This is a genomic window from Vibrio sp. 2033 (genome assembly GCF_033339735.1).
In genome coordinates, this window is sequence record NZ_JAWOVC010000020.1 from 1 (window position 1) to 57,223 (window position 57,223).

A 57,223-nucleotide genomic window follows, 5' to 3' on the forward strand; every position below is an offset into this window, starting at 1 on the left:
GTAGTTTTACAGGCAAAGCCGAAACGGATGATAACCACCTACTGAAGTAGGTGGTTTAGGGCTGAAAATAAAAAGGGTTAGCATCAATGCTAACCCTTTTTAATGTTTAAGACTTAACGTTTTACTTTAGTTTTTCAAGATCCGCTTCGATCTCTGCGATCTTGCTCGAAACGACTTTTTCTAAATGACGAAGGTCTGAAAGAATTTTCTCTTTTACATCAACCTCAGGTTGTTTCGTTGGCTTAGTGATTTTATTCAGTTCATCAATGACTAATGTGAGGTTACGGTTGATTTCCGTTACTTCTTTATATTTGTGACTGCCACTGTCCACAAGAACATTTTTGATTTGGCGCGGGTATTTGAATTTAACGCTTTTAGCGAACAGTTCGCCTTTTTGCTTGTGGAAATAGATCTTGAGTACGTCTTTGTGTGCTTCTTGGCGTAGGGAATAACGTTCAATCTGCTTAGGGTCGTGAATACCCAAACCAGTGAGGTGGGGATACATAGGCTACCTCTATTACATCGAATTGATATTGATATAACTGTAGCAGCCTATGTATGAGCTAGATAGCTGATATTTAGCCAAAATGCTTAACTTGTGGGCAAGATCGCTCTCGCCCTGAACCGAAAAGATTGGCAGGTTTGATCTAAGCTGCGACCTCATCAGATAACTTTTCGATCAATCTCTCTCTTAGCTCATCCTGTTGTTCTTCACTTAATCTTCCCCCTGCATCACTGGTTAAAATAAACAAGTCTTCTGCTCGCTCACCAATGGTGGTGATTTTTGCACCATGAAGGTTGATATTTAAATCAGCAAACGTACGGCCTACTTTGGCCAACAGCCCTGGTGTGTCTAGCGCGACAAACTCCATTAAAGTGTGTTTTTTACCTTTGGTTGGTAAGAAGTCGACTTTGGTTTTCACGTTAAAGTGCTGAAGTTTGTTCGGAGTACGGCGCGTTTTAATCTTGGTTGGTCGGCCTGCCTCCAGTACATGAGTGAGGTGTTTAATCACCGCGGCGTGACGAGACTCATCGATCGCTTCGCCATGTTGATCGAGTACCATAAAGGTATCAATCACGTGCCCATCTTTGCTGGTCATGATTTGCGCGTCGTGTACATTAAAATTACGCCTATCTAACTCCGCCACGACTGTCGCAAATAAAGCAGGCTGGTCTTTCGTATATACAAACACCTCAGTGCCGCCACGAGTGGCTTTTTTACTGATCAACACCAAAGGCTTAGTCGGATCTTCCATGCGAAGTAAGTGTTCGCAGTGCCACGCGATTTGCGTATGGGTATGACGAAGGAAGTAGTCAGCTTTGAAGCGTTGCCACAATACTTCAATTTCGCGCGCGGCAAACCCCTCTTTGCGCAGCATTGCGGAGGCCATTTGTTGATTGTGGCGAATTCGCTCACGCACATCGACAGGGTTCTCTAGGCCTCTACGTAAAGCACGTTGTGTGGAGTAATACAGCTCCGCAAGTAAAGTTCGTTTCCAAGCATTCCAAAGTTCTGGGTTCGTTGCACAAATATCTGCAACTGTCAGGCATACAAGATAATCGAGAGATTCTTCGTCTCTGACTTTTTTGGCAAACTCGGTAATGACATCAGGATCATAAATATCTCGGCGCTGTGCGGTGACAGACATTAATAGATGATGTCTTACCAACCAAGCGACAAGTTTCGCTTCGGGCTTCGATAAACCATGCTCAATGCAGAAGTCGTACGCTTCTCCTTCACCGATAATTGAGTGATCGCCGCCACGACCTTTCCCGATATCGTGGAAAATAGCGGCAATAATCAGCAGCTCTTTCTTTTGCATCCGAGGGTAGACGTCACAGCAAATTGGGTGCTTCGCATGATTTTCTGGGTCACTAAAAGTGTTGATGTGTTTAAGTAAGCGAATACTGTGTTCATCAACTGTGTAGGCATGGAATAAGTCAAACTGCATTTGACCAACAATCTGACTCCATTGCGGTAAATAGGCCGCCATAACCCCTAATCGGTGCATGAGACTGAATGCTTTGTGCAGAGCATTAGGGTGACGACATAACGCCATGAACTTTTCACGCGCAGCAGGAATGGTGTGCAAAAACTTGTTGAGCCGACGCCGAGCGGTGCGCAGTTGACGCAGCGTTGGTGGGCTCACCCCTTCAATAGTTGAGTCGTTAGCAATATGTAAGAACATATCCAGAATAGTTTCTGGGCGAGCTTGGAACAATGCGGGTTTCCGCGCTTCAATTAAAGAACCGCGACGTTGAAAGTCCGTATCGAGAATCTCGGCACTTTCTGTCGCCCCACCATTAATGATCGCTTGGTCAAAGAGTTTGAGTAGCATTTTATTGAGCTCTGCCACACGACGAAGCGTGCGGTAGAACTCTTTCATCATCATTTCTACGCCTCGATTGCCTTCTCCGACGTAGCCTAGATTTTCCGCAACTTGTGCTTGATGAGCAAAGGTCAAGCGGTTGTCATAGCGGCGAAGCTCCATGTGCAGAGCGAAACGTACTCGCCAAAGGAAGTCCTGACATTCAACCAATTCTCGGTATTCTGCGTCAGTTAAAAATCCGTATCGGCTCATTTCCAACAATGAAGTCGCACCAAAGTGACGTCGAGCGACCCAGCTTAATGTATGAATATCGCGTAGCCCGCCGGGGGTTGATTTAATGTCCGGTTCTAAGTTGTAGGTCGTGTCGTGGTAACGTGCATGGCGTTCGCGCTGCTCTTGAATTTTAGCGCGGTAAAACGTCTCACTTGGCCAGAAGGAGTCTGATAACACGACTTTCTTCAGTGCCTGAAAGGTGTCCTCGCTTCCACACAGCAGTCGCGCTTCTTGCAGGTTTGTCGCGACCGTTAGATCGGCTTTACCAATTTCAGCACATTCAGTAACGGTGCGAACAGCGTGTCCGACCTCGAGTTTTAAATCCCACAACAGCGTAATGAATTCGCTGATTTTTGCTTCTAACGCGGTTGGCAGTTTATTGTTCGACAGAATCAAAATATCGATATCGGAGAGTGGATGCAGCTCACCGCGTCCGTAGCCACCAACGGCAACCAGGGAAATGTTGTAAATATCCTTGAAACCAAAATGTTGCCACAAACGATTGAGAAGCAGATCCATATATTCAGCTCTGGCTAAAACCAAGCTTGTTACCGGATGATGATTGAGAAACTCTTGGTTTTGATTAGAGCTAAACTTCTCTAATTCTCGTTTGAGTTCACCGATATTGATTTGTTCATCGGAAAAGGTAAGAGGGGACTGAAGTGTCATATTTGCCATCCGTGCAAGCTAATCTAATAACAATCTAACAAATTTGCGGCAGATAAAAAATATCCCCGCCGAAGCAGGGATATAGTAAACAACGAGTGGTCGTCAGCTTTACGCGTTTTTCATTAGGCGAGGAATCGTATCGTCGCTACGAAGCGTTAGTACTTCACAACCTTCTTTTGTTACTACAATGGTATGTTCCCATTGCGCAGAGTTCTTGCCGTCGCCCGTGTAAACAGTCCAGTCATCTTGTGCATCAACAGAGCAACCAAATTTACCAGCGTTAATCATCGGCTCAATAGTAAAGCACATGCCTTCTTTTAATACGCGGCGGTCTTTGTTCTTGTAATGAACCACTTGTGGTTCTTCATGGAACTCATCGCCGATACCGTGACCACAGAAGTCTTTCACAATAGAAAACTTGTTGCGAGGATTGTTCTTGTTGTTCTCTTTGATGTACTTCTCGATAGCTGTACCGATGTCACCAACCGTTGAACCTGGCTTAACGGTACGCATACCAACATACAGTGCTTCTTGAGCTACCATGCACAGACGTTTGTTTGCAGGCGAAACATCACCGACTAGGAACATCTTAGAAGTGTCACCATGGTACCCCTGAGGACGCACGCTCAGATCGGCATTCTCATCATTTGGAACGATTACGGTAATATCAACGTTTAAGATGTCACCATCTTTTAGTACCGCCGGCTTCATTTGGCCGTTGCTACCGATTTCGTCTTTTTCCGCTGGAATACCGTGGCATACGATATGGTTGATTGAAGTACAGATCGACTTAGGGAAACCATGGTAATCAAGCGGAGCAGAGTATGCGCCTTTTTCTAGAGCGTACTCATGACAGATTTTGTTTAACTCTTCTGTCGTCACACCAACTTTGATGTGTGGTTCGATCATTTCTAGAATCTCTGCGGCTAGCTTGCCCGCAATGCGCATGCGTTCTATTTCTTCAGCAGTTTTAATCTTGATTGACATTGGCTTTCTCTACTTATTCCTAAGCACGTAAACGTGCGAATGGCCGCATTCTATCAGACATCGGGGCGTTAACCCAAGTTAGATAGGAATATGCATCATTCTTAATTCGATCATATGTTTAAAGTTTTGCTTATAAATAGGAGAAAGTGGCTCGGTGAAGAAATAATTTTTACTAGCCACAGTGAGCTAAAATATGGTATAAAGCGCGCCGGAATAGAGGACTGTTCTCTTCGTTTAGCAAAGTTAAGCGGCGAAGCAAGCTTCATCCGAATAACCTTTTATCTTTAAATCACACACATTCCGTCACATATTCCGGGGTGCTGAGCAGAAGCTTGGTCGGAGTTATGGGGAATGTGGAGGCCTAACCCCATAGAGGATTTTAAAATGGCAACTGTATCAATGCGCGATATGCTAAAAGCTGGTGTTCACTTCGGTCACCAGACTCGTTACTGGAACCCAAAAATGAAGCCATTCATCTTTGGCGCTCGTAACAAAGTTCATATCATCAACCTAGAAAAAACTGTACCAATGTTCAACGACGCTCTAGCTGAACTAGCTAAAGTTGGCGAGAAGAAAGGTAAGGTTCTATTCGTAGGTACTAAGCGCGCTGCATCTGAAGCTGTTAAAGAAGCTGCAATCGCAAGCAACCAGTTTTACGTAAACAACCGCTGGTTAGGCGGTATGCTTACAAACTACAAAACAGTTCGTCAGTCTATCAAGCGTCTAAAAGAACTAGAGACTCAATCTCAAGACGGTACTTTTGACAAACTAACTAAGAAAGAAGCTCTAATGCGTACTCGCGAAATGGAGAAGCTAGAGAAATCTCTTGGTGGTATCAAAGACATGGGCGGCCTACCAGACGCTCTATTCGTAATCGACGCTGATCACGAACACATTGCAATTAAAGAAGCTAACAACCTAGGTATTCCAGTATACGCTGTGGTAGATACTAACTCTAACCCAGACGGCGTTGACTACGTAATCCCAGGTAACGACGACGCGATCCGCGCTGTACAGCTATACCTGAACGCTGCTGCTTCAGCAGTATCTGAAGGTCGTAACAAAGACGTAGCTGCAGTTGCTGAAAAAGACGGTTTCGTAGAAGCTGAATAATAGCGGCTCTGTGTCACACTTGGTCTATGTGAAACCTTTGTGTAGCATAAACTAAGTTATAGTTAGCAATGGGGGCCGACAATGTTAGGCCCCTGTTTTTTACCTTATTTCGAATCAAACGAGGAAGACAGAATGGCAACTGTAACTGCTGCTCTAGTTAAAGAACTTCGCGAGCGTACTGGCGCTGGCATGATGGAATGTAAGAAAGCGCTTGTAGAAGCAAACGCTGACATCGAACTAGCAATTGAAAACATGCGTAAATCTGGCGCAGCGAAAGCAGCTAAGAAAGCTGGTAACGTTGCAGCTGAAGGCGCAATCATCATCAAAGAAGAAAACGGCGTTGCTGTTCTTCTTGAAGTTAACTGCCAAACTGACTTCGTTGCTAAAGACGGTAACTTCACTGCATTCGCAGAAGAAGTTGCAGCTGCAGCTCTAGCTTCAAAAGCTTCTGTTGAAGAACTACAAGCACAATTCGAAGACGCACGTGTAGCTCTAGTAGCTAAAATCGGTGAAAACATCACTATCCGTCGCGTAGAATACGTTCAAGGCACTGCAATCGCTTCTTACCGTCACGGTGAGAAAATCGGTGTTGTTGTTGCTGGTGAAGGCGACGCAGAAACTCTTAAGCACGTTGCAATGCACGTTGCTGCTTCTAAGCCAGAGTTCGTTAACCCAGAAGACGTACCAGCTGACGTAGTAGAAAAAGAGAAAGCGGTTCAAGTTGAAATCGCAATGAACGAAGGCAAGCCTGCTGAAATCGCTGAGAAGATGGTTGTTGGCCGAATGAAGAAATTCACTGGCGAGATCTCTCTAACAGGTCAAGCTTTCATCATGGAGCCTAAGAAAACTGTAGGCGAAATGCTGAAAGAAAAAGGCGCTTCAGTTTCTACGTTCGTTCGCCTAGAAGTAGGTGAAGGTATCGAGAAGAAAGAAGAAATGAGCTTCGCTGAAGAAGTTGCAGCAGCTCAAAAAGGTTAATCCTTAGAGACTGTATAAAGATTAGACCGTAGCCAAGGCTGCGGTCTTTTTATGAGCAGTGAACGATTAGCCGTGATGAATAGCCATAACTGAAGTTGTGTCTATTCATGACTGTTAATCAACAACTCTCTTTGGAAGGTAAACTCCATGACTACGAACCCTAAACCAGCGTATCAACGTATTCTATTAAAACTGAGTGGTGAAGCTCTTCAAGGTGAAGACGGTTTTGGTATTGATCCTGCGGTCCTTGATCGTATGGCACAAGAAGTTAAAGAACTGGTTGAACTGGGTGTTCAGGTTGGTGTAGTTATCGGTGGCGGTAACTTGTTCCGTGGTGCAGGCCTAGCTGAAGCTGGTATGAACCGCGTAGTTGGTGACCACATGGGTATGCTTGCTACAGTAATGAATGGCCTAGCGATGCGTGATGCTCTTCACCGTGCATACGTAAATGCGCGCGTTATGTCTGCAATCCCTCTAAAAGGCGTATGTGACGACTATAATTGGGCTGATGCGATCCGTGAGCTTCGCCAAGGCCGAGTTGTCATCTTCTCTGCTGGTACTGGTAACCCGTTCTTTACAACGGATTCTGCTGCTTGTTTACGTGGTATCGAAATTGAAGCGGATGTCGTACTAAAAGCGACGAAAGTTGATGGTGTATTTACTGCTGACCCTGTAGCAAACCCAGACGCAGAGCTGTATGATAAGCTATCTTATGCAGAAGTTCTGGATAAAGAGCTGAAAGTTATGGACTTGGCGGCGTTTACGCTAGCTCGTGACCACAAAATGCCAATCCGCGTATTTAATATGAACAAGCCAGGCGCACTACGTCGCGTGGTTATGGGCGAAGCAGAAGGCACGCTCATCAACGAATAAGCTTGGCTTAAGGTGCCACTCCAAAGCGTTAGGGTGGTGCTTGCTTTGCTCAACCGTTTTAGGCTTTCTTCAGGAAAGATGACATTTTTAAGGTGAAACTGTGATTAACGAAATCAAAAAAGACGCGCAAGAGCGCATGGATAAAAGCGTTGAAGCGCTTAAGAACAACCTTTCTAAAATTCGTACAGGTCGTGCACACCCAAGCCTACTATCTGGTATTTCTGTAGAATACTACGGTGCAGCAACACCTCTAAACCAAGTAGCAAACGTTATTGCTGAAGATGCACGTACACTTGCAATCACGGTTTTTGATAAAGAGCTGACGCCGAAAGTAGAAAAAGCGATCATGACGTCTGACCTGGGTCTAAACCCTATGTCAGCTGGCACTATCATCCGCGTTCCACTTCCACCGCTAACGGAAGAGCGTCGTAAAGACCTAGTTAAGATCGTTCGTGGTGAAGCTGAAGGTGGTCGTGTTGCTGTTCGTAACATCCGTCGTGACGCAAACAACGATCTTAAAGCGCTTCTAAAAGATAAAGAAATCTCTGAAGATGAAGACCGTAAAGCACAAGACGAAATTCAAAAGCTAACTGACGTTGCAGTTAAGAAGATCGATGAAGTTCTTGCTGCAAAAGAAAAAGAGTTGATGGAAGTTTAATACTCCCACACACATCACTGTTGGAAAACGCTGTGCTCACAGCTCAGCGTTTTTTTATGTTAGTCTATCCAACTGATGGAACTCAATTAACTCCCTATGCAAAATTCTCAAGCCTTCTCTGATTCCCTTCCTAAGCATATTGCCATCATTATGGACGGTAATGGCCGTTGGGCTAAGTCCAAAGGAAAACCTCGCGTATTTGGTCATAAAAAAGGCGTTAGTGCCGTTCGTAAGACCGTGGCTGCTGCTTCAAAACTAGGCATTAGAGCCATGACGCTGTTTGCTTTTAGTAGTGAAAACTGGCGTCGTCCGGAGGAAGAAGTGGGTCTTTTGATGGAACTGTTTATCACGGTCCTGTCTAGTGAAGTAAAAAAACTACACAAAAATAACTTACGGTTGCGCGTGATCGGTGATACCAGTCGATTTAGTGAGCGTCTACAAAAGAAAATTGTAGAAGCAGAAAACCTAACGGCAGATAACACGGGTATGGTGATCAACATTGCAGCCAACTATGGCGGTAAATGGGACATCACAGAAGCTGCTAAAACGTTAGCGCTAAAAGCACGTAACGGTGAAATTCGTGTAGAGGATATCAATGAGCAGCTAATCACTGAGCATTTGACCATGGCAGACCTACCGGAAGTGGATCTTTTAATTCGCACCAGTGGAGAGTGCCGCATCAGCAACTTTATGTTGTGGCAAATGGCTTATGCAGAAATGTACTTTACACCAGAGTACTGGCCAGAATTCGATGAAGACAGTTTGGTAGAAGCTGTGACTTGGTTTATCAACCGAGAACGTCGTTTTGGCTGTACAGGTGAACAAATAAAGGCATTGATGGCAGCTCAATAAGGACTAGTTAGTTTGAAACAGAGAATAATAACAGCACTAATTTTAGCTCCCCTGGTTATTTTAGGCATTTTTAAATTACCGCTAATGGGCTTTATTGCCGCTTTAACTGCAATAACGCTATTAGGTTTTTGGGAGTGGACTCAGTTTACAGGAAGCAACTCTCGCATTGCTGCCCTTGTGCCGGCAATCATTATTACCGGACTTAGTTTTCTATACATCTCGCCTGATGCATATAGCCTCAATCACTTAACGACACCTCATTATGTCGTCTTGGGTATTGGTTTTGTTTGGTGGATTATTGCTAGCTTAATGGCGATTACTTACCCCAAAACGACGAAATCTTGGCAAAGTAATTTTGTTTTACGTCATGTATTTGGTTTTCTGACATTAATCCCATTCCTTTGGAGTGTGATTATTCTCAGAGCGTATGACATCACTGTAGATCCATACCACGGCGCAAAGCTTGTGTTGTACGTTTGTTTCTTGGTATGGGCTGCAGATAGCGGCGCCTACTTTGCAGGCAAAAGCTTAGGCAAACGTAAGATGGCTCCTCATGTAAGCCCCAATAAAACTATTGAAGGGCTAATTGGTGGCATTATCACGGCATTAATCGTAGCGTGGGCATTTGCTGATTGGTTCGACATCCAGTTCACTAGCCCTGTCCATATGGTGCTGATTACGCTGGTTACTGTCGTTATTTCAGTGCTTGGTGATCTGGTTGAAAGTATGTTCAAACGTGTCTCAGGCATTAAAGACAGCAGTAACATTATCCCAGGGCACGGTGGTGTGCTAGATCGTATCGACAGCCTAACCGCAGCATTCCCAGTTTTTGCTCTTCTTTACTACGTATTCTAATTTATCAGGAGCGGCGTCGTCGCTCCTGAGCTTTCTAACGGTCTTACAACATGCAAAAGTTAACGATTCTTGGTGCTACTGGATCAATTGGTGCAAGCACGCTTAAAGTGGTCGAACAAAACCCAGATCTGTTTTCTGTCGTTGCCTTAGCGGCAAGCACTAACGTTGAAAAGATGATCGGTCTATGTCGTCAGTGGCAACCTAAATATGCGGTCATGGCAGATAAAGCTGCGGCGTCTCAACTTCAAGCTGAGCTACACTCGGTTTCGCCAGGTACCGAAGTGCTAGGTGGTACTGATGCGCTATGTCATATAGCTTCGCTGGACGAGGTCGACAGTGTAATGGCTGCTATTGTAGGAGCCGCTGGCTTATTGCCTACCATGGCTGCCGTGAAAGCAGGTAAGCGAGTCTTGTTGGCAAATAAAGAAGCACTTGTAATGTCAGGCCAGCTATTTATTGATGCTGTAGAAGAATTTGGCGCAGAGCTACTTCCCGTCGACAGTGAACACAACGCCATTTTCCAATGTTTACCACAGCAAGTACAAACCAATCTAGGTCGTTGCAATTTACAAGAACATGGCATTTCTCATATTTTGTTGACTGGATCTGGTGGTCCTTTCCGTTACACTGACATCGCAGAACTGGAGCAGGTGACACCCGCTCAGGCGATCGCTCATCCAAACTGGTCGATGGGGCCAAAAATTTCTGTTGATTCTGCCACGATGATGAACAAAGGCCTTGAGTATATCGAAGCTAAGTGGCTATTTAATGCTGCTCGCGAACAACTGAAGGTGGTTATTCATCCTCAATCTGTGATTCATTCTATGGTTCAGTATCGTGATGGTTCGGTCTTGGCACAAATGGGAGAAGCGGATATGGCGACGCCAATTGCGCTCACCATGTCATACCCGTCAAGAGTAGAAGCTGGGGTTAAGCCGCTAGACTTCACGAAAGTTGGTGAGCTGACGTTTTTGCAGCCTGACTTTGCTCGTTACCCATGTTTAAAACTCGCAATTGATGCTTGTTATGAAGGTCAACACGCAACAACGGCATTGAATGCAGCTAATGAAGTCGCTGTTGATGCATTTTTAAATAACAGACTAGGTTTTACCGATATTGCTCGCATCAATGAGTCTGTGTTGAATAAAATCAACGCAAGCTGCAAAGCTGAGAATGCGAATAGCTTGGAAAGCTTGCTCGAGCTAGATAGAATGGCACGAACTATTGCCCTAGAAACCATACGCGAGCGTAGCTGATGACTGGTATATTGTGGAATCTCATTTCTTTTATCGTCGCACTGGGCATTCTTGTTGCCGTGCACGAATTTGGGCATTTTTGGGTTGCTCGCCGTTGCGGCGTTAAAGTTGAAAAGTTTTCAATTGGTTTCGGCAAGTCTATTTGGAGTAAAGTAGGCAAAGACGGAACGGAGTACAGCATCTCAATGATCCCTCTCGGCGGCTATGTGAAAATGGTTGATAGCCGTGTCGATGAGGTGCCAGAACATGAGAAGCACCTAGCGTTTGATAAGAAGCCGTTATGGAAGCGAACCTCTATTGTTGCGGCTGGCCCCATCTTTAATTTTCTTTTCGCAATTTTTGCCTATTGGCTGGTATTTCTAATTGGCATCCCTGCTGTTAAGCCTGTAATTGGTGAAGTTACGCCCAATTCGATTGTTGCGGAAGCTGGAATTGAATCTGGAATGGAACTTAAATCGATATCTGGTATCAAAACTCCGGATTGGGAATCAGTAAATATGGGATTGATTTCTCATATTGGCGATGATTTGATGACGGTAACACTAACGTCAGCGAATGAAGTTGGTTCAGAAGTAACGAAAACGCTCGATTTACGTGAGTGGAAGTTCGACCCAGAAACTCAGTCAGCGATGCAGTCGTTAGGTTTTGCTCCGTATACACCGGAGGTGTATCGAGTTATCGAGCAGGTCTCGCAAGGTGGAGCGGCGGAAAAAGCCGGTGTGCTTCCAGGTGATGAGGTTGTCGCAATTGGTCAACAACGCGTAACCGAATGGAAGCAAGTGGTTGAAGCGGTTCGTTCTAATCCTGATACACCGCTTGAATTGACGGTGTTGCGTCAGGGTTATGAGCAAACATTGACGCTGACGCCCGGTAGCCGTGAGCTAGCTAACAAAGAAGTCGTTGGTTTTGCAGGTATTGCACCTAAAGTCGCAGAATGGCCAGAAAGTTATCGCTTCGATCTTCAGTTTGGTGTATTCGAGTCAATAGGTAAAGCAGTAGACAAAACTGGCCAAGTCATTGGTTTGACAATCAGCATGCTTAAGAAGCTGATTGTTGGAGACGTTGGTCTGAATAATCTGAGTGGACCAATATCAATAGCCAAAGGCGCAGGCGCGACAGCAGATTATGGTTTGGTCTACTTTTTAGGTTTTCTCGCTCTAATTAGTGTTAACCTAGGTATTATTAATCTCGTTCCTTTACCAATGTTGGATGGCGGTCATTTGTTGTTTTTTGCAATTGAAGCAGTCATTCGACGTCCTGTTCCTGAGAAAGTGCAGGAAATGGGCTTTAGAATTGGTGGTGCGATCATCTTCTCGCTCATGGCGTTAGCGCTATTTAATGATTTTACTCGTCTGTGATAGTTCAGAGACAAAAGCAGTAGCAAGGAATAATTAGAACAAGTATGGCGATTAAGCGAATTCTATTTGCAAGTTTACTGGCGACCAGTGTATCTGCAAATGGAGCAGAGAACTTCGTAGTTCAAGATATTGAAATCGATGGATTGCAGCGTGTAGCACTGGGTGCTGCATTGTTGAAAATGCCTGTACGTGTCGGTGATACCATTGGCCAAGGCGATGTTGCAGAAATTATCCGCGCCCTGTATGCATCTGGTAACTTTGAAGATGTGAAAGTGTTGCGTGACGGTGGTGTTCTGATGGTTCAAGTCAAAGAACGTCCTACCATTGCAAGCATCTCTTTTTCAGGTAACAAAGCAATCAAGGACGAGCAGCTACAAGAAAACCTGAACGCGTCTGGCGTTCGTGAAGGTGAAGCGCTTGACCGCACCACGCTAAGCAACATTGAAAAAGGCTTAGAAGACTTTTACTACAGCGTAGGTAAATACAACGCAACAGTAAAAGCGGTGGTTACTCCACTACCACGTAATCGTTCTGATCTTAAGTTTGTCTTTACTGAAGGTGTGTCGGCGAAAATTCAGCAAATCAACTTTATCGGTAATGAAGTGTTCAGTGATGAAGAGCTGCTTTCGCGCTTTAACTTAAATGTTGATGTGCCGTGGTGGAATTTCCTTTCTGATGAAAAGTATCAAAAGCAAGTTCTTGCAGGTGATATTGAAGCACTCAAATCATTCTACCTGGATCGTGGTTACTTAAAATTTAACGTTGATTCGACACAAGTTGCAATCTCTCCTGACAAGAAAGGGGTATACATTACTCTTGGTCTAGAAGAGGGCGAGGTTTACACCGTTAAGGACGTGAAGTTCCGTGGTGATTTGATTGGCGAGGAAGCGACGTTCGAAAGACTTGTGCCATTTGAAGACAATGAGACATACAACGGCTCGTTGGTGACTTCAATGGAAGAAGGGATTAAGCGTGTGCTTGGTGAGTCCGGTTATGCTTATCCTCAAGTGAATACCATTCCAGAGTTTGACGACGAGAATCAAGAAGTTTCTTTGGTCGTTAACGTAGACCCGGGTAACCGAATTTATGTTCGTGATATTCGCTTCACGGGTAATAACTCAACCAAAGATGAAGTCCTTCGTCGTGAAATGCGTCAGATGGAAGGCAGTTGGTTGAACTCGAAATCGATTGAAACGGGTAAAACTCGTCTAAATCGTTTGGGCTACTTTGAAAATGTTGAAGTACAGACGGTTCGAGTTCCTGGTAGTGATGATCAAGTTGACCTAGTTTACTCTGTCAAAGAAGCGAACTCTGGTAGCGTTAACTTCGGTGTTGGCTACGGCACAGAATCGGGTGTGAGCTTCCAGGTTGGCCTGCAACAAGATAACTTTATTGGTAGCGGTAACCGTGTTGGTATCAACGCGATGATGAATGACTACCAGAAAAACATCAGTCTAGATTACCGTGATCCGTACTGGAACTTAGACGGTGTAAGCTTAGGTGGTAAGGTTTTCTATAACGAATTTGAAGCTAAAGAAGCCAATATCGTTGACTATACCAACGAAAGCTATGGCGCGAGCTTAACGTGGGGGTTCCCATTCGATGAGTTGAACCGTTTTGAATTCGGTGTCGGTTATACGCACAACAAGATCGGTAACTTATCGCCTTACTTGCAGGTAGAGCAGTTCTTACGAGCACAAGCAGACAACATTGATTCTAGTGGAGCGTTGAACACAAACGACTTCGACTTCAATATCTCTTGGACACGTAATAACTTAAACCGTGGCTATTTCCCTACGGCAGGTAACCATCAGCGTGCATTCTATAAAATGACCGTACCTGGCTCTGACGTTCAATACTTCAAAATGCAGTACGATGTTCGCCAGTATGTGCCATTGACTAAAAAGCACGAGTTTACCCTCTTGTTCCGTGGCCGCTTAGGTTACGGTAATGGTTACGGTCAGACGGATGGTAACGATAACTTGTTCCCATTCTACGAAAACTACTACGCAGGTGGCTTTACATCGCTTCGTGGCTTTGGCTCAAACTCTGTTGGTCCTAAAGCGGTTTACCGTGATACATCTGGCTCAAATAATGGCGCAGATACAGCAACAGATGACTCTGTTGGTGGTAACGCCGTAGCGCTAGCAAGTGTTGAGTTGATTGTCCCAACACCATTTGCATCAGAAGAAGTACAAAACCAAATTCGTACCAGTATCTTCTTTGATATGGCAAGTGTTTGGGATACGGAGTTCGACTACCGCGATTCAGGTGCGGAATATGGTGACCGTTACTACTACGATTACTCAGATCCAACCAACTACCGCTCTTCTTACGGTGCGGCGTTGCAGTGGATGTCTCCAATGGGGCCACTAGTATTCTCACTAGCGAAACCAATTAAGAAATTTGATGGCGATGATGAAGAGTTCTTCACATTCACTATCGGTAGAACTTTCTAAAGAGGAAAATATTTTGAATAAAATGATCAAAGCGGCTGGGATTGGCCTTCTTGTACTGAGCTCTTCAATGTTTGCAAATGCGGCAGAAGCTGCACAGAAAATTGCTTACGTAAATACAGCTCAAGTTTTTCAAGCACTTCCTCAACGTGAAGTTGTACTACAAAAAATGCAGAAAGACTTCAAAAGCAAAGCTGATGAACTGAAGTCAATCCAAGCACAAGCTAAAACAAAGATTGAGAAGCTACAACGTGACGGCGAGCTTTTGGGTCAAGACGAAGTTGAAAAGCTACGTATCGATATCGCGAAGCTAGACAGCGAGTACAAAGTGAAAGCACAAGCACTTGAAAAAGCAAGTGCGCGTCGTGAAGCTGAAGAAAAAGCGAAGCTTTTCAAAACGATTCAAGATGCAGTTAAGAAAGTCGCAGACAAAAATGGTTACGATCTTGTGATTGATATCTCTGCTTTGCAGTACGGCAAGCCAGAATACAATATCTCTGAAGACGTAATTAAAGCTCTAAAATAAGAAGTTATGAAGACATTGACATTAGCCGAATTGGCGACAATTACCGGGGGTGAGCTGTTTGGTGACGAGTCTCTCGTTGTAAGCCGTGTTGCCCCAATGGATAAAGCACAAGAAGGTGACGTAACCTTCTTGTCTAACCCAAAATACGCAAAACACCTTTCTGAGTGCCAAGCTACCGTTGTTATGGTAAAGGCTGAGCATAAAGATCAATGCGTTGGAAATGCGCTAGTGGTTTCAGACCCTTATGTCGCATTTGCTCTTGTGGTCCAAGCGATGGATACCACACCAAAACCGGCAGACGATATTGCACCAAGTGCTGTGATTGCCGCTGACGTTAAGGTGGGTGAGAACGTTACAATCGGCGCTAACGCTGTGATTGAAACGGGCGTGGAACTCGGCGACAACGTAAGTGTTGGTGCTGGTTGTTTTATCGGTAAGAACGCCAAGCTAGGGAATAACACCAAGCTTTGGGCTAATGTCACTATCTACCATGAAGTGTCATTGGGTGATGACTGTCTCGTTCAATCGGGTACCGTCATTGGCTCTGATGGCTTCGGTTACGCGAATGACAAAGGCGAGTGGATTAAAATTCCTCAGCTTGGTTCAGTGCGTATCGGTAACCGCGTTGAGATTGGTGCTTGTACTACGATTGACCGCGGTGCACTCGAAGATACTATCATTGAAGACAATGTCATTCTGGATAACCAACTTCAAATCGCGCACAACGTGCAGATCGGATATGGTACCGTGATGCCTGGTGGTACTATTGTCGCGGGCAGTACAAAAATTGGTAAGTACTGCCAGATTGGCGGCGCGTCTGTTCTGAATGGCCATATCACTATCGCAGATGGTGTGGCGATTACAGGTATGGGCATGGTAATGCGCAGTATCGAAGAAAAAGGCCTTTACTCATCAGGTATTCCACTACAAACGAACAGAGAGTGGCGTAAAACTGCAACTCGAGTTCACCGTATTGATGAGATGAATAAGCGCCTGAAAGCGGTTGAAAAACAGCTGGAACAGAAAGAAGAAATTTAGAACAAGTTATCTTTCGCTCTGTATTTAACGTGAAAGCTAACAGGCTCTAGTTCCATATTCTGTACGAAGACTCGCGAAATGCGGGTCTTTTTCTTCTATAATGACGCGCTCTAAGTAGATTTAACTCCAAGATGGTGCGTATTTTGCTAGTATATTGCAAAGCGATTCGGCTTTACGACCTGTTGCCACGTTTGCCATCTTGGCGGCAAAAAATTGATATAGGAAGACGACTTTGACTACTGAAAAGAAAACGATGAACATCTCTGAAATTCAAGAGCTACTACCTCATCGCTACCCATTCTTATTGATCGACCGAGTGATAGACTTCCAAGAAGAGAAGTACCTTCACGCGATTAAAAACGTGTCGGTTAACGAACCTCAGTTCACAGGTCACTTTCCTCAACTACCAGTATTCCCAGGTGTTTTGATTTTAGAAGCAATGGCTCAGGCAACAGGCTTACTTGCATTTAAATCATTTGGTGCACCAACAGAAAATGAACTGTACTACTTTGCAAGCGTAGACGGCGCGAAATTCCGTAAACCAGTGGTTCCGGGCGACCAATTAGTTATTGAGGTAGAATTTCTGAAAGAACGTCGCGGCATTGCTGCATTTAGCGGTGTAGCAAAAGTTGACGGCGAAGTGGTATGTTCTGCAGAACTGAAGTGTGCTCGTCGAGAGTTTTAATATGATTCATGAAACCGCTAAAATCCACCCGGCAGCGGTGGTAGAAGAGGGCGCCAAAATTGGTGCTAACGTAACAGTAGGTCCTTTTACGTACATCACCTCTACGGTTGAAATTGGTGAAGGCACAGAAGTGATGTCTCACGTTGTGATCAAAGGTCACACAACTATTGGCAAAGATAACCGTATTTTCCCACATGCTGTCATTGGTGAAGAAAACCAAGACAAAAAATACGGTGGTGAAGACACAACTGTGGTTATCGGTGACCGTAACGTCATTCGTGAAGCGGTCCAAGTTCACCGCGGCACAGTGCAAGACAAAGCAACCACGATCATTGGTGATGACAACTTATTGTGTGTGAATGCACACGTTGCGCATGATGTTGTTATTGGTAACCACACTCATATCGGTAATAACTCGATTCTTGGTGGTCACGTTACTGTTGATGATTATGCCGGTGTGATGGCACTGTCTGCGATTCATCCGTTTTGTACAGTGGGCGCTTACGCGTACATTGGCGGCTGTTCAGCAGTGGTGCAAGATGTCCCAGCTTACGTACTCGCGCAAGGTAACCACGCAACACCTTTCGGCTTGAACCTTGTTGGCTTGAAGCGTAATGGCTTTGAGAAACCAGAGATTCGTGCGCTACAAAAAGCGTATAAAGAAATCTACCGTTCAGGTAAGACGCTAGAAGAAGTGAAGCCTATTCTGGCTGAAATGGCTCAAGAGTGGCCAGCAGTGAAGCGTTTCTCAGATATTCTGGAAACGACGGAACGTGGCATTATTCGTTAATTGGCGAATGAACCAATAAATAAAAAGATCGTGACCAAATTTGAGGTTACGATCTTTTTGTGTTTTATGGATAAGGCAAACCGTTATCCATAGCGCACAGGAAAAATAGCGAAGTAGATATGGAAAGACCATTACGTATTGGCATCATTGCCGGAGAATTGTCTGGCGATACGCTAGGTGAAGGCTTTATCAAAGCAGTAAAGCAGCAATATCCAGACGCAGAGTTCGTAGGCATTGGCGGTCCGAAAATGATAGCCCAAGGTTGCGAGTCTCTGTTTGATATGGAAGAGCTTGCGGTGATGGGATTAGTCGAGGTTTTAGGCCGCTTACCGAGACTTCTTAAAGTGAAAGCTGAGCTCGTTCAGTATTTTACTCAGAATCCGCCTGATGTTTTCATAGGGATCGATGCTCCTGACTTCAACTTACGCTTGGAGCTTGACCTCAAGCAAGCGGGCATTAAAACCGTTCATTACGTGAGTCCGTCTGTTTGGGCTTGGCGTCAGAAGCGCATCTTTAAAATAGAAGCGGCAACGAACTTGGTGCTAGCATTTCTTCCGTTTGAGAAAGCGTTTTACGACAAATTTAATGTACCTTGCGAGTTCATTGGTCATACCTTGGCTGATGCCATCCCACTAGAATCAGAACAAGCGCCTGCACGTGAGTTGCTTGGTTTAGAACAAGATAAAAAGTGGCTTGCTGTCCTGCCAGGCAGTCGTGGTAGCGAGTTAAAAATGCTCTCAGAGCCATTTATTGAAACCTGCAAGTTACTCCATAACAAATTTCCAGAACTGGGGTTTGTTGTCGCGCTTGTTAATCAAAAACGCCGTGAGCAGTTTGAACAAGCATGGAAAGAGCTAGCGCCAGAGTTGGACTTCAAGTTAGTTGATGACACCGCACGCAACGTCATCACCGCATCCGATGCTGTGATGTTGGCCTCCGGTACCGTAGCGTTGGAGTGTATGCTTCTCAAGCGTCCAATGGTGGTGGGTTATCGTGTGAATGCATTTACTGCTTTCTTAGCTAAACGTCTATTGAAAACGAAGTATGTGTCATTGCCGAATATCTTGGCGGATGATGAGCTCGTCAAAGAATATCTACAAGATGAGTGCACACCAGACAATTTGTTTACTGAGGTTTCTCGCTTATTGGAAAGCGACAATAAACCGATGTTAGATAAGTTTACGGAAATGCATCATTGGATCCGTAAAGATGCGGATCAACAAGCCGCAAACGCGGTTCTAAAACTGATTGAAAAATAGAGATTTATCATGGCTGTTAAACCAAAAGCGACCAAAACCAAAGTTGAACTCCCTCCGTTTGAATATCCGCAAGGTTACCAGCTTGTGGCCGGAGTCGACGAGGTAGGACGTGGTCCTTTGGTGGGAGACGTCGTCACCGCTGCGGTTATCCTTGATCCTAACAATCCTATTGAAGGGTTGAACGATTCGAAAAAATTGACCGAAAAGAAACGCATGGCGTTGCTTCCTGAAATCAAAGAAAAAGCATTGGCGTGGGCGGTCGGGCGTTGTTCTCCTGAAGAAATCGATCAACTGAATATTTTGCAGGCGACTATGGTTGCGATGCAGCGTGCAGTGGCGGGGTTACAGGTTCAACCTGATTTGGTGTTGATTGATGGTAACCGTTGTCCGGAGCTGCCAATGGATGCTCAAGCTGTAGTAAAAGGCGATCTACGTGTTGCCGAAATCAGTGCGGCTTCAATTATTGCCAAAGTCGTGCGTGACCAAGAGATGGAAGAGTTGGATAAACTTCATCCACAATTTGGCTTCGCGAAGCACAAAGGTTACCCAACTAAAGCGCACTTTGAAGCGATTGAGCAACACGGAGTGATCAGTGAACACCGCAAGAGTTTCAAGCCAGTAAAAAAAGCGTTAGGCATAGAATAATCAAACGATCTAATTGGTGTTATAAACCCAACCTCTTTAGGTTAGAATCCCCAACAAAATAGAGTTACACGGTACCTGTTAATGTCAGATCCCAAATTCATCCACCTGCGTGTTCATAGTGACTTCTCGATGGTGGATGGCCTCAACAAAGTTCCGCCAATCGTAAAGAAAGTTGCTGAGCTCGGTATGCCCGCAATGGCGTTGACCGACTTTACCAACCTATGTGGTTTGGTGAAGTTTTACGGTACGGCGCATGGCAGTGGTGTTAAACCGATCATCGGTGCTGACTTTAAAATGCAGTCGGACGAGTTTGGTGAAGAGCTGACACAAGTGACTTTGCTTGCGGCGGATAATGTAGGTTATAAGAACCTGACGTTATTGATATCAAAAGCGTACTTACGTGGACATGTTCAACACCACCCAGTGATTGATAAAGCCTGGTTGGCTGAAATGTCTGAAGGCCTGATTGTATTATCCGGCGGTAAAAGCGGGGAAATTGGTCGCGGCCTTTTGAAAGGCAACCGTCAAATAGTGCAAGGGTGTGTTGATTTCTATAAACAGCATTTTCCAGATCGCTTTTATCTTGAGCTGCTTCGTACCGGTCGTCCAGATGAAGAAACTTATCTTCACTTTGCGGTTGAATTGGCAGAGCAGCAAGACTTGCCAGTAGTGGCGACCAATGAAGTTGTATTCCTGAGTCCAGACCTATTTGATGCTCATGAAATACGCGTAGCGATTCACGATGGTTACACATTAGAAGATCCGCGCAGGCCAAAAAACTACAGTCCGCAGCAATATCTTCGTACAGAAGAAGAAATGTGCGAGCTGTTTGCTGATATTCCTGAAGCGTTAGAAAACAGTGTCGAGATAGCGAAGCGTTGTAACGTGACTGTGCGCTTAGGGGAGTACTTCCTACCAGCCTTCCCAACCGAAGGGATGAAAGAGACTGAGTTCCTAGTCATGAAATCCCGAGAGGGGTTGGAAGAGCGTTTAGAGTTCCTATTTCCAGATGAGGAGGAGAGAAAACGTCGCCGCCCTGAATATGATGAACGTCTTCAGATAGAGCTAGATGTTATCAACCAAATGGGATTTCCTGGTTACTTCTTGATCGTAATGGAGTTCATCCAGTGGTCAAAAGATAATGGAATTCCTGTCGGTCCTGGACGTGGTTCCGGTGCTGGTTCTTTGGTGGCTTACGCACTAAAAATCACCGATCTGGATCCACTAGAATATGACTTGCTGTTCGAACGTTTCTTGAACCCAGAACGTGTTTCGATGCCCGATTTCGACGTCGATTTCTGTATGGATAAACGTGACCAGGTTATTGACCACGTTGCGGAAATGTACGGTCGCGACGCGGTATCTCAGATCATCACGTTTGGTACCATGGCGGCAAAAGCGGTAATCCGTGACGTTGGCCGCGTATTGGGCCACCCATTTGGTTTTGTTGATCGTATTTCAAAGCTGATTCCGCCTGATCCAGGCATGACGCTAGATAAAGCGTTTAAAGCTGAACCTGCACTACCTGAATTGTATGAGGCCGATGAGGAAGTTAAAGAACTCATCGACATGTGTCATATTTTGGAAGGCTGTACGCGAAACGCCGGTAAACACGCTGGTGGTGTTGTAATTTCACCTACAACAATTACCGATTTTGCGCCAATTTATGCAGACGCTGAAGGTCACTTCCCGGTTACTCAATTTGATAAAAACGATGTTGAGACCGCTGGCCTAGTTAAGTTTGACTTCTTGGGTTTACGTACCTTAACCATTATTGACTGGGCGTTAGGACTGATTAACCCACGCCTAGAGCGAGAAGGGAAAGAACCGGTTCAAATTGAATCCATACCGTTAGAAGACCCTGCCTCTTTCCGTTTGTTGCAAAACTCTGAAACGACAGCAGTATTCCAGCTTGAATCTCGAGGCATGAAAGAGCTGATCAAACGACTTCAGCCAGACTGTTTCGAAGACATTATCGCATTGGTAGCACTCTTCCGTCCGGGTCCTTTGCAATCGGGCATGGTAGATAACTTTATCGACCGTAAACATGGTCGAGAAGCGATCTCTTATCCAGATGAAAAGTGGCAACACGAGTCGCTAAAAGAGACGCTTGATCCAACCTACGGCATCATCCTGTACCAAGAGCAGGTAATGCAGATTGCGCAGATCTTAGCAGGTTACACGCTAGGTGGTGCGGACATGCTTCGTCGTGCAATGGGTAAGAAAAAGCCAGAAGAGATGGCAAAACAACGTGCTATCTTTGAAGAAGGTGCGATAAAGAACGGTATCGATGGCGAGTTGGCGATGAAAATCTTCGACTTGGTAGAAAAGTTCGCCGGTTATGGTTTTAACAAATCGCACTCTGCTGCTTATGCATTGGTTTCTTATCAAACTCTTTGGCTGAAAACACATTATCCTGCCGAATTTATGGCTGCGGTAATGACAGCCGATATGGATAACACGGAAAAAGTCGTTGGCTTGGTCGATGAGTGTTTCCGTATGAAGCTCACCGTGCTGCCACCAGACATCAACTCTGGCCTATATCGCTTTAATGTTGATGAAAATGGCGCAATTGTTTACGGTATTGGTGCGATAAAAGGGGTAGGTGAAGGTCCTATCGATGCGATTCTTGAGGCGAGAAATAAAGGTGGTCACTTTAAAGACCTATTTGATTTCTGTGCTCGAGTTGATCTAAAACGCGTCAATAAACGAGTGATAGAGAAGCTGATTTACGCGGGTGCGTTGGATCGACTAGGCCCACACCGCGCGGCGATGATGGCGTCACTCAATGATGCGGTAAAAGCCGCAAGTCAACATCACCAAGCTGAGGCGTTTGGTCAAACGGATATGTTTGGTGTGCTAACGGATGCGCCTGAAGAAGTAGAGCATAAGTATACGCAGGTTCCGCCTTGGCCAGAAAAAGTGTGGTTAGAGGGCGAGCGTGATACCCTAGGTCTATATTTGACAGGGCACCCAATTAACGCCTACGTAAAGGAACTAAACAAATACACCAGTTGTCGACTAAAAGACGCAACGCCCACTCGCCGCGATCAATCTGTCACGGTAGCCGGCCTGGTTATTGCCGCTCGTGTAATGACGACCAAGCGTGGTACACGAATTGGTATTATGACACTGGATGACCGAAGTGGTCGTATGGAAGTGATGTTGTTCTCCGATGCGCTGGATCGATACGCTGAACTTCTCGAAAAAGACAGAATTTTGGTCGTTTCTGGACAGGTCAGCTTTGATGACTTCAACGGTGGCCTTAAAATGTCGGCGCGTGAAGTTATGGATCTCGGCAGTGCGCGCGAGAAATACGCTCGTGGTTTGTCGGTATCGATAGATGCAAATCAGATCAACGATCAGTTTTTTGAGCAGTTCAGCCGTATTTTAGAACCGCACAAAGCCGGAACCGTACCCGTCAATGTATACTACCAGCGTGCCGACGCCAGAGCGCGGTTAACATTGGGCACCGAGTGGCGAGTTACGCCAAGTGATACATTACTCGACGATTTAAAACAGTTGCTTGGCAAAAGCCAGGTAGAACTCGAATTTAACTAAAAATTCAGCGCAATATGTTAGACGCTGAGTAAACAAGGATTCATAGATGAGCCTAAACTTTCTTGAATTTGAAAAGCCAATTGCAGAACTAGAAGCGAAAATTGAAGCATTACGTGATGTCTCTCGTCACGGTGGTGATTCTGCGATTGACCTGGATAAAGAAATCGAACAGCTTGAGAAGAAAAGCTTAGAGCTGAAGAAAAAAACCTTCAGCGACCTAGGCGCATGGGAAACAGCTCAACTGGCTCGTCACCCACTACGTCCTTACACGCTGGATTACATCCAACACGCTTTTGAGGAGTTTGATGAATTAGCGGGTGACCGCGCGTTTGCAGACGACAAAGCGATTGTGGGTGGCATGGCTCGCCTTGAAGGCCGCCCTGTGATGATCATTGGTCACCAAAAAGGTCGTGAAACCAAAGAGAAAGTGAAACGTAACTTTGGTATGCCAAAACCAGAAGGTTACCGTAAAGCGCTACGTTTGATGGAAATGGCAGAGCGTTTCAACATGCCGATCATCACATTTATCGACACGGCTGGCGCGTATCCAGGTGTGGGCGCAGAAGAGCGTGGTCAATCTGAAGCTATCGCGAAAAACCTAAAAGTGATGTCTGGTCTTAAAGTGCCAGTAATCTGTAACGTTGTTGGTGAAGGCGGTTCTGGTGGTGCACTAGCAATCGGTGTAGGCGACTATGTGAACATGCTTCAGTACTCTACGTACTCAGTAATTTCTCCTGAGGGTTGTGCTTCAATCTTATGGCGTGATTCAGACAAAGCGCCACAAGCGGCAGAGGCAATGGGTCTAACTGCTCCGCGTCTTAAAGAGCTTGAACTGATCGACGAAATCATTGAAGAGCCACTAGGCGGCGCTCATCGCGATCATGTTCAAATGGCAGCGAATATGAAAGCGACACTACTTCGTCAGCTAGAAGATCTAGAACAATTGGATGAAGAGGCGCTACGTGAACGTCGTTACCAGCGCCTAATGAGCTACGGTTACTGTTAATTTTGGTGATTGCTATTAAGCGTTAGCTGATATCTCAATTGATAACAGTTAAAATAGAAAGGGTTGGATGAGAGTCTAGCCCTTTTTTGCACCTATCGGATCGCTTATGGAATCGCTTTACCTGCATTTTGCTCAAGTTCTCGGCCGCTACTATCAATCAGGCACTAAGGTTGTCTTGGCGTTTAGCGGAGGAGTGGATTCACGTCTTTTACTCGAATTACTCAGTCGCTACCAACAAGCGCACTCTGTAGAGTGTCACGCTGTGTATGTGCACCATGGTTTAAGCTCGAATGCCGATAATTGGGCCGATAAATGCTTACTTTGGGCACAACAAGTGGGGATATCGTGCTCGATCGAGCGAGTGAGCTTAGACATCAGCAATGGTGAAAGTATTGAACTTCTTGCTCGTGAAGCTCGCTACCAAGCCTTAACTAAGTACATTCAAGAAGGCGATATACTGTTGACTGGTCAACATGCCGACGATCAAATAGAGACTTTTCTCCTTGCGCTTAAGCGCGGCAGCGGGCCTAAAGGGTTATCTTCGATGGCGGAGAGTATGCCGTTTTCTTGCGGATCTCTAGTTCGACCATTGCTTACTATCAAGCGGAAGACCATCGAAGAAGCCGCTACTAAATTAGGCTTGGAGTGGGTGGAAGACGAAAGCAATCAAGATACCCGTTATGATCGTAACTTTCTTCGTCATTGTGTTGTTCCTGAATTGTCTGGTCGTTGGCCGAGTATCCATCAAGCGGTTCAGCGCAGTGCAAGCTTATGTGCTCAACAAGAAGCGCTATTGGATGAACTATTGAGCGCGGTGTTTGAACGCGCTTTACAAACGGATCTAAGTTTGAGTATTGAAGAACTGGCTAAGCACAGTGAATTAGCACGTGCGCGCTTGATTCGTATGTGGCTAGCTAAGCTTAATACTAGTATGCCGACTCAGGTACAACTCAATCTTATCTGGAATGAAGTGGCATTAGCTCAGCAAGATGCCAACCCCAAACTACAACTTAAACAAGGTGAAGTGCGCCGTTTTCGAAATCGTCTCTATTGGGTAAAGGAAACGGCTGATGTCACTAAGTGGCAAAGTACGATTCAAGTTGATGCGACTTTGTCGCTGCCTGAGGGACTCGGGGAGCTGACCTTAACGACGAGTTCTAGTAACGCAACGATTGCGCTACCGAGTCAGCCAGAATTGCTTCGCGTGACCTTTAATCCGGAAGGCTTATCAGCGCATCCAACCACGCGTAATCACAGTCGAAAACTGAAGAAGTTGTTCCAAGAATACAATGTGCCAAGCTGGCTGCGTCGTCAAATTCCGATTTTGATGTATCAAGACCGAGTCGTTGCTGTGGCAGATCTGTTCGTTGATCAGGCATGTAATGGTCAAGATTGTGAACTTATTTGGCGCAGGTAATGAAAATTCATGCCACAATGTCGATTATAAAATATAAAAATCCTTAAATAATAATTGATTAGGTGAAGCAATGAAGAAAACAATCATGGGTGCAATGGTGGCGTTAACCATGTTCAGTGGGCAAGCTCTAGCTGCGGGAGATGTCGCAGCAGGTCAAGCAAAGTCGGGAGTATGCGCGGCGTGTCATGGCGCTGATGGTATTGCTGTCATTCCGGGTTACCCAAATCTGAAAGGGCAAAATGAGCAATATATTATCAGTTCAATTAAAGCTTATAAAAATAAAGAGCGAACAGGTGGGCTTGCTGCTGTGATGCAAGCTCAAGCTTCATTGTTGTCTGATGAAGACATCGCTAACCTAGCGGCTTACTACGCAAGTTTGAAGTAAACGCGAGTCTGAAGTAAAGCTTGGACGATTGGGCATTGAGCAGTCCTCATTGGGTTTTATCAACTTATGATATTCGCCATGTTAATTTGCTCAGCCTGGATTTTCGCTGGTGGATCAGAGACAAACATTGAATGTTGCGAAACGCTAAACGATAATAAGCGCAATCGATTGAAGCTTAAGGGATGAACATGAAAAAAATTGAAGCGATTATCAAGCCATTTAAATTGGATGATGTTCGAGAAGCGCTAGCTGAAGTTGGCATTACAGGGATGACCGTCTCTGAAGTGAAAGGTTTTGGTCGCCAAAAGGGTCACACAGAGCTTTACCGTGGTGCAGAGTATATGGTGGACTTTCTACCTAAAGTGAAGCTCGAAATCGTTGTAACCGAAGATGTGGCTGATAAATGCGTAGAGACAATCATTGAAACCGCGCAAACTGGTAAGATTGGTGATGGTAAAATATTCGTCACTGATATTGAGCGTGTGGTTCGTATTCGTACTGGTGAAGAAGACGAAGACGCGATCTAAGGTTTCTTGTCACCTGTTTCGTATTTATTATGCTAAAAGGGAGCCAAGTGGCTCCTTTTTTGTTGTTTGCTTATTAGTGAAATCATTTAACCCGAGATTTGTTGTTCTAGATTTCGGGTGCCTACATTCAGGTTTGTCGTATGTTTAAGCGTTTTTTTCTGGCGTTAGCTTTTCTCGTAATAGCGGTATTGGTTGGCTTCCAGGTTATTTTCACCGTACCAGATCAGCCGCAAATTATTACTCAAACAGGTACCGAGCTGACACAAGATATCAGGTGCATCGAATTTAGCGATTCAAAAGCTCTCGATCATGACGGCAAAATCAATGTGCTTGTCTGGAATATCTACAAACAGAACCGGGCTAACTGGCAACGTGCACTCGATGAGTTTTCTGCTGATAAGCAGTTACTGTTATTGCAAGAAGCCAGCATGACACCATCATTTAAACAGTGGTTGGTGGATGGTCGCTGGGTTAGTAATCAAGTGAGTGCTTTTAAGGCGCTGGGTAGCGGTGCCGGTGTAATTAGTATTGCTCAAGGGCAACCAGAAAAAGCCTGCGCTTACACCTCTAAAGAGCCGTGGCTTCGCTTACCTAAGTCTGCATTATATAGCCAGTATCACTTGAGTAATGGCGAGAAACTCGCAGTGGTGAATGTACATGCGATTAACTTCACCGTAGGTACAAAAGAGTATGTATCGCAGTTAACGGCGCTTGAAATGCTTTTAAAGCATCATGTGGGGCCAATTCTATTTGCTGGAGACTTCAATAGCTGGAGTGAATCTCGCGTTAATGCGATGAGGCAGGCCTTAAAGGCTGCGGACTTACAAGAGGTGACGTTCTTGCCGGATCATCGAGTCCAATTTATAACAGGGTTACCACTGGACCATGTGTTTTACCGAGGTCTGACGCTTAAGTACGCAAAAGCGCCGCAGAGCGACGCTTCCGATCATAACCCATTGTTATTGTCATTTACGTTAAATAACTAGCTTAGGTTACCACAATATAAAGTGCCCAAATAACGTAGAAGAATACCCATGGCAGGCTTGCTATCACCAAAGCTTGGCCACGTTCAAACTCCGTCCACGTCAGTACAACGCCGTAGCCGAGCACAATGTACCAAGGCAGAAGCAAAGGTAACGAGCTAGCGAAATGAGACCATTCGTTAGTAAGAGGCAGCTTTAATAGACCATTGAGGCTATTTAAATCGGCAGCGTAAGTCATTACCTGACCATGCTTGAGTAGCAAGCTCGCGTAGCTTGCTACATCGCCCAATACTGCTGGGAATAAGATAGCACACGATGCGGCAAACCATTTCCAGTAACCGTATTGTTGTTTGCTTGCCTTTGTTGCAAGAAAGAACCAAAGCGCGAGCAATAGTAAGGTGGCAAAGCGGTTGAATACATCATTGATGATCGCGCTTGCCATTAGCGTGTTTGGTTCTAATAGCTCAATCTGCTTCGGGTCGATTTGCTGAAATTGCGCAGCAAGTTGGTCACTGAGCCACGTGAAATCGACATTCGAAAAGTAAGCACCCCAGAATAAAAACGGACTAAGCATCAGGAAGATGAACGGTTGCCATCCCCATCCACCGTGTTGATAAAGCGCAAGAAAACAAGATGTTGGAGAACGAAAAATGTCCAACAGCATCACAAGTGGATTGCTTGATGGGTTCATACACTTACCTTCGTTACGTCAACGTACAACTTAAGCTTTTGACCTGGTTGTAAGTATTTTTTCTTGTGTAGCGAGTTCCATTTCACGATGTCGTTCGTTTTTACTTTGAACTTGCTTGCAATGCCGCTAATGGTGTCGCCAGAGCGAACGTTGTAGAAAACGGTACGGATCACAGAACCTTTGTCTGAGTCTTTCCAAATCACTAGCTTTTGACCCACACGCAATGGATCTTTAGGGCCCATACCATTCCATTTAGCTAACGATTTATACGACACTTTATTGTTACGTGCGATTGACCACAAACTTTCTCCAGACTGAACGACATGGGTGAGTTTGAGTTGACCACGAGCACGAGATTGAGTCTTGCTTAATCGGTTTTGTGCCGTTAATGCGTATTTTGCATCGTCTTTTGTTGATGTAGGAATCAACAGGTATTGACCAATACGAATGTTGTTGTTCGATAGGCCGTTGGCACGTCGAATGACTTTCGTGGTTGTGCCGTATTTATTAGCTAGCACGCTTAAAGAGTCACCAGATTTCACCTTGTAGCGAGCGACCTTCATCCCTTTACCGCGATTTTTCTCCACCTTGGTGAGAAAAGTCTCTTTTTTCTCTACGGGAATCAAAAGTTGGTGCGGCCCCTCAGGCGCTGTCGACCACTGGTTGTATGCAGGGTTGTAACTCTGCAACTCTTTTACGCTAATGCCGGCATAATCTGCGGCAATAGCCAGATCTAACTGCTCTTCTGGATCAACAAGCGTTAGAACAGGCTTGTTTGGAATTGCAGGAATATTAAGTCCGTACTTGTCTTGGTTTGCGATAACGTCAGCCAAGGCCAATAGCTTAGGAACGTAACTGCTGGTCTCTTTTGGTAAGTCTAATGAGAAGAAATCGATAGGTTTACCGAGCTTTTTATTCTTACGAATTGCGCTAGAAACACGGCCACCACCGCTGTTATAAGCGGCGATTGCATGTTCCCAGTTACCATCAAAACGCTCGTTTAGTTGTACTAGGTAGTCCAGCGCTGCATCCGTTGCTGCTGCCACATCTCTGCGACCGTCATACCAGTAGTTTTGCTCTAGTCCCATCATTTTTCCGGTGCCAGGGACAAATTGCCACAACCCAGCCGCACTACCGTGTGAGTATGCAAAGGCATCGAATGAACTTTCCACTACAGGAAGTAAAGCAAGCTCCATTGGGAGTCCGCGCTCTTCGATACGTTTTGTGATCATGTATAGAAAAGGGGTAGCACGCTTAGATACCGTGTAAAGGTGATTTGGGTGCTTTAAATACCACGTACGGTAGTAGTCCACTTTCTTGTGGTTTGGGATATCCATGTCCAGCTGCATGGCGATACGTTGCCACACATCTTCTTGTTCTTGGGGGGAGAGAACTTTAGGCGCGTCGTTAGCGGATTTTTTTGCTAGTGACGATTTATTGCCCGGTTGAGCTTTTACTGCATTTTGCTTTGCAGTCTGCTCAGATTTATTGGTTTCTGGTGTAGAAGACGTTGAATCTGACTGAGTCAATTGACAGCCAGATAATAACAACGCCAACGCCCAAGTATACTTCAAACGCATGGATTCAGCCTATTTAGGGCCTGTTTATCTTCACCTGCCTGTCGCGCAACGTAATGTGCGTGGCAGTCGCAAGATAATAGACATCTTTTAAACACTAACTAATTTATAGAGGCAAAGAGCTTCTAATTATGCAATGGGGAGAAATTCAAATAGATTTATATCAACCCCAAACGTAAGAGAAGCGCCAGTGGCGCTTCTCGAAAAATCAGTCCCTGATAATACTGGGGTCTTGCAAACTTACAAGCAGAAAATGGTTAAAATTCGTTCTTCCACTCGCGTAAAGCAGTAAAAACCGAGCATGGATCGCTATTTTTAATGCGACTAGCAACAGATTGAACCACGTCAGGGTTCGAGGTTCGCAAGAACGGATTAATCCACTTTTCTTTGCGTATTGTTGTTGGAAGTGTCGGAATGTTGAGTGCTCGCAGTCGGTTTACATCGTCGCGATATTGGCGAAGTTGCTCATTGTCAGGTTCAACCGCTAGAGCAAACGCCACGTTACTCGCGGTGTATTCATGCGCGCAGAAGACTTGAGTTTCTTCTGGTAGAGACGTTAGTTTGCTCAGTGATTCAAACATTTGCTCAGGCGTACCTTCAAAAACACGACCGCAGCCAGCAGAAAAGAGCACATCACCGCAAAACAGTTTTCCGTCCCCAACGTAACCGATATGGCCCAAAGTATGACCGGGTAACCCAAGTACTAAGAAAATCTCACCAAACAACTCTAGCTTGTCGCCTTCTTCCATTGGTGTCGTTAGGGTTGGAATTGGTTCTGATTTTGGGCCCACAACGGCGACGTTAGGAAATGCACGCACTAAGTCTGGAACGCCACCAATGTGATCGTTGTGGTGGTGCGTAATTAAAATCGCTTCTAAAGTTAATTCGTTAGCCTGCAGAAATTCTAATACTGGCTTCGCATCGCCCGGATCAACGACTGCGCAGCGCTTATCGCTATTTTGTATCAGCCAGATGTAATTATCATTAAATGCGGGTATGCTTTTGATCTCTAACACGATTCGTTCTCCGTCACCCATTTTAGTCAGGTGGTTAATGAAACCAGCACTCAGCAACAAAACTATACCACACCCGTCGACTTGGTCAGCAATGAACAACGGTCCGTGGGTGCTTGAGTCAATCCAGACCCGACTTGATGAATGGTGCCCGAAACTCTTCGGCTACCATATGCTCAAACTGGGCGGGTTGAGCTGTGAGCTAACCAGCTGTAATTGTAACATTCAACACCAAGTCAACGTAGATATCCAGAACCCGTTGCATAATGTGATTGCGGATGGTTACGAATTACCCTTTTTGGAAAAAAGCTTTGATGTTGTGATACTCGCTCATCAGCTCGACTATGCAAGCGATCCACACCGTTTGTTGCGTGAAGTCGATAGAGTGATGATGGATGATGGCTATGTAATTATTACTGGATTCAACCCATTAAGCTTGACTGGATTAGCGAGTTTGCTTCCATGGCGTAAACATAATTTGCCTTGGAGTGGACGAATGTTTACGTCGAACCGCATCAAAGATTGGTTAGGGTTACTTAATTATCAAGTGATTCATTGTGATCGTTATGCGCTGTTTCCGATGAAACGTTACCGTACGATGTGGACATGGTTGGAAAATAGTCTTGGTGATTGGGCATCACCCGCTGGGAGTTTGTATTACATAGTCGCGCGGAAACGGACATACCCTCTCAAGCCTATCAAACCGCATTGGCGCTTGAAGAAAAAGCTCACACCACTTGGGGTGATGAATCGAGAGGGTAACACTATGAGGAAAGAATCTCGCTAAGAGGGTTGGTAACCTGTATCTTCCTCAGTTGGGTTTTCTGCAGCAGTCCGGGCTAGCTCATCACACATTTCGTTCTCACGATGGCCCGCGTGGCCTTTTACCCAATGCCATTCAACTTGATGGCGTGCGGTTTCTTTGTCTAGAGCTTGCCATAAATCGGCATTCTTCACGGGTTTTTTATCCGCTGTTTTCCAACCACGCTTCTTCCAGTTATGGATCCACTGAGTAATACCTTGGCGCACATATTGGCTGTCAGTCGTTAAAGTGACTTTGCAAGGTTGTTTTAGCGTCTGCAGCGCGACGACAGCCGCCAACATTTCCATGCGGTTGTTGGTAGTTAACGTATAGCCTTTGGAAAGTGTCTTTTCTACGTCTTTGTAACGCAATACTATGCCGTAACCACCTGGTCCTGGGTTACCTAAACAAGAACCGTCAGTGAAAATCTCAACGTGTTTGGTCATATTTTTTGGTACTATTAGCCGAAACATTTAATAAAGCATAGTCTGACATACATAACCTTATGAATACCAGCAGCAATTCTGAATATAACCGCATTGTCGTTCTCGATACCGAAACCACAGGTATGAACCGCGAGGGTGGTCCTCACTACATGGGACACCGCATTATTGAAATCGGTGCCGTGGAGATCATCAACCGTAAGCTGACTGGTCGTCACTTCCACGTTTATTTAAAACCCGATCGTGAAATCCAACCAGAAGCGGTTGAAGTTCACGGTATTACGGATGAATTCTTGGTTGATAAACCGGAATACGCGAGCGTGCACCAAGAGTTTCTTGAGTTTATTAAAGGCGCAGAACTTGTTGCCCACAACGCGCCCTTCGATACCGGCTTTATGGATTACGAGTTTGGCATGCTCGATCCTAACATCGGCAAAACGGACGACTACTGCAAGGTGACCGACACCCTTGCAATGGCGAAGAAAATCTTCCCTGGTAAGCGAAACAACCTTGATATCTTATGTGAACGTTACGGTATTGATAACTCGCACCGTACACTCCACGGAGCTTTGCTCGATGCGGAGATTCTAGCCGACGTTTACCTCTTTATGACGGGTGGTCAAACGAGTCTAGAATTTAACGCGAATAAACAAGAGGGTGGAGTAGAAACCATTCGTCGTATTGAAGGAAGAAAAGCGCTAAAGGTTTTGCGCGCAAGTGCCGATGAACTAGAAGCTCACCAAAAAAGATTAGAGTTGGTGAACGACTGTATTTGGCATCAATAGGAGAAGCTATGTTGAGGGCTTTGTTGGTCGCGTTTTTAGCGATATGGAGTAGTCTCTCGAGTGCTGCGAGTGAATCTACAATGTCTTTGTTAGACAATCGCTTTCGAGTTGATCCAACCATCGAGCAGATCACGTTTTTGGTTTATCGTGAGCAAAGTTCTCAGCCAGTTGTTTTAGTCCGTCCTGACGGTAAAAAATACTATGCTTGGGGCTCTTACGACAATGTACGTTGGTATCAAGAAGCCTCACTCGATATTATTTCCGTTGATAACCCTATGCCAGGTCCATGGCAGGCTGTGGGGAAAGTTACGCCTAAAAATAACATCCGCTTAATTTCTCACCTAAAGCTCAGTACGGATCTGTTCCCAAACCGATTATATAATGGGGAAGCGCTTAAGTTTACAGCTCGCCTGACCTCCGACGGCAAACCTCTTGTACTGCGCGACTTCCTTGATCGCGTGAATCTGCGCGTGACATTTACCAAGTTTGTCGAAAATGAAGATGAGCTGATCAAAGAAGCACGTCCAGTGCCGATGGTTGTGGGTGAGTTTTCTGATGACGGCCGAGGCTTGGATGAAAAAGCAGGGGATGGTGTGTTTACGGTTCAGCTCCCAATAGACGTTGAGCCTGGTAAGTACCGCGCGCGCATCACGTCTGGCAATGGCGTATTCTTACGAGCGCAAGAACAAGTCATCTTGGTTTATCCGAACCCAATCTCTCGTACTTTTATTCAGGCTCGTAATTCCGATAAGCCACACCAATTAGTGGTGAGTGGCGAGCAAGGTATGATTGCACCAGGCTCTATAGCAGTCACAGTGAAAAAGGACGCTCCCGATGGTTTCATTAGTTACAGCCAAGGACAGGTCTCTAAAGATGGAATGAGAGTTACGTTGAACCTCAATAACGATTCTGAACTTGGTAAGTACGCCTGGCGCGGCGAGATCTTTGCCACTGATTTTGCAACCCAGCGCTCGTTGGCGTTTCCTATCCCAGAGCAAACCTTCAGTGTTGTTGATGAAGTTGATCTAGAAGCTGCTCGAATTGCAAAAGAAGCTGAATTAGCCGAGCAGCGTCGTATTGAAATGGAAAAGCAAATTATCGCTGAGCGAGAGGCTGAGCGTAAGCGCAGCATGATTATTATCGCGGTGGGTAATGTGATAATGCTGCTGATTGTGATCATTGCATGGATAGTCTGGCGCAAAATTAAAGCGAAGCGCGATGCCATGCCAGAGATGCAGTTAGAAGTGCCAAAGAAATAGTAGTAACACATAAAGCGAGAAACGGAGCCAATCGGCTCCGTTTTTTTCAGTTTAAGTTTGAGACAGAATTTGATATTTCTCATGGTCATTAATCATTTTATTTTAAAGTAACACCATGATTTAACGTTGATTAATCATAATAAAGCTCGCATGATACTGTTTACGTTTCGACTTTATTTTAGTGCGTATCGACGGAGTGAATTATGACAATTGGAGAGTTAGGACTAGAACATTTACCACGACAAAAGGCCTTGGTTGAGTCAGCTTATGATGCCTTTTGTTCTGAAAAAGACGTTGTTGCCGCGGTATTGCTTGGTTCATTGTCATCAGGACAAGGTGACCGTATTTCGGACGCTGATGTTGTTGTATTTACTCAAAACAACTTCCATAAAGCCTCAGAGCCTTGCTTTACCCAGTTTGAAGCTAATAAAGACATTTTTTATCGCCTTGAGGGAGAGCACAACGAAAATGCGTGTTTCAAAAAATACATTTTTAATGACCTAACCAGTGCAGAGATTCATTGTTTAGATCTCTGTGAGCCCTTCAAACTTTCTAAGCCATTTAAGACTTTATTTGATAAAGCTGATGTGATTGGGGGCATGGTTACTGATGAACCTGCGCCAAAGCATGAAGATTTCCCAGTTTATACCAGTGGTGATCAAGGACTGATCTGGGAACTCTTTGATTGTATTAAGTGGTTGAGCAGAGATAACCATGAGCTTGCTAAGTCCTATTTGAAAAAACTCTCTGAGAAACTCTAATTTGAGAGTCATCTCCGTTCCTCCCACTGAAGTTAGCTAGGCGGTTAGGTTATGAAATACAAAAAGCGTCAGAAGTATAAATACACTCTCCATTCTGAAGAAAAGATTGAGACTCACATTTCAGTGAGTAACGCGTATGACAGCCCTTTTCTTAGTTTGTCCAAACAAGGCGTGTTAACGATTAAAAAGGGCTATGCATGGGATGGAGCGAGTGGGCCAGCGTTAGACACAAAAAACATTATGAAAGCTTCTTTAGTGCATGATGCTCTTTACCAACTCATGAGGGAAGAGGTGTTGCCACAAAGTGCTCGAAAGCATGCGGATACGTTGTTGAGAGAAACATGTTTAGAAAAAGGAATGTCTAGCTTCAGAGCAACTTATATCTATTATGGCGTCAGAGTTGTCGGTGGCTTCTTTTCTAGACCTGATACTTTGTGTGCTTAATGGGAACATCTTTCCAACGTCTAACTGTTTATTTATACAGTTTAGTTATGTAAGCTCCAAGGTGATACAAAGGAGTAGTACATAATGACAATAAGATATGAAGAGCATGTGCCAAGCCCGAAAGAATACTGTGATATGCGTGTCAAAGCCGGGCTATCACCCAAATCGTTGAAAGCTGCTGAAATTGGTCTACCCAATTCGTTATATGGCGTATCTGTTCGGGATGAAGGAAAGCTCATTGCAATGGGTCGGGTTGTTGGTGACGGGGCGTGTAACTTCGAAATTGTCGACGTTGCCGTTGATTCTGATTATCAAGGTAACGGTTTAGGTAGAAAAGTCATGGAATACATCGACGGTTATCTTTCTTCTGTTGCACTTGAAGGCTCTTACGTTTCTATGATTGCTGATGAACCGGTCTTTTACGAAAAGCTTGGTTATAGGCTGGTGGCTCCTAAAAGCCAAGGGATGACAAAAAAGTTTAAGCCAAAGGCATAACACGTATTCAGCTGTGAAGATAAGCACTAGAAAACAGGAGTTTAATTTCCTGTTTTCTATATTAAATTTCTATTTAAGCCACTTCTGGAATTGGTTTGGGTGGCTGCTCTAAATCAGGCTCTTTTTGAACAGTAGGAATTTGTCCCTCACCCACAGCACTGATGTAACAGCCACTAAGTTTAATGGCAAGGTACATATCAGCTCGCAGTAAGATGCCTCCTTCACTGGTGCTGATACCAGTAAGCTCACACCATTGACGAAGACATCGTTTCCTTCCTGCTAGGATTAAGCGTACGCCTCTCTTTTTCAAAGTATTGTGAATATCTGCCAGTGTTGCCATCACACTGAGATCCAAGTGAGTAAAGCTCGACACGGCGTCGATGACAACGCAACTTGCGTCTTTGTGATGCTCTGCCTGCTCTAACACTCTACGTTTAAAGTAAGGAGCATTGAAGTAAGTTAGCGGTGAGTTAAAGCGGTAAATCACCATTCCAGGAATAGGCGAAGCTTTTCCTGAGTCGTCGATTGTCCGAATGGTACCTTTTTCATCCAAGCCAAGTAGCTGATCACTCGGTCGCATGACAATCCGTAAAAATTGAAACAGCCCTAACAGTACCGCCAAAGTGATCCCCGGTATTACACCCACGATCAACACAGAAATAAAAGTAATGATGGCCAGATAAAATGCATCTTTGTCACGAGATTTTAATTTCCAAATTGCTTTAAGATCGAGCAGCGATAGGGACGCAATGATCAATACAACACCAAGTGAAGCGATAGGGATGAACTGTAAAGGCTCGTAAATAAATACCGCAATAATGGCAATGGTGATTGCGGCGACAATCGAAACTAATTGAGATTTACCGCCATTTGCATCATTGACGGCTGTGCGTGAGTCAGCGCCGCTTATTGCGAAACCTTGTGAAAACGCTGAGGCAATGTTGGCAAAACCCAACGCCTGAAACTCTTTATTTGCATCAATATCATAACCGTTTTTAGCCGCGAAACTGCGGGCGGTGAGCATCATGCTAACAAAACTGACAATCGCAAGGTTGAGCGCCGGGACTACTAGTTCACGAACTTCACCTAGCTCAAATTCCGGTGTTTGAAACTGAGGGAAGCCACCTTGAGTGAGTCCGACAACCGATACGCCCATCTCTTGTAAATGGAAAAACCAAACTGACGCAGTAGTTACGAGGATCGCCAGCATGGCAGCAGGCCAAGTTGGTCGGTAGCGTTTGGTGAGCAAATAAACGACAACTGTCACGATACTCAGAGTTACAGTAGGCCAATGAAGATCGGTTAATCGTTGTGGAGCTTCCCATAAACGTTCCAGTAAATAACGTTGCTCGTATTTCAAACCGACTACTTTCGCAAACTGACCAACGATAATTGTGAGAGCAACACCGTTGAGTAGACCCAAAAGAATCGGGCGAGAAAGGAAATCTGCAAATACTCCTAGCTTGAAACGACTTGCCAGTACACACCAAATCCCCGTCATCGCTGTCATGGTCATAACCAACTGCCAATGTTTTGTGGGGTCACCTGCGGCAAGTGGTGTCACAACAGCAGCGATCACTGCACAGGTTGCTGCATCGGGTCCGACAATGAGTTGTCGAGATGTGCCCATCATGGCGTAAACCAACATTGGCAGTACGCACGAATACAGACCGACAATTGCGGATACACCAGTTAACTGTGCATAAGCTATGGCAACTGGCAGTGCAACCGCGACAACAGAAAAGGCGGCTCTAAAGTCGTTAACAAACCATTCTTTTTGATAATGCTTAAGCTGAACAAGCCCTGGGAACCACTGTGCGAGTAATATTTTAGCCAACGGATTTACCATATATGTGAGTGAGTTACTTAAAGTATACACCGCTTAGTTGGAACGTCTGTGAGTTAGTTATCACTGGAAATCGGGGAAAAGATTGGAGTGCGAGGATTTTATTGCGCAGGGGGGCTTTGTAGTGTGAGGTGTTATGAATCCGATTCTGGAAGCAATAAAAAACGGGAGCTGATACTCCCGTTTGTGGTCTCAGATTCTAGAGTTACGCGACACTATCCATCTGAGGGTATAGCGGCTTTGCGGCAAGCAGTTCCGGCTCAAAATCGTCAACGTTGATTGTATCTAGACGATGCTGTTCCGCTTCTCTGAGTAGATCGGCTTCTTCTTGCGTGATAAAGCCTTGCTCTAGCCCTTCCTGAGCAATCATATCCAAACGTAAGAATGGGCGACGCTTACCCTGCGCTTTACATACTTTGTCAAACACAGGCTCGGCTTGAAGAATGACTGATAGTGCAAGCTCAATCTTACCTGCTGCGTTGTGCTCGGTTGGTTCAAGGTATTGACCGCGACCAATGCGTGAGCGCGTTGCACTTGGCGTTTGTAGAATGCGTGCCACTTTACTGTCTAGTTTATCGCTTGGTGCTTTGCGTACGCGACCAAATGGCATGATTAATACGCGTAGCGCACGGCCAATTACTTTGTTCGGGAAGTTTGCTAAGAATTCATCTACTGCCACTTCAGCTTGTTTCAAACTGTCTTGTAGACCCCAGTGTACTAATGGTAAATCTTCGACTGGGCGGCCATCTTGCTCAAAGCGTTTCAACGTCGCAGAGCTCAAATATAGCTGGCTTAGAATGTCACCAAGACGCGCTGATAGACGCTCTTTACGCTTCAAAGAGCCACCTAGCACTGCCATTGAGATATCCGATAGCAGAGCAAGGTTTGCACTGTAACGGTTCAATTGTTGGTAGTAACGCTTGGTTGCATCTTTGGTTGGTGATGAAGAGCCCAGACCGTCGCTCAAACCAAACCAGATACTGCGCACTAGGTTACTCATTGTAAAGCTCACGTGACCAGCAAGCGCTTTATCAAATTTCTCGACAGCATTACTTGCTTCAGAATACGCCGCGTTCATTTCTTCAAGAACGTACGGATGGCAACGGATTGCGCCTTGGCCAAAGATGATCATTGAGCGTGTTAGAATGTTAGCACCCTCAACCGTTACCGCGATTGGCGCACCTTGGTAACCACGAGCTAGGAAGTTAGAAGGTCCCATACAGATACCTTTACCGCCTACGATGTCCATTGCATCGATGATGCTTTGCTGGCCGCGGTGCGTACAGTGATACTTCACGATAGCTGAGATTACTGAAGGCTTTTCACCTAAGTCGATACCCGCAACGGTTAAGTTGCTTGCTGCATCCATCACGTAAGCATTACCACCCAAGCGTGCTAATGGTTCTTCAACTCCTTCCATATGACCGATCGGCTGTTTGAACTGACGGCGAATACGTGAGTAAGCACCGGTTGCCATTGCCGCAGTTTTGATGCCACCTGTTGAGTTTGAAGGTAGTGTGATACCACGTCCAACCGACAGACACTCAACCAGCATACGCCAACCTTGGCCCGCCATTTTTTCGCCACCGATAATGAAATCGATAGGAACAAAGATGTCTTTACCGCGCGTTGGACCATTTTGGAATGGCACATTGAGTGGGAAGTGTCGGTTACCAATCTCAACACCTTTGACATCAGTTGGAATAAGCGCACAAGTGATGCCAAGATCTTCTTTGTCACCAAGTAAACCTTCAGGGTCGCGAAGTTTAAATGCTAAGCCTAGTACGGTTGCGACTGGCGCTAGGGTGATGTAGCGCTTGTTCCAAGTCAGGCGCATACCCAGTACTTCTTTTCCTTCCCATTCGCCTTTGCAGACCACACCGTAATCTGGAATAGAGCCTGCGTCAGAACCCGCTTCTGGGCTCGTTAAGGCGAAACAAGGGATTTCCTTACCTTCAGCTAAACGCGGTAAGTAATGATTTTTTTGATCTTCAGTACCGTAGTGTTGCAGTAGTTCACCAGGGCCTAAAGAGTTAGGAACACCAACGGTAGACGATAGAACGCCAGAAACACCCGTTAATTTTTGTAGCACCAAAGATTGCGCGTATGCTGAGAATTCCAGACCACCGTACTTTTTCTTAATGATCATGGCGAAGAACTTATGATCTTTCAGGTATTGCCAAACTTCTGGCGGTAAGTCCGCGAGTTCATGGGTCACTTGGAAATCACTCACCATGGCGCACACTTCATTCACGGGGCCGTCTAAAAAGGCTTGTTCTTCCGCACTTAACTTAGGTGCTTGAATCGCGTGTAGCTTTTGCCACTCTGGTTTGCCTTTAAATAGTTCGGCTTCCCACCAGACGGTACCTGCGTCTAACGCTTCTTTTTCGGTTTGAGACATAGCTGGCAGCACTTTCTTGAAAAGCACTAACGCTTTACGGCTAATTAAAGACTGACGTACGCCAGGAACCGCGAGCACAGCTGCGGCGAGAACGTAAATAGCCCAACCAATAACGCCGACAGTACCTGCTACTGTAAGAGCCAGCATGGCCGCGGTGAGTAAGCTAATAGATTTCACGAGAGACATGCGGTGGTAGAGCGTAATGCCTAGCACGATCGCCATCGTGATGATTGAGAGCAAGATGTCCATATATATTTTCCTTTTCAGACTTTATAAGTTTTGTACGTCTGTATGTTAGGTAAGAGGTCTAACCAGTTGGTTTAAGTGTAATCAAAACATTAAGGAAATGTAAAACATAAGATTGGATAAAAAGTGATCTAAGTAGAGTTAAAATTCTAAAGTTGAGATTTGAGTGATGGTTTCATGAGCAAGTTGACAAGTTTATTACCATCACTAATCTAAATCTGTTGGTTCACTATCGACACTAATTCTCGTTTGTGGGTAAACTCAGAGTAATCAAACCCGAGTTCCGGTTTATGAAATGTCCGATACCAAATTGGTATCAGAACAATTTGCTCAGTGAGTCAAGAGCTGACTGAAGCCGAAATAATAAAGAGAACGTCTTATGTACCATGATCTGATTAGAAGTGAATTAAACGAAGCTGCTGAAGTGCTCAACAAATTTTTAAGCGATGACCATAACATTGCGCAAATCGAAGCAGCGGCGAAAATGATTGCTGACTCATTCAAGCAAGATGGTAAAGTATTGTCGTGTGGTAACGGTGGTTCTCACTGTGATTCAATGCACTTTGCCGAAGAGCTAACAGGCCGTTACCGAGAAAATCGTCCTGGCTATGCTGGTATTGCTATTTCAGATCCAAGCCACCTTTCTTGTGTGAGTAATGACTTTGGTTATGACTTCGTGTTTTCACGCTATGTAGAAGCGGTTGGTCGAAAAGGTGACGTACTGTTTGGTCTGTCGACTTCAGGTAACTCAGGTAACATCCTGAAAGCGATTGAAGCAGCACAAGCGAAAGGCATGAAGACGATTGCGCTAACAGGTAAAGATGGCGGCAAAATGGCAGGCCTTGCAGATATTGAAATCCGCGTGCCACACTTTGGTTATGCAGACCGCATTCAGGAAATTCATATTAAGATTATTCATATCATCATTCAGTTGATCGAAAAAGAGATGGAATAATCGTTTACGGCCACCGTTTCGAGCTGTGTTGTTAGGGAGTTTTTTAAACCATGTGTGAATTGCTCGGTATGAGCGCTAATGTTCCAACGGATATTTGTTTCAGTTTTACTGGGCTCATGCAGCGTGGAGGTCGAACCGGCCCACACCGTGACGGATGGGGGATCACCTTCTACGAAGGGAAGGGCTTTCGAACCTTCAAAGATCCCAAGCCAAGTTGTGAGTCTAAAATAGCAGAGTTGGTACAAAATTATCCCATCAAAAGTCGTGCGGTCGTTAGTCATATCCGACAGGCGAATCGTGGTGGTGTTAATTTAGAAAATACTCATCCCTTTACACGTGAGCTGTGGGGTAGGTATTGGACGTTTGCGCATAACGGTCAGCTCTCTGGCTACCAAGACTTGCATACAGGTCGACATCGACCTGTCGGTGAGACAGATAGTGAACTGGCATTTTGCTGGTTATTGAAGCAAATGGAAGATCGATATCCTGAGCCACCAAAGGATATGGAGTCGGTATTCTTATATGTTGCTAAATGTTGTGATGAGCTAAGAGAGAAGGGTGTATTTAACATGCTTCTGAGTGATGGTGAGTATGTAATGACGTATTGCACCAATCATTTGTATTGGATCACAAGACGCGCACCGTTTGGAAAAGCTGCTTTGCTTGATGAAGATGTGGAAATTAACTTCCAAGAAGAAACAACGCCACACGATATCGTTTCTGTGATCGCAACTCAACCTTTGACGGGCAACGAAGCTTGGCAGCGTATGAAACCTGGCGAATACGGCTTGTTTCACCTAGGTGAACTAGTCAAAAATAATGCCTCTGAGCTGGTAAATGTGCCGTTTGCGGCGGCTAAGCCGGGCAATCAAGCGCCAACCGAACCGTTAGAGTGATGGTCTCTTACTCTGAATATAAAAATAAAGCTCGCTTAATCGCGAGCTTTATTTTTATGCGTTTTAAACCGAGGGCGGATACGGATGAGCATTCTTACTTTCTAGAGTGCTGGTAGTAGAGTCCTAGTCTCGCTAAGGCTTGCTGTAAAGACGTAACTGATAGAAATTTCTCATAAAACACCTCGTCAGTCTGAACGGTGAAGAACAAACCAGATTCAGAATCTACTTTCCGAGTGTTATGTTACTCAAGTGGTTATGGGATTTTTTAGAATGTTGGGTTTTAGGTTTCTAGTCTCACCATGGTTTTCTTGAATCAAGTTTATAAGTATTAAAACAACCAAGAGCAGCCCTCAGGCTGCTCTTTTGTGCTTGGAGTTTATTATTCAGGGCTACTCATCTGAGGCGTACCCATGTACGCCAAGCTCTGCGCCATCTAAATAGGCTTTACCATCCTTCATGATCAACCGCTCGTCTACCAGCCACTTAGCCACCATAGGGTAGATTCGGTGCTCCTGCGCCTGAACACGTGCCGCAAGTACACTAGCATCATCGTCTTCGAACACAGGAACTTTTGCTTGCAGTATGACAGGGCCACCATCAAGCTCGTCCGTTACAAAGTGCACACTCGTACCATGTTCTTTATCGCCAGCATCAATTGCTCTCTGGTGTGTGTGTAGCCCAGGATATTTTGGTAGAAGAGAAGGGTGGATATTGATCATCTTACCCATGTAATGAGAAACAAATGCGCTGCTCAGAATGCGCATGTAACCAGCAAGAATAATCACGTCTGGTTGGTATTCATCTATTTGACTCATTAGCTCTGCATCAAAGCTTTCACGCGAGCTGAATGCTTTAGGGTCGACAAAGTGACCGTCCACATCAAACTTTTTTGCACGTTCTAAACCAAAAGCATCTGCTTTGTTAGAGAACACGGCTGCCACTCGTGCGTTTGGCATGCTGTCTTCGCAAGCTTCTAAGATAGCTTGCAGGTTACTTCCGTTACCCGAGATGAGGACCACAATGTTTTTTAGGGTATGGTTTTTCATGATGTCGAGAGCGCCTTGGTATTGTAGGTTGGAGTTATGTAGCTTCTAAATTACCTACTAATAGAATGGTTTTTAGTGTTCTAGATAGCAAAATGAGGACCTAGTCATCTAGTGCCCTCATTCTTCTTATCTTTTGAGCTCGATTTGCAAATTATTGGATTTCAACTTGCTCTTCGTTCGCGTCTGCTTGTGCGATTTGACCAATCACCCACGCGTTTTCGCCTTCTTCTTTAAGAAGAGCAACTGCTGCATCTGCCTGGTCTTTCGGTAGTGCGACGATTAGACCTACACCACAGTTGAATGTGCGGTACATTTCGTGTGTGTCGACGTTGCCTTTCTCTTGTAGCCACTTGAAGATAACTGGCCATTCCCAACTGTTACCATCGATAACTGCTTTCGTGCCTTCAGGCAGTACGCGTGGGATGTTTTCCCAGAAACCACCACCAGTGATATGAGAAATCGCATGGATGTCGTGTTTCTCAATCATCTTAAGTGCTGACTTGATGTAAATTTTTGTTGGTTCTAGTAGGTGCTCACCAATAGTGCGGCCTGCTAGCTCTTCGCTCTTATCTGCACCAGATACTTCTAGGATCTTACGGATAAGGGAGTAACCGTTTGAGTGTGGGCCGCTTGAGCCAACAGCGATAAGTGCATCACCAGCAGCGACTTTCGTGCCGTCAATCACGTCTTCTTTTTCTACTACGCCAACACAGAAACCAGCTACGTCGTAGTCTTCGCCTTCATACATGCCCGGCATCTCCGCAGTTTCGCCACCAATTAGGGCACAACCTGCTTGAACACACCCTTCTGCGATACCTGAAACAACATCCGCTGCGGTATCAACGTCTAGTTTGCCTGTTGCGTAGTAATCTAGGAAAAACAGTGGCTCTGCGCCTTGCACGATAAGATCATTTACACACATTGCCACTAGGTCGATGCCAATCGTGTCGTGCTTGTTCATATCCAGTGCTAGGCGAAGTTTTGTGCCAACGCCATCAGTACCAGAAACCAGTACAGGTTGTTTGTATTTAGTTGGCAATTCGCATAGCGCGCCAAAACCACCGATACCACCCATAACTTCAGGGCGACGAGTGCGTTTTACCGCACCCTTAATACGATCCACAAGCGCGTTGCCTGCATCAATATCTACACCAGCGTCTTTATAGCTAAGAGAAGAGTTGTTACCACTCACAGGGAAGTCCTCGGTATTAAGTTGGATATGAAAACGGCGCTATTCTAACAGTGCTTAAACATAGATAGCAAACGTTTGCGTCTGTTTTTTTCTTTAGTGATTTATCCTGATATCCCTGTGAAAATCATGTATAATCTGAAGGTTTGTTTAAATATTGCCAACTATAGCCGGAGATGGACATGAAAGTTGTTGAAGTAAAGCACCCTCTAGTAAAACATAAAATTGGTCTAATGAGAGAAGGTGACATCAGCACAAAACGTTTTCGTGAGTTAGCGACTGAGGTCGGTAGCCTACTTACTTACGAAGCAACGTCAGACTTTGAAACAGAAAAAGTGACCATTGATGGTTGGAACGGTCCGGTAGAAGTAGACCAGATTAAAGGTAAAAAAGTAACCGTAGTGCCAATCCTACGTGCAGGTCTAGGCATGATGGATGGAGTTCTTGAGCACATGCCAAGCGCACGTATCAGTGTTGTGGGTATTTACCGTGATGAAGAAACGCTTGAGCCAGTTCCTTACTTCAACAAGCTTGCTTCAAACATCGAGGAGCGTATTGCGCTTGTTGTTGACCCAATGCTTGCAACAGGTGGTTCTATGATTGCTACTATCGATCTCCTAAAAGAGAAAGGTTGTAACCAAATCAAAGTGCTGGTACTTGTTGCTGCACCAGAAGGTATTGAAGCGCTAGAAAAAGCACACCCAGATGTTGAGCTATACACTGCGGCAATCGATGAGAAGCTTAATGACAAAGGCTACATCGTTCCGGGTCTAGGCGATGCAGGTGATAAGATCTTCGGTACTAAGTAATTCTTTGATGTATTACTATGACTGAACAGAAAAAGGCTTGGTGAAAACCAAGCCTTTTTTGTATCTACAAGAGGAGAAAAGTAAGACACGCCACCTAATAAAGCGGCGAAGACGTACTATTTCGCGCTTTCTTCTTCCATTTGTGCGTTATCCACAACGTGGTTTTCACCTAAATCGTTTGGTAGCACAAGGTTAAGAATAATTGCCACGATACCGCATAGGCTCACACCTTGTAGACTGAACTCACCAATACCGAAAGCCATACCACCAATGCCAAACACAAGGGTTACGGCAACAATCACTAGATTACGAGACTTATGTAAATCAACGTTATTCTTGATCAGTGTGTTGAGGCCTACCGTTGCGATAGAGCCGAACAGCAGAATCATGATGCCGCCCATGACAGGAACTGGAATCGTTTGAAGAACCGCACCTAGCTTACCTACCAATGCAAGTACGATTGCGGTGATTGCTGCCCAAGTCATGATCACAGGGTTAAATGCTTTGGTTAGCATTACCGCTCCTGTTACTTCACTGTAAGTGGTGTTTGGTGGAGCACCCACCATCGAAGCCGCGATAGTTGCCACCCCGTCACCTGCGATTGTGCGGTGAAGGCCTGGTTTTTTCAGGTAGTTTTTACCTGTAACGTTTGAGATAGCAAGCATGTCACCTACGTGCTCAACCGCAGGTGCGATAGCGACAGGAATCATGAACAAAATTGCGTTGATATTGAACTCTGGCGCGGTGAAGTTTGGCATGGCTAGCCAAGCCGCTTGTTCTACGGGAGTGAAATCAACCACACCGTAGAATAGAGAAACAGAGTAACCAGCAAGAATACCACCAACAATAGGAACGAGCTTCAAAAAGCCTTTTGCAAAAACGCTAAGTACAATGGTTGTGAGCAGTGAGACCGTCGAGATAATGATCGCAGCATCACCATTAACTAGCTGTGCTGCTCCATCACCAGTTTTACCTACTGCCATGTTCACTGCTGTTGGGGCAAGGCCAAGGCCGATAACCATGATCACAGGGCCAACGACAACAGGCGGGAGAATTTTATGGATAAATCCAACACCGCGCACTTTGATCATCGCCCCTAGAGCCACATAAACTAAGCCAGCTGCCATCAAGCCGCCCATCGTTGCACCGATACCCCAAGTTTGGATACCGAACATAATAGGAGCAATAAACGCAAAAGAAGAGGCAAGGAAGATGGGAACAGAACGTTTAGTCATTAATTGGAAGAAGAGGGTACCGACACCGGCACCAAAGAGGGCTACGTTTGGATCAAGGCCAGTTAGGAGCGGCACAAGCACCAAAGCACCAAAAGCGACAAAGAGCATTTGAGCGCCTTGTAACGCGTTTTTCATAATAATTCCCTATTTTCAAGATACGCAGACAAATCCGGCGAATACTATCATCCTGCAATCGTTTGCAATGTTGCATAGATCAAACTTTCGATTGAATTTTTCCCATAAATAGCACTTTTGAGAGTTGCTTGCTTGCAAATTGTCCTCTTTTACGTGTCTTGCGTGAAGATGAAAAATGGACAGCCTAACTTGTTGAGATAGCTTAATAAGCAATGAGTTTATTATAAAAAATAGCACTGAAGTGCTGGTTGAGGCCCGAGTTAACAAAGCTGGTCATAATACAGACAATTTACTCAGTACCTACCTTGCTCAAGATTTGATAGTTGCTTATTATTCGGGTTCTTGTTCAGAGGATTATAAAAACTATGCGCTATTTAGCTCTCTTACTGATAGGTTGGTTGTCCCTACCAGTATATGCATTAACTCAGGTGGATATCTATCGTGCCGAAGTGGTTATCGACAGTGAGCAGAACGACGGTGAGTCTTTGGCTCGTCAACAAGGTATGCAGGATGTGATTGTTCGAGCGACCGGTTCTCAATCCTCTTTAAGCAATCCAGTGATTAAAAAGGCACTCAGCTCAAGTGCGCGTTACATTTCTCAACTGAGCTATGGGCAGGTTGATGGAAAAGCGAGCCTAAAAATGTTGTTTAACAACGACCAAATCAGCTCTCTTTTAACACAAGCACAATTGCCATCTTGGTCGCCAAATCGTGCCAATATTTTAGTTTGGATGGTTGAAGAACGGGGTTACGATCGTAACATTGCGTGGGAACATTCTGAATCTTCAAATGTTGCAGCACTTCGTAGCGCAGCGAAATTAAGAGGCCTACCAATCACTATCCCGGTTGGGGATTTTGATGATGTGACCGGTGTTAATGTCTCTGATCTTTGGGGCGGCTTTATTGAGCCAATTGGTCAAGCCAGCCAGCGCTACCCAGCTGACGCCGTTTTGGTTGTACGAGCTCAAGGTGAACAAATTCGTTGGACACTCTACGACCAGTCGCCAACGAGCATTGTAGAAGCGCAACGTTCTCCGCGTAGCGGGTCTGCATCAGGTGCTAATGCTATTGCAGAAATGGTGGATGGCATCGCAGACTACTATGCAAGTAAGAGTGCAGTTGTGGTTTCAGGAAAGTCTTCAAAAGCGCTAGCAGTGAAAGTCCTTAATGTAACCTCTGCAACGGACTTCTTCCGTTTAGAGAATGCGTTAAAACAACTTAATTCGGTTGCGGGTACAGAGATTAAGCGTGTTCAAGGGGACGAGTTAACGCTCAACATCCACCTTTTGGCATCACAACAAGCTTTTGAGAAAGAAGCTTCTTCTATTTCTCAATTAATGGTTTTTGAAGATCCTTTAGGTGAAGTTGATGCCCCAGCTTCAACTCAAGAAGAAGAGCCATTGGTTCAGAGTAATGAAGCAAAAGACGCCGCGACGCCAAAAGAAGCGCAGCCTGAAGTACCAGTAGATATTGTGGCAGAAGCAAGTGACGAAACACAGCCAACTCAGCCGATGATTGTGGAGCCTGTCCGAGAACAGTATGACTTGATCTACGAGTGGCGCTCGGCATCGTAATCTCCTTGGTAGCGTTCCAGGCGTGAAACGCAAGGATCAAAGACCAATGTGGTAAGCATAAAAAAGAGTCGCAATAGCGACTCTTTTTGTTTTCTAAATTCGTATTCGAACCAATGATCAGTGATTGACTGCAATTGGCGTTATTTATTGAATTTCGCTTTTTCTTCTTTTTCTACTTGAGAGAGGCGTTTCAACTTAAGACCTAGCTCTTTGCCTCTCGCTCTAGCAAACAAAATATTGCCAGCGAAACCGAGTGAAGTCAGTATCAGTTCCACTGCCGCAAGCCAGCGTTCACCCCCATCCACATAAAGGATGGTCAGCGCATGCAAGAAATACAGCATAAGAACAAAGTTAGCCCAAGCATGAGTGTAAGGCTTACCAGCTAAAATACCAGGTAACGGAAGTAGTAGCGGAATACACCAAGCAATAGCAAGTGTTGTGCTGCTGAGGTGAGGGTGAGGGGATAACGCAAGCTGCCAAATAGCGACCCAGGCTAATAAGGCTAAGTTGCCAAATAAAGCCAGGTAACGATAGGTTTTAGCCTGTGTACCGAGTGGTGTTTGGTCTAAAGAGTCAGACATCGATTAACTATCCTTGATTTTACTAACAGACTTTTAGTTTTAACGCTGCAGTTGCCAGCCTTTTGCCTAATTGTTGTGCCAGGCGAATCTCTTCACCGCTTAGGGTTGCCTCATGGCCTACACTGCTGGCGCCATACGGAGTGCCGCCGGACTGCGTAGTGTGTAACTCTGGCTCGGAATAAGGAATGCCCAAAACCATCATCCCGTGATGCAATAAAGGGGTCATCATGCTTTGTAACGTTGTTTCTTGACCACCATGCATCGAGGACGAAGAGGTAAAGACACAAGCAGGCTTATCGATTAAGTCACCACTGACCCATAAAGATGTAGTCTGATCCCAGAAGTGCTTTAAAGGCGCAGCCATGTTGCCAAACCAGACGGGACTGCCAAACGCTAGACCGTCGCACGTTTTCAGTTCCTCTAGAGTAACAATTGGATCAGAAGGGGAGTGTGAGTGAGGTGACAATTCTTCAACTGTACGCAAAATTGCTTGGCATTGAGGAGTCGATTCGACTCCTCTTGCTATTTGTCTTGCCAGTTGTTTTGTCGAGCCATGACGGCTGAAATACAAAATAAGGATCTGGCAATCCATTTATAAAATATCCAACACTTGCTCTGGTGGGCGACCAATTTTTGCTTTGCCGTTAGCAACGACAACCGGACGCTCAAACAACTTTGGATTTTTCGCCATAGCTTCGAATAATTGCTCATCGCTGACGGAGTCTTCGCCTAAGCCAAGCTCTTTATATTCACTTTCTTTAGTGCGCATCATTTCACGTACAGATGAAAAGCCAAGCTGGGCGTACAGCGCTTTTAGTTCATCCACGTTAAGTGGTGTGTCTAGGTATTTGACGACTTCCGGTGTAACACCATTTTGCTCAAGTAGTTCAAGTGTTTGACGGCTCTTTGAGCAACGAGGGTTGTGATAAATCACGACTGACATGGTTTTCTCCATTTCGTTATTGTAATGCCATGAATCGATCTCTTTGGATCATGAGTTGGTCGATACGGGCATCGTATCGCGCTTGCTCTAAGCTGCCCAACTTGGCCATTTTACTTGCTTCACTATAATATTGAATCGCTTTATTCCAATTTGCTCGCAATGCCAAAATTTCCGCTCGAGCAGCCAATTCTTCATCGCTACGCCCTAGCGCGTGGTAGCTCTTCGATATTAGGTGCCAGCCATTTGTATCTTCAGGATAGTCATGAGTGTACCTTTGAAGAACTCGCGTGGCTTGATCGTTTTTATTGTCCTCAAGTAGCGCATTGGCGTAGTTAATGGTTAATACTTTATTTTGAGGGTTACGAGATAACGCTTTACGGAGCATCTCGGTCGCTTTTTCTGGCTGCTTCTTCTCGATATATAAATCCGTCATAGCGTCCAAGTAAAACGGGTTACTTGGGTCTTGTTCCAGTAACTTTTTCAAAATTGGTTCCGCTTGAGATAGGCGTTTATTGTCTAAATGCACGAGTGCTCGACCATAATCAAAAGCAGGTGTAATGTCCGCAGAGGCTTTCTTTTGGGTTCTCTCAAACCAGCTCAGGGCGGCTTGTCCATCAATGCCAGCGTAACGAGCCACAATGCGCGCGCGAGCTAGATGATAGTCTATTGAAGGCACAACACGCATTGGAGGATAGGTTCTTGCTCGCGCACGGCTATCGGTAATTCGATCTTCAGGCAGAGGGTGAGTCAGGAGCATTGGTGGCGGTTTACTTGCATAACGATACTCATCAGCAAGACGGCCAAAAAACCTTGGCATTGCTTGAACATCAAAACCGGCTTTTGCTAGTGTCGAAATACCAAAGCGATCCGCTTCTTTTTCATTCGCGCGAGTGTAGTTGATTTGACTTTGCATGTTGCCCGCGGTTGCTGCTGTAATTGCAGCCATCCCCGCTTCGGGTGAGGCAATTGAAAGCAGTAGTGCCCCCGCAAGTGCGGCTAATGTGGCCGGAGAGCGGCGTGCTTGTTCTTCCATACTCCGAGCAAGGTGACGTTGTGTGACGTGCGCTATCTCGTGAGCGACAACAGAGGCCAGCTCACTTTCTGAACGAGCATGAAGAAACAACCCAGAATGCAGCGCTACATAGCCACCAAAAAACGCGAATGCGTTGATATTACGGTCGCGAATCATAAAGAAGTGGAACGGCGTTTTTACATCATTCGCATTGGCCACTAATTTGTGCCCAAGAGAGTCAATATATTCATTGATGACAGGGTCATTAACGATAGGTTTACTGGCTCTGAGCATACGCATATAGGCGTCGCCATAAATCAACTCTTGGTCTATTGAAAGCGTGCCACCAGCAGCTGTGCCAATGTCTGGCAAGTCAATGCTATTGGCATAAGTTGTCGGCGAACTGATGGCAGCAGCAAGACATAAGCAAACTAGCGAGCGAGTGCGTTTTAACATACGTTTAAAAGGTTCTCCAAAATACATAAGCATGTGGTTACAGGTCGAGAGCCTATTAACAGCGCCACATACGTTTTGGTTATCCGTGAGGATATAAGCTAACAGTAAGACCGGAAATAAATGAATTGGTTTCGTAAATTATTTTATATCCGAGCTATTTCAGCATGTGGTTAAATCATGTCAGAAGTGCTAGCACCAGCTCAAAAAGCCGTTACAATACAACCCTATCATAAGTGCAGAGCAATACAATGGAATCCATGTTACTTGATTTGCGTGAGCAACGTTGTCCTATGGCACTGTTACTTGCAAAGCGTCATGCTGCTGAGGTCTTTCAAGGAGAAGCAAAGCAGTATCATCAACTTGTCATTCAAGTGGTGGACAACAGCTCTAAACGAGACATTGTGAACTATCTTAGTGCCCAAGGGTACTCAGTTGATTGCCAATCTACATCAGAGCACTACACATTGACTGTCTTCAATAAGGAATCCGCATAAGATGTTTGAAATGGTTAGTCGTTGGTATAAACGACGTTTCTCTGACCCTCACGCAGTAAGTCTCGTCGCGATCTTGCTGTTTGGCTTTATCACCATTTACTTCTTTGGACACTTGATTGCGCCATTACTTGTCGCGATCGTTTTGGCTTATCTACTTGAATGGCCAGTTGTCAAAATGTGTCGTATGGGCGTGCCGCGCACTTTGTCGGTTATTATCGTGATCTTGGTCTTTGTCGGGTTAATGTTAATTGCGTTGTTTGGCTTGGTTCCGACGATTTGGACTCAGGTCGGTAATCTAATTAACGATATTCCTAACATGTACAACGGGCTACAAAAGTTTATTGTCACATTGCCAGAGCGCCACCCTGAACTAGCCAATTTAGAAATAGTAGAAACCGTGGTGACGAACGCCAAAAACCAAGCATTGGGGCTGGGTGAAAGTGTCGTCAAAGGGTCGCTTGCTTCATTAGTTAGCATTGCAACGCTAGCGGTATATTTGATCTTAGTGCCACTTCTGATCTTCTTTTTGCTTAAAGACAAAGAAGAAATGCTGCGAATCGCAAGCGGTATTCTGCCGAAAAACCGTAAATTGGCGAATAAAGTTTGGCATGAAATGAACGAGCAGATATCAAATTACATTCGCGGTAAAGTGTTAGAGATTTTAATCGTGGGCGGTGTGAGCTACGTGACTTTTGCCCTTTTAGATCTTCGTTACTCGGCGTTGCTTGCCGTAGCCGTTGGTCTGTCGGTTTTGATTCCTTATATCGGTGCGGCGGCTGTTACTGTACCTGTTGCTATCGTTGGTTTGTTCCAATGGGGTTTAACGCCTCCGTTTTATTGGTTGTTGCTTGCTTACGGTATTATCCAGGCGCTTGATGGTAACGTCTTGGTTCCTGTTCTGTTTTCCGAGGCAGTAAACTTACACCCAGTTGCTATCATTGTGGCTGTATTAGTCTTTGGTGGGCTCTGGGGCTTTTGGGGGGTGTTCTTCGCCATTCCTTTAGCGACATTAGTCAAAGCCGTATGGCATGCATTACCAAGCACGGAAGAAAACGAAACTGTCGAACAAGAGTAGTTGTTACCAAAGGTACGATGGTTAAAAGAAAGCCCAGCAGTTTGCTGGGCTTTTTGTTTGTAGAAAAACAATAGCGTTTAAGCGTTTTCGTTTAAGTAGTTTAATACGACTTCGTGGTGATCTTTGGTTTTGAACTTGTTGAACACATGTTCGATCACGCCTTCTTCATTGATCAGAAAGCTAATGCGGTGAAGACCGTCGTATACTTTGCCCATGAATTTCTTTTCGCCCCAAACGCCGAACTGGTCTGCAACGGCATGGTCTTCATCAGAAAGCAGAGTGAAGTTTAAATCATCGCGCTCGATGAACTTGCCTAGGCGCTTTACAGGGTCGATGCTTACGCCGAGTACTACCACGTTATGTGCATCGAGTTCAGCTTTAATGTCACGAAGGCCTTTTGCTTGTGTAGTACAACCCGGCGTCATCGCCTTAGGGTAAAAGTAGAAAAGTACTTTCTTGCCTTTAAAGTCTTCAAGAGAAACGGTATTTCCGTCTTGGTCGAGCAAAGAGAAGGCTGGCGCTGGCGAGCCTGCTGTCAGCGTATTCATTTTGATTTCCTTTACTTTATAGTGTGTTTTTAATGAAATTCAGAGAACCTTGTACGTTGAGCGACTTACAAAGTTCATCGAAGTCTTCTTGTAACTGCATCAAATTAAAATCCGCGCTTACAGATGCAGTAATCGCAATGTGAAACTGGTCAGAATCGAGTTGAATTTTCGACTTGCTGATGGTTTGCGCACTAAGAGAGTCTAAACCAATCTGCTGATCAGCGAAGAACTTAGTAAATTTTTCAGTTAACCCAGGGCGGTCTTCAGACTCAATAAACACTTCCATGGTGTAGCTGTTATCGAGCAGTTCGTGCGCCGCTGTGCGTTTCATGATCGTAATAAGGTCATGTTCTTGGCCAAGCAGGGGCAATTGCGTTTCAACTCGAGTCACGCTGCTGGCGTTCCCAGTCAGGAGCATGATCAGCGTAAATTCGCTGCCAAAGATAGCGATACGGCTATCGACTATGTTACAACCAGCTTGAGTAACGAGCTGTACGACTTGGTTACAAATGCCTGGACGGTCCGTTCCAACTGCTGTAAGTACCAGATGTTGCTTCATAAATGAGCTTCTTGTCCTTTCTTCAATAGAGAGATGTTAGCACAGATATTGCGAAGAAATATCGAGCCAGTTCTTTTTTAGTCTATAAAAAGCAGGAGGATGTTGAGGGGAGCGGTGGGAAATAAACAGTAAATGCAGGCTACAGGATAAACAAAACGTTTGCATGATGTGCTTGCCTATTGTCTGGCCGTTTTATTCACTTAGATCTGACTTGGCTAACAAGACCAAAGAGTATATTTTCCTTGCTTGTGCTCTTCAGTATTTTCCAAATCACTGATAGATTCTAAAGTCACTCGAAAGCCCAACACGATTATCAATATTGCCGTTAATCAAACCAAATAGAGCAATTAAGTTGCTAGACCTCTAACAACTGGTAATTATTCATTCATTTGTACTTTGTAAGCGAGTTTACGCTCTTGTGTTTTTCAATCGCATTACAGTACCATGCAGAAAGAGTTAAATGAGGGAGATAAACATGTTTTCAGGAAGTATCGTAGCGCTGATTACGCCATTCAAAGCAGATGGCGAAGTAGACTTTGATGGTCTGCAAAAGCTAGTAGAGTACCACGTTGAAGCGGGTACAGACGGTATTGTGGCAGTAGGCACAACAGGTGAGTCAGCGACACTGACCATTGAAGAGCATGTAAAGGTCGTTAATAAAACTGTTGAGTTTGCCGACGGTCGCATCCCTGTGATTGCTGGCACGGGTGCAAATGCTACCCATGAGGCAGTAACATTTAGCAAATTACTGGCTGATTCTGGTATTGCTGGCTTCCTGAGTGTGACACCGTATTACAACAAACCAACTCAAGAGGGTTTGTTTCTACATTACAAGGCAATTGCCGAAGCGAGTGATGTGCCTCTAATTTTGTACAACGTACCAGGCCGTACTGCTGTTGATATGCAGCCAGAAACAGTGGCACGCTTGTCAAAGCTTGATAATATCGTGGCTCTAAAAGATGCAACGGGCGATTTGGAACGAATTGCAATTCATCGTGAACTTTGTGGCGAAGATTTTATCTTACTAAGTGGCGATGATGCGACAGGGCTGGATTTTGTGAAACTTGGCGGCAATGGTGTTATCTCGGTAACGAACAATATTGCAGCTAAAGACATGGCAGACATGTTCCATTTGGCAAGTGAAGGTAAGTACGAAGAAGCAGAAGCGATTAACCAACGCTTGATGACTCTACACAAAAACCTTTTCATCGAAGCAAGCCCTATCCCAGTAAAATGGGCAGCGCAAAAGCTTGGTTTGATTGAAGAAGGTGGTTTGCGTCTTCCTTTAACTACGCTTTCTGAAAAATCGCAGCCGATCGTCGAGCAGGCGCTAACAGACGCCCATATTTATTAAGATTGAGCTATTAAGATTGAGTTACTAGGATTGAAGTTCATACTGGGGGCCAAAGCGCCCTCGGTGTTTTAGGAGTATAGATGAAGCTTTCAAGCCAGTTAGTGTTAAGTTCATTAGCTGTATTCGTATTGACTGCCTGTTCAGGTGGTGCCAATCAACGTCGTCAAGCAAAAGATGACTTCGAGTATTTGAACTCCCCCAATTTGGGTGAGTGGAATGTCCCACAGGGTGCACAGCCTCAGTTTTACCCTAACTACGAGATCCCTCAGGGTAACTACGCTGGTGGTGTCGGTAAAGATGTCGACATTCGTCCACCTCAACAAGTCCTAGAGCTTATTCCCGGTGCACGTCTAGACCGCAGTAGTGATGGTGAAGTGACACTTTGGCTACTTCGTAAAGATGAACTAGATAAAGTTTGGCAAACGGTGCAAAACATGGTCGCGGCCAACGAGATTCCAGTTGAAAGCCAAACAGACTCTCGCATCGAGACAGGATGGGTGACTTGGGATTCGCCAGATGAAGAGCTAGAAATTGGCAGCCGATATGAAATCGTACGCGCTGAAGCAAATGGTCGACACGGCTTTAAGGTGAGCCTTATTGACTGGCGTGAAGGCAATCAAGTGAAAGAAGTAACGGCGACCAACCGTGAGCGCTACAATGTGTTCATGACGAACTTGGTCACCGCTCGCTACGATCAAGAAGTGCGTGAAGAAGCACAGCGTAAAGCGCAAGAGTTGGTTAAACAGATCCCAATCACAATGGGTAAAGACCGCAGCGGACTTCCAGTGATTATCGCGCGTGCGCAATACAACATGCTTTGGCAGCGTCTGCCTAATATTCTACCTAAGATGGGCTTTAAGATTGAAGAGCGTAGCCAGTCTCAGGGCACAATCACTGCGAAATATGCGTCTCCGGATGATGAATTCTGGAACGATATCGGCGTTAAACCAGTGGAGTTAGCCGCTGGTAAGTACACATTCTTACTTGGTGATTTAGGCAACCGTACGTCTATCAATATCACCGACTCCTCTGGCAAGCCAGTAGAAGAAGAGTTTTTGAAATCACTAGCGCCTGTATTGGCTGCAACAGTGAAGCAGTAAACAAAGCGAGCTTAACGCGGCGTGTTTACTTAATGATAGAAAAGGGACCTAGTGGTCCCTTTTTTGATGTTTAGATTAAATGTGTCGAGATGAAGCTGGTGAGTAACTAACGAGGCTCGTTTTTGTTTTTATCTTCTTCAGCGTAGCGCTGTTTATCCAATGTGTTCAGCTTATCTAAATCGTTCTTACGGCTTTTATCCATCTGACCAAACTTCATTTTTGCGGTATATTTGAGTGCGGCAATATTACCAATGACCACGCTCAACACTACAATAATAATGACCCAAGGATTGGTTAGTATTTCTATCATAGAGCCTCCGGCGGCGTGATATTGTGAATAAATTTGGCAACGACGTTATCCAAATTATTCAGTATGGCGTCAATCCCTGCAATGTTGTCGGTCTGATTTTGTTTAATCAACTGGCTTCTGAGTACATCAAGCGTCAACTGCTCGAGGCATTGCTGCCCGACAGCGCGGTGACTAATGTGCCAATGCTCAATCGAAACGCCACCTAAATCATGCTGATAAGGGAAGAAGAAACCGAACCGACCAAGGTTGGCTTTTAACCATTGGTAGAACGCCTGCTGGTGGCCTTCAAGATACTCCCAAGGTTCCAACTTGAGTTTTGTGTCAGCAGGCAATAAATTGCGCGCATAGACATCAAAATCACAACCCCAATGATGACGACTTCCTCCGGGCAATGCCGACCAGCGCAAAATGGCCATCAATTTCTCTTTGTCATTTAACTCTGCTTTATTCAAAGGGCGGGAGTTGATGTCGAGAATTGGCAACTCACCAGAAAACTTCCCGTTCCAGATGGCTTTTTGGCGATTAAAGTCACGAAAACCACTGGCGATTTCCATTTTGAAACCTGCTTCTGTTGCCGCTTCAATCATCTTTAGCAGATCGTCAGCCACTTCAGGGTGGAGTAGAAACGCTTTTTGATCCACTAAAGTGGATTGAAGATGGGAATCAGTGATTCCGGTGAGTTGCTCTGGTGTCATTGTGTTCTCGCTGA

Annotated in this window: 55 protein-coding genes; 35 read left to right on the forward strand and 20 right to left on the reverse strand. The window is 45.1% G+C overall.

Annotated elements, in window-relative coordinates:
- Positions 1–121: 121 nt before the first annotated feature.
- The 3 genes from R7P74_RS20250 to map form a co-directional block, all read right to left on the reverse strand.
- Positions 122–505 carry a DUF3461 family protein gene (locus tag R7P74_RS20250; protein ID WP_005380322.1) on the reverse strand — a complete coding sequence of 128 codons (384 nt, stop codon included), beginning with the start codon at positions 503–505 and terminating at the stop codon, positions 122–124.
- A gap of 142 nt (positions 506–647) precedes the next feature.
- Positions 648–3,272: a bifunctional uridylyltransferase/uridylyl-removing protein GlnD gene (gene glnD / locus R7P74_RS20255; RefSeq protein WP_053304072.1), complete on the reverse strand. Its 2,625-nt coding sequence runs from the start codon at positions 3,270–3,272 to the stop codon at positions 648–650.
- 108 nt (positions 3,273–3,380) lie between these two features.
- On the reverse strand, positions 3,381–4,259 hold the full coding sequence (gene map, locus R7P74_RS20260) for a type I methionyl aminopeptidase (protein WP_005380326.1): 879 nt from the start codon (positions 4,257–4,259) through the stop codon (positions 3,381–3,383).
- A gap of 384 nt (positions 4,260–4,643) precedes the next feature.
- Between map and rpsB the strand changes: the two genes are divergently transcribed.
- The 21 genes from rpsB to R7P74_RS20365 all read left to right on the forward strand — a co-directional run bounded on the left by rpsB (position 4,644) and on the right by R7P74_RS20365 (position 27,483).
- Positions 4,644–5,372 (forward strand): 30S ribosomal protein S2, encoded by a 729-nt coding sequence (gene rpsB / locus R7P74_RS20265; protein ID WP_005380327.1) that lies wholly within the window; start codon positions 4,644–4,646, stop codon positions 5,370–5,372.
- A gap of 132 nt (positions 5,373–5,504) precedes the next feature.
- On the forward strand, positions 5,505–6,350 hold the full coding sequence (gene tsf, locus R7P74_RS20270) for a translation elongation factor Ts (RefSeq protein WP_005380328.1): 846 nt from the start codon (positions 5,505–5,507) through the stop codon (positions 6,348–6,350).
- Positions 6,351–6,497: 147 nt separating this feature from the next.
- Positions 6,498–7,223, forward strand: coding sequence for a UMP kinase (gene pyrH, locus R7P74_RS20275; protein ID WP_005380329.1), 726 nt, complete (start codon positions 6,498–6,500; stop codon positions 7,221–7,223).
- A 100-nt stretch (positions 7,224–7,323) separates the two neighbouring features.
- A complete protein-coding gene (gene frr / locus R7P74_RS20280; protein WP_005380330.1) occupies positions 7,324–7,881 on the forward strand; it encodes a ribosome recycling factor in 558 nt (185 codons plus the stop codon).
- Positions 7,882–7,977: 96 nt separating this feature from the next.
- On the forward strand, positions 7,978–8,733 hold the full coding sequence (locus tag R7P74_RS20285; protein ID WP_005380331.1) for an isoprenyl transferase: 756 nt from the start codon (positions 7,978–7,980) through the stop codon (positions 8,731–8,733).
- A gap of 12 nt (positions 8,734–8,745) precedes the next feature.
- On the forward strand, positions 8,746–9,588 hold the full coding sequence (locus tag R7P74_RS20290; RefSeq protein ID WP_005385351.1) for a phosphatidate cytidylyltransferase: 843 nt from the start codon (positions 8,746–8,748) through the stop codon (positions 9,586–9,588).
- A 50-nt stretch (positions 9,589–9,638) separates the two neighbouring features.
- Positions 9,639–10,844, forward strand: a complete 1,206-nt coding sequence (gene ispC, locus R7P74_RS20295; protein ID WP_005391796.1) for a 1-deoxy-D-xylulose-5-phosphate reductoisomerase — start codon at positions 9,639–9,641, stop codon at positions 10,842–10,844.
- Positions 10,844–12,202 carry a sigma E protease regulator RseP gene (gene rseP / locus R7P74_RS20300; protein WP_005380334.1) on the forward strand — a complete coding sequence of 453 codons (1,359 nt, stop codon included), beginning with the start codon at positions 10,844–10,846 and terminating at the stop codon, positions 12,200–12,202. The genes ispC and rseP overlap by 1 nt, the downstream gene beginning before the upstream one ends.
- Positions 12,203–12,246: 44 nt before the next feature.
- The gene (bamA, locus tag R7P74_RS20305; RefSeq protein WP_005391802.1) at positions 12,247–14,661 is read left to right on the forward strand and encodes an outer membrane protein assembly factor BamA; all 2,415 of its coding nucleotides are present in this window, start codon (positions 12,247–12,249) and stop codon (positions 14,659–14,661) included.
- 13 nt (positions 14,662–14,674) lie between these two features.
- The gene (locus R7P74_RS20310) at positions 14,675–15,184 is read left to right on the forward strand and encodes an OmpH family outer membrane protein (RefSeq protein ID WP_005391804.1); all 510 of its coding nucleotides are present in this window, start codon (positions 14,675–14,677) and stop codon (positions 15,182–15,184) included.
- Positions 15,185–15,190: 6 nt separating this feature from the next.
- On the forward strand, positions 15,191–16,222 hold the full coding sequence (gene lpxD, locus R7P74_RS20315) for a UDP-3-O-(3-hydroxymyristoyl)glucosamine N-acyltransferase (RefSeq protein WP_213876255.1): 1,032 nt from the start codon (positions 15,191–15,193) through the stop codon (positions 16,220–16,222).
- Positions 16,223–16,454: 232 nt separating this feature from the next.
- Entirely contained in the window at positions 16,455–16,907 is a 453-nt protein-coding gene (gene fabZ / locus R7P74_RS20320) for a 3-hydroxyacyl-ACP dehydratase FabZ (RefSeq protein WP_005380349.1), read from the forward strand.
- A 1-nt stretch (position 16,908) separates the two neighbouring features.
- Entirely contained in the window at positions 16,909–17,697 is a 789-nt protein-coding gene (lpxA, locus tag R7P74_RS20325) for an acyl-ACP--UDP-N-acetylglucosamine O-acyltransferase (protein ID WP_005380357.1), read from the forward strand.
- A 119-nt stretch (positions 17,698–17,816) separates the two neighbouring features.
- The gene (gene lpxB, locus R7P74_RS20330; RefSeq protein ID WP_053306717.1) at positions 17,817–18,956 is read left to right on the forward strand and encodes a lipid-A-disaccharide synthase; all 1,140 of its coding nucleotides are present in this window, start codon (positions 17,817–17,819) and stop codon (positions 18,954–18,956) included.
- 9 nt (positions 18,957–18,965) lie between these two features.
- Positions 18,966–19,601, forward strand: a complete 636-nt coding sequence (gene rnhB, locus R7P74_RS20335) for a ribonuclease HII (protein ID WP_005380361.1) — start codon at positions 18,966–18,968, stop codon at positions 19,599–19,601.
- Between the two features lie 81 nt (positions 19,602–19,682).
- The gene (gene dnaE, locus R7P74_RS20340; RefSeq protein WP_005385364.1) at positions 19,683–23,162 is read left to right on the forward strand and encodes a DNA polymerase III subunit alpha; all 3,480 of its coding nucleotides are present in this window, start codon (positions 19,683–19,685) and stop codon (positions 23,160–23,162) included.
- A gap of 46 nt (positions 23,163–23,208) precedes the next feature.
- Positions 23,209–24,168 carry an acetyl-CoA carboxylase carboxyl transferase subunit alpha gene (accA, locus tag R7P74_RS20345; RefSeq protein ID WP_054577592.1) on the forward strand — a complete coding sequence of 320 codons (960 nt, stop codon included), beginning with the start codon at positions 23,209–23,211 and terminating at the stop codon, positions 24,166–24,168.
- A gap of 106 nt (positions 24,169–24,274) precedes the next feature.
- Positions 24,275–25,585, forward strand: a complete 1,311-nt coding sequence (gene tilS / locus R7P74_RS20350; protein WP_318123130.1) for a tRNA lysidine(34) synthetase TilS — start codon at positions 24,275–24,277, stop codon at positions 25,583–25,585.
- 70 nt (positions 25,586–25,655) lie between these two features.
- Positions 25,656–25,970: a c-type cytochrome gene (locus R7P74_RS20355; RefSeq protein ID WP_033905507.1), complete on the forward strand. Its 315-nt coding sequence runs from the start codon at positions 25,656–25,658 to the stop codon at positions 25,968–25,970.
- A 188-nt stretch (positions 25,971–26,158) separates the two neighbouring features.
- Positions 26,159–26,497, forward strand: coding sequence for a nitrogen regulatory protein P-II (glnB, locus tag R7P74_RS20360; RefSeq protein ID WP_005380372.1), 339 nt, complete (start codon positions 26,159–26,161; stop codon positions 26,495–26,497).
- 140 nt (positions 26,498–26,637) lie between these two features.
- Positions 26,638–27,483, forward strand: a complete 846-nt coding sequence (locus tag R7P74_RS20365; protein WP_132936887.1) for an endonuclease/exonuclease/phosphatase family protein — start codon at positions 26,638–26,640, stop codon at positions 27,481–27,483.
- 1 nt (position 27,484) lies between these two features.
- Here the strand turns inward: R7P74_RS20365 and R7P74_RS20370 are convergent, their stop codons facing one another.
- The 3 genes from R7P74_RS20370 to gloB all read right to left on the reverse strand — a co-directional run bounded on the left by R7P74_RS20370 (position 27,485) and on the right by gloB (position 30,764).
- Positions 27,485–28,171, reverse strand: coding sequence for a YIP1 family protein (locus tag R7P74_RS20370; protein ID WP_318123131.1), 687 nt, complete (start codon positions 28,169–28,171; stop codon positions 27,485–27,487).
- Positions 28,168–29,751: a lytic transglycosylase gene (locus tag R7P74_RS20375; RefSeq protein WP_054574850.1), complete on the reverse strand. Its 1,584-nt coding sequence runs from the start codon at positions 29,749–29,751 to the stop codon at positions 28,168–28,170. The genes R7P74_RS20370 and R7P74_RS20375 overlap by 4 nt, the downstream gene beginning before the upstream one ends.
- A gap of 254 nt (positions 29,752–30,005) precedes the next feature.
- Entirely contained in the window at positions 30,006–30,764 is a 759-nt protein-coding gene (gene gloB / locus R7P74_RS20380) for a hydroxyacylglutathione hydrolase (RefSeq protein WP_213960699.1), read from the reverse strand.
- Between the two features lie 37 nt (positions 30,765–30,801).
- Here gloB and R7P74_RS20385 point away from each other — a divergent pair, with 37 nt between their 5' ends.
- A complete protein-coding gene (locus R7P74_RS20385; protein WP_017636046.1) occupies positions 30,802–31,548 on the forward strand; it encodes a class I SAM-dependent methyltransferase in 747 nt (248 codons plus the stop codon).
- Here the strand turns inward: R7P74_RS20385 and rnhA are convergent.
- Entirely contained in the window at positions 31,545–32,009 is a 465-nt protein-coding gene (gene rnhA, locus R7P74_RS20390; RefSeq protein ID WP_005380384.1) for a ribonuclease HI, read from the reverse strand. The two genes, R7P74_RS20385 and rnhA, sit on opposite strands and share 4 nt — an antisense overlap.
- A gap of 59 nt (positions 32,010–32,068) precedes the next feature.
- Here rnhA and dnaQ point away from each other — a divergent pair, with 59 nt between their 5' ends.
- The 5 genes from dnaQ (at position 32,069) to R7P74_RS20415 (ending at position 35,750) form a co-directional block, all read left to right on the forward strand.
- Complete coding sequence (gene dnaQ / locus R7P74_RS20395; RefSeq protein WP_005380385.1) at positions 32,069–32,791, forward strand: DNA polymerase III subunit epsilon; 723 nt, start codon at positions 32,069–32,071, stop codon at positions 32,789–32,791.
- Positions 32,792–32,799: 8 nt separating this feature from the next.
- Positions 32,800–34,050, forward strand: coding sequence for a TIGR03503 family protein (locus tag R7P74_RS20400; RefSeq protein ID WP_176311132.1), 1,251 nt, complete (start codon positions 32,800–32,802; stop codon positions 34,048–34,050).
- Between the two features lie 203 nt (positions 34,051–34,253).
- Positions 34,254–34,811, forward strand: coding sequence for a nucleotidyltransferase domain-containing protein (locus tag R7P74_RS20405; RefSeq protein ID WP_053304069.1), 558 nt, complete (start codon positions 34,254–34,256; stop codon positions 34,809–34,811).
- Between the two features lie 51 nt (positions 34,812–34,862).
- A complete protein-coding gene (locus R7P74_RS20410; RefSeq protein ID WP_017633769.1) occupies positions 34,863–35,255 on the forward strand; it encodes a DUF1353 domain-containing protein in 393 nt (130 codons plus the stop codon).
- A gap of 84 nt (positions 35,256–35,339) precedes the next feature.
- A complete protein-coding gene (locus tag R7P74_RS20415) occupies positions 35,340–35,750 on the forward strand; it encodes a GNAT family N-acetyltransferase (protein WP_017633770.1) in 411 nt (136 codons plus the stop codon).
- 73 nt (positions 35,751–35,823) lie between these two features.
- Here R7P74_RS20415 and R7P74_RS20420 read toward each other — a convergent pair whose 3' ends face one another.
- Positions 35,824–37,599, reverse strand: coding sequence for a SulP family inorganic anion transporter (locus tag R7P74_RS20420; RefSeq protein ID WP_225474162.1), 1,776 nt, complete (start codon positions 37,597–37,599; stop codon positions 35,824–35,826).
- Between the two features lie 202 nt (positions 37,600–37,801).
- Positions 37,802–40,246, reverse strand: a complete 2,445-nt coding sequence (gene fadE, locus R7P74_RS20425; RefSeq protein ID WP_005385392.1) for an acyl-CoA dehydrogenase FadE — start codon at positions 40,244–40,246, stop codon at positions 37,802–37,804.
- Between the two features lie 376 nt (positions 40,247–40,622).
- On the opposite strand from fadE, the gene lpcA reads away from it, so the two are divergent.
- The gene (gene lpcA, locus R7P74_RS20430; protein WP_005380392.1) at positions 40,623–41,198 is read left to right on the forward strand and encodes a D-sedoheptulose 7-phosphate isomerase; all 576 of its coding nucleotides are present in this window, start codon (positions 40,623–40,625) and stop codon (positions 41,196–41,198) included.
- Between the two features lie 50 nt (positions 41,199–41,248).
- A complete protein-coding gene (locus R7P74_RS20435) occupies positions 41,249–42,094 on the forward strand; it encodes a class II glutamine amidotransferase (RefSeq protein ID WP_005380394.1) in 846 nt (281 codons plus the stop codon).
- A gap of 389 nt (positions 42,095–42,483) precedes the next feature.
- Here R7P74_RS20435 and purN read toward each other — a convergent pair whose 3' ends face one another.
- The gene (gene purN, locus R7P74_RS20440) at positions 42,484–43,140 is read right to left on the reverse strand and encodes a phosphoribosylglycinamide formyltransferase (RefSeq protein ID WP_262657466.1); all 657 of its coding nucleotides are present in this window, start codon (positions 43,138–43,140) and stop codon (positions 42,484–42,486) included.
- Between the two features lie 151 nt (positions 43,141–43,291).
- A complete protein-coding gene (purM, locus tag R7P74_RS20445; RefSeq protein ID WP_005389861.1) occupies positions 43,292–44,332 on the reverse strand; it encodes a phosphoribosylformylglycinamidine cyclo-ligase in 1,041 nt (346 codons plus the stop codon).
- Positions 44,333–44,511: 179 nt separating this feature from the next.
- Between purM and upp the strand changes: the two genes are divergently transcribed.
- Positions 44,512–45,138 (forward strand): uracil phosphoribosyltransferase, encoded by a 627-nt coding sequence (upp, locus tag R7P74_RS20450; protein WP_005380401.1) that lies wholly within the window; start codon positions 44,512–44,514, stop codon positions 45,136–45,138.
- Between the two features lie 116 nt (positions 45,139–45,254).
- Here the strand turns inward: upp and R7P74_RS20455 are convergent, their stop codons facing one another.
- On the reverse strand, positions 45,255–46,508 hold the full coding sequence (locus tag R7P74_RS20455) for a uracil-xanthine permease family protein (protein ID WP_318123132.1): 1,254 nt from the start codon (positions 46,506–46,508) through the stop codon (positions 45,255–45,257).
- A gap of 365 nt (positions 46,509–46,873) precedes the next feature.
- Here R7P74_RS20455 and R7P74_RS20460 point away from each other — a divergent pair, with 365 nt between their 5' ends.
- Positions 46,874–48,082: a DUF2066 domain-containing protein gene (locus R7P74_RS20460; RefSeq protein ID WP_262657468.1), complete on the forward strand. Its 1,209-nt coding sequence runs from the start codon at positions 46,874–46,876 to the stop codon at positions 48,080–48,082.
- Positions 48,083–48,222: 140 nt separating this feature from the next.
- Here the strand turns inward: R7P74_RS20460 and R7P74_RS20465 are convergent, their stop codons facing one another.
- From R7P74_RS20465 to R7P74_RS20480, 4 genes are read right to left on the reverse strand one after another with little or no spacing between them, the layout of a single operon-like run.
- A complete protein-coding gene (locus R7P74_RS20465; RefSeq protein ID WP_005380407.1) occupies positions 48,223–48,663 on the reverse strand; it encodes a DUF2069 domain-containing protein in 441 nt (146 codons plus the stop codon).
- A 22-nt stretch (positions 48,664–48,685) separates the two neighbouring features.
- Complete coding sequence (wrbA, locus tag R7P74_RS20470; protein ID WP_114323535.1) at positions 48,686–49,255, reverse strand: NAD(P)H:quinone oxidoreductase; 570 nt, start codon at positions 49,253–49,255, stop codon at positions 48,686–48,688.
- Positions 49,256–49,606: an arsenate reductase (glutaredoxin) gene (arsC, locus tag R7P74_RS20475; RefSeq protein ID WP_005380410.1), complete on the reverse strand. Its 351-nt coding sequence runs from the start codon at positions 49,604–49,606 to the stop codon at positions 49,256–49,258.
- A gap of 16 nt (positions 49,607–49,622) precedes the next feature.
- A complete protein-coding gene (locus tag R7P74_RS20480) occupies positions 49,623–51,074 on the reverse strand; it encodes a beta-barrel assembly-enhancing protease (RefSeq protein ID WP_005394337.1) in 1,452 nt (483 codons plus the stop codon).
- Positions 51,075–51,331: 257 nt separating this feature from the next.
- On the opposite strand from R7P74_RS20480, the gene R7P74_RS20485 reads away from it, so the two are divergent.
- Together R7P74_RS20485 and R7P74_RS20490 are read left to right on the forward strand one after the other, a co-directional pair.
- On the forward strand, positions 51,332–51,568 hold the full coding sequence (locus tag R7P74_RS20485; RefSeq protein WP_005380414.1) for a sulfurtransferase TusA family protein: 237 nt from the start codon (positions 51,332–51,334) through the stop codon (positions 51,566–51,568).
- 1 nt (position 51,569) lies between these two features.
- The gene (locus tag R7P74_RS20490; protein ID WP_213876264.1) at positions 51,570–52,643 is read left to right on the forward strand and encodes an AI-2E family transporter; all 1,074 of its coding nucleotides are present in this window, start codon (positions 51,570–51,572) and stop codon (positions 52,641–52,643) included.
- A gap of 77 nt (positions 52,644–52,720) precedes the next feature.
- Here R7P74_RS20490 and bcp read toward each other — a convergent pair whose 3' ends face one another.
- Positions 52,721–53,191, reverse strand: coding sequence for a thioredoxin-dependent thiol peroxidase (bcp, locus tag R7P74_RS20495; RefSeq protein WP_005380418.1), 471 nt, complete (start codon positions 53,189–53,191; stop codon positions 52,721–52,723).
- Between the two features lie 16 nt (positions 53,192–53,207).
- On the reverse strand, positions 53,208–53,750 hold the full coding sequence (locus R7P74_RS20500; protein ID WP_005380420.1) for a glycine cleavage system protein R: 543 nt from the start codon (positions 53,748–53,750) through the stop codon (positions 53,208–53,210).
- Between the two features lie 475 nt (positions 53,751–54,225).
- On the opposite strand from R7P74_RS20500, the gene dapA reads away from it, so the two are divergent.
- Together dapA and bamC are read left to right on the forward strand one after the other, a co-directional pair.
- Positions 54,226–55,104, forward strand: a complete 879-nt coding sequence (gene dapA, locus R7P74_RS20505) for a 4-hydroxy-tetrahydrodipicolinate synthase (protein ID WP_005380422.1) — start codon at positions 54,226–54,228, stop codon at positions 55,102–55,104.
- An 80-nt stretch (positions 55,105–55,184) separates the two neighbouring features.
- A complete protein-coding gene (gene bamC / locus R7P74_RS20510; RefSeq protein ID WP_005380424.1) occupies positions 55,185–56,204 on the forward strand; it encodes an outer membrane protein assembly factor BamC in 1,020 nt (339 codons plus the stop codon).
- A gap of 106 nt (positions 56,205–56,310) precedes the next feature.
- Here bamC and R7P74_RS20515 read toward each other — a convergent pair whose 3' ends face one another.
- Both R7P74_RS20515 and R7P74_RS20520 read right to left on the reverse strand, forming a co-directional pair.
- On the reverse strand, positions 56,311–56,514 hold the full coding sequence (locus R7P74_RS20515; protein WP_005380425.1) for a DUF2897 family protein: 204 nt from the start codon (positions 56,512–56,514) through the stop codon (positions 56,311–56,313).
- Complete coding sequence (locus tag R7P74_RS20520; RefSeq protein WP_318123134.1) at positions 56,511–57,209, reverse strand: M15 family metallopeptidase; 699 nt, start codon at positions 57,207–57,209, stop codon at positions 56,511–56,513. The genes R7P74_RS20515 and R7P74_RS20520 overlap by 4 nt, the downstream gene beginning before the upstream one ends.
- Positions 57,210–57,223 lie beyond the last annotated feature (14 nt).

What these genes read in the sequence shown, in the direction of transcription:
- dnaQ (WP_005380385.1), top strand. Translation starts at nt 32,069, where the DNA reads ATGAATACCAGCAGCAATTCTGAATATAACCGCATTGTCGTTCTCGAT.
- R7P74_RS20355 (WP_033905507.1), top strand. Translation starts at nt 25,656, where the DNA reads ATGAAGAAAACAATCATGGGTGCAATGGTGGCGTTAACCATGTTCAGT.
- upp (WP_005380401.1), top strand. Translation starts at nt 44,512, where the DNA reads ATGAAAGTTGTTGAAGTAAAGCACCCTCTAGTAAAACATAAAATTGGT.
- glnD (WP_053304072.1), bottom strand. Translation starts at nt 3,272, where the DNA reads ATGACACTTCAGTCCCCTCTTACCTTTTCCGATGAACAAATCAATATC.
- rnhB (WP_005380361.1), top strand. Translation starts at nt 18,966, where the DNA reads ATGGCTGTTAAACCAAAAGCGACCAAAACCAAAGTTGAACTCCCTCCG.
- R7P74_RS20410 (WP_017633769.1), top strand. Translation starts at nt 34,863, where the DNA reads ATGAAATACAAAAAGCGTCAGAAGTATAAATACACTCTCCATTCTGAA.
- R7P74_RS20500 (WP_005380420.1), bottom strand. Translation starts at nt 53,750, where the DNA reads ATGAAGCAACATCTGGTACTTACAGCAGTTGGAACGGACCGTCCAGGC.
- R7P74_RS20415 (WP_017633770.1), top strand. Translation starts at nt 35,340, where the DNA reads ATGACAATAAGATATGAAGAGCATGTGCCAAGCCCGAAAGAATACTGT.
- bcp (WP_005380418.1), bottom strand. Translation starts at nt 53,191, where the DNA reads ATGAATACGCTGACAGCAGGCTCGCCAGCGCCAGCCTTCTCTTTGCTC.
- R7P74_RS20285 (WP_005380331.1), top strand. Translation starts at nt 7,978, where the DNA reads ATGCAAAATTCTCAAGCCTTCTCTGATTCCCTTCCTAAGCATATTGCC.
- rpsB (WP_005380327.1), top strand. Translation starts at nt 4,644, where the DNA reads ATGGCAACTGTATCAATGCGCGATATGCTAAAAGCTGGTGTTCACTTC.
- R7P74_RS20400 (WP_176311132.1), top strand. Translation starts at nt 32,800, where the DNA reads ATGTTGAGGGCTTTGTTGGTCGCGTTTTTAGCGATATGGAGTAGTCTC.
- R7P74_RS20460 (WP_262657468.1), top strand. Translation starts at nt 46,874, where the DNA reads ATGCGCTATTTAGCTCTCTTACTGATAGGTTGGTTGTCCCTACCAGTA.
- R7P74_RS20465 (WP_005380407.1), bottom strand. Translation starts at nt 48,663, where the DNA reads ATGTCTGACTCTTTAGACCAAACACCACTCGGTACACAGGCTAAAACC.
- R7P74_RS20485 (WP_005380414.1), top strand. Translation starts at nt 51,332, where the DNA reads ATGTTACTTGATTTGCGTGAGCAACGTTGTCCTATGGCACTGTTACTT.
- fadE (WP_005385392.1), bottom strand. Translation starts at nt 40,246, where the DNA reads ATGGACATCTTGCTCTCAATCATCACGATGGCGATCGTGCTAGGCATT.
- R7P74_RS20250 (WP_005380322.1), bottom strand. Translation starts at nt 505, where the DNA reads ATGTATCCCCACCTCACTGGTTTGGGTATTCACGACCCTAAGCAGATT.
- dapA (WP_005380422.1), top strand. Translation starts at nt 54,226, where the DNA reads ATGTTTTCAGGAAGTATCGTAGCGCTGATTACGCCATTCAAAGCAGAT.
- rseP (WP_005380334.1), top strand. Translation starts at nt 10,844, where the DNA reads ATGACTGGTATATTGTGGAATCTCATTTCTTTTATCGTCGCACTGGGC.
- R7P74_RS20375 (WP_054574850.1), bottom strand. Translation starts at nt 29,751, where the DNA reads ATGCGTTTGAAGTATACTTGGGCGTTGGCGTTGTTATTATCTGGCTGT.
- tsf (WP_005380328.1), top strand. Translation starts at nt 5,505, where the DNA reads ATGGCAACTGTAACTGCTGCTCTAGTTAAAGAACTTCGCGAGCGTACT.
- lpcA (WP_005380392.1), top strand. Translation starts at nt 40,623, where the DNA reads ATGTACCATGATCTGATTAGAAGTGAATTAAACGAAGCTGCTGAAGTG.
- wrbA (WP_114323535.1), bottom strand. Translation starts at nt 49,255, where the DNA reads ATGGATTGCCAGATCCTTATTTTGTATTTCAGCCGTCATGGCTCGACA.
- arsC (WP_005380410.1), bottom strand. Translation starts at nt 49,606, where the DNA reads ATGTCAGTCGTGATTTATCACAACCCTCGTTGCTCAAAGAGCCGTCAA.
- map (WP_005380326.1), bottom strand. Translation starts at nt 4,259, where the DNA reads ATGTCAATCAAGATTAAAACTGCTGAAGAAATAGAACGCATGCGCATT.
- R7P74_RS20480 (WP_005394337.1), bottom strand. Translation starts at nt 51,074, where the DNA reads ATGTTAAAACGCACTCGCTCGCTAGTTTGCTTATGTCTTGCTGCTGCC.
- dnaE (WP_005385364.1), top strand. Translation starts at nt 19,683, where the DNA reads ATGTCAGATCCCAAATTCATCCACCTGCGTGTTCATAGTGACTTCTCG.
- R7P74_RS20420 (WP_225474162.1), bottom strand. Translation starts at nt 37,599, where the DNA reads ATGGTAAATCCGTTGGCTAAAATATTACTCGCACAGTGGTTCCCAGGG.
- rnhA (WP_005380384.1), bottom strand. Translation starts at nt 32,009, where the DNA reads ATGACCAAACACGTTGAGATTTTCACTGACGGTTCTTGTTTAGGTAAC.
- R7P74_RS20515 (WP_005380425.1), bottom strand. Translation starts at nt 56,514, where the DNA reads ATGATAGAAATACTAACCAATCCTTGGGTCATTATTATTGTAGTGTTG.
- lpxA (WP_005380357.1), top strand. Translation starts at nt 16,909, where the DNA reads ATGATTCATGAAACCGCTAAAATCCACCCGGCAGCGGTGGTAGAAGAG.
- ispC (WP_005391796.1), top strand. Translation starts at nt 9,639, where the DNA reads ATGCAAAAGTTAACGATTCTTGGTGCTACTGGATCAATTGGTGCAAGC.
- bamA (WP_005391802.1), top strand. Translation starts at nt 12,247, where the DNA reads ATGGCGATTAAGCGAATTCTATTTGCAAGTTTACTGGCGACCAGTGTA.
- R7P74_RS20490 (WP_213876264.1), top strand. Translation starts at nt 51,570, where the DNA reads ATGTTTGAAATGGTTAGTCGTTGGTATAAACGACGTTTCTCTGACCCT.
- lpxD (WP_213876255.1), top strand. Translation starts at nt 15,191, where the DNA reads ATGAAGACATTGACATTAGCCGAATTGGCGACAATTACCGGGGGTGAG.
- R7P74_RS20370 (WP_318123131.1), bottom strand. Translation starts at nt 28,171, where the DNA reads ATGAACCCATCAAGCAATCCACTTGTGATGCTGTTGGACATTTTTCGT.
- purN (WP_262657466.1), bottom strand. Translation starts at nt 43,140, where the DNA reads ATGAAAAACCATACCCTAAAAAACATTGTGGTCCTCATCTCGGGTAAC.
- R7P74_RS20435 (WP_005380394.1), top strand. Translation starts at nt 41,249, where the DNA reads ATGTGTGAATTGCTCGGTATGAGCGCTAATGTTCCAACGGATATTTGT.
- glnB (WP_005380372.1), top strand. Translation starts at nt 26,159, where the DNA reads ATGAAAAAAATTGAAGCGATTATCAAGCCATTTAAATTGGATGATGTT.
- R7P74_RS20385 (WP_017636046.1), top strand. Translation starts at nt 30,802, where the DNA reads ATGAAACCAGCACTCAGCAACAAAACTATACCACACCCGTCGACTTGG.
- pyrH (WP_005380329.1), top strand. Translation starts at nt 6,498, where the DNA reads ATGACTACGAACCCTAAACCAGCGTATCAACGTATTCTATTAAAACTG.
- R7P74_RS20365 (WP_132936887.1), top strand. Translation starts at nt 26,638, where the DNA reads ATGTTTAAGCGTTTTTTTCTGGCGTTAGCTTTTCTCGTAATAGCGGTA.
- R7P74_RS20405 (WP_053304069.1), top strand. Translation starts at nt 34,254, where the DNA reads ATGACAATTGGAGAGTTAGGACTAGAACATTTACCACGACAAAAGGCC.
- R7P74_RS20520 (WP_318123134.1), bottom strand. Translation starts at nt 57,209, where the DNA reads ATGACACCAGAGCAACTCACCGGAATCACTGATTCCCATCTTCAATCC.
- R7P74_RS20455 (WP_318123132.1), bottom strand. Translation starts at nt 46,508, where the DNA reads ATGAAAAACGCGTTACAAGGCGCTCAAATGCTCTTTGTCGCTTTTGGT.
- lpxB (WP_053306717.1), top strand. Translation starts at nt 17,817, where the DNA reads ATGGAAAGACCATTACGTATTGGCATCATTGCCGGAGAATTGTCTGGC.
- tilS (WP_318123130.1), top strand. Translation starts at nt 24,275, where the DNA reads ATGGAATCGCTTTACCTGCATTTTGCTCAAGTTCTCGGCCGCTACTAT.
- accA (WP_054577592.1), top strand. Translation starts at nt 23,209, where the DNA reads ATGAGCCTAAACTTTCTTGAATTTGAAAAGCCAATTGCAGAACTAGAA.
- bamC (WP_005380424.1), top strand. Translation starts at nt 55,185, where the DNA reads ATGAAGCTTTCAAGCCAGTTAGTGTTAAGTTCATTAGCTGTATTCGTA.